Origin of the sequence: Streptomyces sp. NPDC048442, assembly GCF_040651475.1 — a bacterium.
GTDB lineage: Bacteria > Actinomycetota > Actinomycetes > Streptomycetales > Streptomycetaceae > Streptomyces.
This window is the reverse complement of the sequence record NZ_JBEZKB010000009.1, coordinates 231286-276678: the sequence shown is the minus strand read 5'-3', so window position 1 is coordinate 276678 and position 45393 is coordinate 231286. Positions and strand designations below refer to the sequence as shown.

General features: G+C 70.7%; 38 protein-coding genes (1 of these 38 only partly in view). 17 read left to right on the top strand and 21 right to left on the bottom strand.

The window, feature by feature from the left end:
- A partial coding sequence (locus AB0D18_RS17060) for a hypothetical protein (RefSeq protein WP_362418203.1) occupies nucleotides 1–265 on the top strand: 265 nt, incomplete at its 5' end.
- Nucleotides 266–415: 150 nt separating this feature from the next.
- Here the strand turns inward: AB0D18_RS17060 and AB0D18_RS17055 are convergent.
- Nucleotides 416–1423 carry a stage II sporulation protein M gene (locus tag AB0D18_RS17055; RefSeq protein ID WP_362418201.1) on the bottom strand — a complete coding sequence of 336 codons (1008 nt, stop codon included), beginning with the start codon at nucleotides 1421–1423 and terminating at the stop codon, nucleotides 416–418.
- A gap of 126 nt (nucleotides 1424–1549) precedes the next feature.
- Here AB0D18_RS17055 and AB0D18_RS17050 point away from each other — a divergent pair, with 126 nt between their 5' ends.
- Nucleotides 1550–2545, top strand: a complete 996-nt coding sequence (locus AB0D18_RS17050; RefSeq protein WP_362418198.1) for an RDD family protein — start codon at nucleotides 1550–1552, stop codon at nucleotides 2543–2545.
- Here AB0D18_RS17050 and AB0D18_RS17045 read toward each other — a convergent pair.
- The 8 genes from AB0D18_RS17045 to AB0D18_RS17010 form a co-directional block, all read right to left on the bottom strand.
- Nucleotides 2542–3183 (bottom strand): hypothetical protein, encoded by a 642-nt coding sequence (locus AB0D18_RS17045; RefSeq protein WP_362418195.1) that lies wholly within the window; start codon nucleotides 3181–3183, stop codon nucleotides 2542–2544. The two genes, AB0D18_RS17050 and AB0D18_RS17045, sit on opposite strands and share 4 nt — an antisense overlap.
- Nucleotides 3184–3318: 135 nt before the next feature.
- Nucleotides 3319–4776: an adenosylhomocysteinase gene (gene ahcY / locus AB0D18_RS17040; protein ID WP_362418192.1), complete on the bottom strand. Its 1458-nt coding sequence runs from the start codon at nucleotides 4774–4776 to the stop codon at nucleotides 3319–3321.
- A gap of 339 nt (nucleotides 4777–5115) precedes the next feature.
- A complete protein-coding gene (locus AB0D18_RS17035; RefSeq protein ID WP_362418189.1) occupies nucleotides 5116–6093 on the bottom strand; it encodes a cation diffusion facilitator family transporter in 978 nt (325 codons plus the stop codon).
- 137 nt (nucleotides 6094–6230) lie between these two features.
- On the bottom strand, nucleotides 6231–7502 hold the full coding sequence (manA, locus tag AB0D18_RS17030) for a mannose-6-phosphate isomerase, class I (protein WP_362418186.1): 1272 nt from the start codon (nucleotides 7500–7502) through the stop codon (nucleotides 6231–6233).
- 93 nt (nucleotides 7503–7595) lie between these two features.
- Complete coding sequence (locus AB0D18_RS17025) at nucleotides 7596–8735, bottom strand: SIS domain-containing protein (RefSeq protein ID WP_362418183.1); 1140 nt, start codon at nucleotides 8733–8735, stop codon at nucleotides 7596–7598.
- A 131-nt stretch (nucleotides 8736–8866) separates the two neighbouring features.
- Nucleotides 8867–9049: a Trm112 family protein gene (locus tag AB0D18_RS17020; protein WP_362418180.1), complete on the bottom strand. Its 183-nt coding sequence runs from the start codon at nucleotides 9047–9049 to the stop codon at nucleotides 8867–8869.
- A gap of 435 nt (nucleotides 9050–9484) precedes the next feature.
- Nucleotides 9485–10849 (bottom strand): phosphomannomutase/phosphoglucomutase, encoded by a 1365-nt coding sequence (locus AB0D18_RS17015; protein ID WP_362418177.1) that lies wholly within the window; start codon nucleotides 10847–10849, stop codon nucleotides 9485–9487.
- Between the two features lie 89 nt (nucleotides 10850–10938).
- Entirely contained in the window at nucleotides 10939–11376 is a 438-nt protein-coding gene (locus tag AB0D18_RS17010) for a DUF3499 domain-containing protein (RefSeq protein ID WP_362418174.1), read from the bottom strand.
- A 381-nt stretch (nucleotides 11377–11757) separates the two neighbouring features.
- Here AB0D18_RS17010 and AB0D18_RS17005 point away from each other — a divergent pair, with 381 nt between their 5' ends.
- The gene (locus AB0D18_RS17005; RefSeq protein WP_362418273.1) at nucleotides 11758–12144 is read left to right on the top strand and encodes a metallopeptidase family protein; all 387 of its coding nucleotides are present in this window, start codon (nucleotides 11758–11760) and stop codon (nucleotides 12142–12144) included.
- 236 nt (nucleotides 12145–12380) lie between these two features.
- Here the strand turns inward: AB0D18_RS17005 and AB0D18_RS17000 are convergent, their stop codons facing one another.
- From AB0D18_RS17000 to AB0D18_RS16990, 3 genes are all read right to left on the bottom strand, one after another.
- A complete protein-coding gene (locus tag AB0D18_RS17000; RefSeq protein ID WP_362418171.1) occupies nucleotides 12381–13913 on the bottom strand; it encodes a DUF5719 family protein in 1533 nt (510 codons plus the stop codon).
- Complete coding sequence (locus AB0D18_RS16995; protein ID WP_362418168.1) at nucleotides 13910–17644, bottom strand: glycosyltransferase; 3735 nt, start codon at nucleotides 17642–17644, stop codon at nucleotides 13910–13912. Before AB0D18_RS16995 ends, AB0D18_RS17000 begins: the two co-directional genes overlap by 4 nt.
- 253 nt (nucleotides 17645–17897) lie before the next feature.
- Nucleotides 17898–18161, bottom strand: coding sequence for a WhiB family transcriptional regulator (locus AB0D18_RS16990; protein WP_030927001.1), 264 nt, complete (start codon nucleotides 18159–18161; stop codon nucleotides 17898–17900).
- Nucleotides 18162–18929: 768 nt separating this feature from the next.
- Here AB0D18_RS16990 and AB0D18_RS16985 point away from each other — a divergent pair.
- The 4 genes from AB0D18_RS16985 (at nucleotide 18930) to AB0D18_RS16970 (ending at nucleotide 22973) form a co-directional block, all read left to right on the top strand.
- Nucleotides 18930–19472, top strand: coding sequence for a cysteine dioxygenase family protein (locus tag AB0D18_RS16985; RefSeq protein ID WP_362418165.1), 543 nt, complete (start codon nucleotides 18930–18932; stop codon nucleotides 19470–19472).
- Between the two features lie 13 nt (nucleotides 19473–19485).
- Complete coding sequence (cofD, locus tag AB0D18_RS16980; RefSeq protein WP_362418162.1) at nucleotides 19486–20442, top strand: 2-phospho-L-lactate transferase; 957 nt, start codon at nucleotides 19486–19488, stop codon at nucleotides 20440–20442.
- 80 nt (nucleotides 20443–20522) lie between these two features.
- On the top strand, nucleotides 20523–21821 hold the full coding sequence (locus AB0D18_RS16975) for a coenzyme F420-0:L-glutamate ligase (protein WP_362418270.1): 1299 nt from the start codon (nucleotides 20523–20525) through the stop codon (nucleotides 21819–21821).
- 240 nt (nucleotides 21822–22061) lie between these two features.
- A complete protein-coding gene (locus AB0D18_RS16970; RefSeq protein WP_362418159.1) occupies nucleotides 22062–22973 on the top strand; it encodes a DNA-3-methyladenine glycosylase 2 family protein in 912 nt (303 codons plus the stop codon).
- A gap of 111 nt (nucleotides 22974–23084) precedes the next feature.
- Here AB0D18_RS16970 and AB0D18_RS16965 read toward each other — a convergent pair whose 3' ends face one another.
- Nucleotides 23085–24167 carry an NDP-sugar synthase gene (locus tag AB0D18_RS16965; protein WP_362418156.1) on the bottom strand — a complete coding sequence of 361 codons (1083 nt, stop codon included), beginning with the start codon at nucleotides 24165–24167 and terminating at the stop codon, nucleotides 23085–23087.
- Nucleotides 24168–24344: 177 nt separating this feature from the next.
- Nucleotides 24345–25631 (bottom strand): N-acetylmuramoyl-L-alanine amidase, encoded by a 1287-nt coding sequence (locus tag AB0D18_RS16960; protein WP_362418153.1) that lies wholly within the window; start codon nucleotides 25629–25631, stop codon nucleotides 24345–24347.
- A gap of 138 nt (nucleotides 25632–25769) precedes the next feature.
- On the opposite strand from AB0D18_RS16960, the gene AB0D18_RS16955 reads away from it, so the two are divergent.
- The 4 genes from AB0D18_RS16955 to AB0D18_RS16940 all read left to right on the top strand — a co-directional run bounded on the left by AB0D18_RS16955 (nucleotide 25770) and on the right by AB0D18_RS16940 (nucleotide 31977).
- A complete protein-coding gene (locus tag AB0D18_RS16955; RefSeq protein ID WP_362418150.1) occupies nucleotides 25770–26537 on the top strand; it encodes a TIGR03089 family protein in 768 nt (255 codons plus the stop codon).
- Between the two features lie 165 nt (nucleotides 26538–26702).
- A complete protein-coding gene (locus AB0D18_RS16950) occupies nucleotides 26703–28079 on the top strand; it encodes an LCP family protein (RefSeq protein ID WP_362418147.1) in 1377 nt (458 codons plus the stop codon).
- Nucleotides 28080–28310: 231 nt separating this feature from the next.
- Nucleotides 28311–30074, top strand: coding sequence for an LCP family protein (locus AB0D18_RS16945; RefSeq protein ID WP_362418144.1), 1764 nt, complete (start codon nucleotides 28311–28313; stop codon nucleotides 30072–30074).
- 175 nt (nucleotides 30075–30249) lie between these two features.
- A complete protein-coding gene (locus AB0D18_RS16940; RefSeq protein ID WP_362418141.1) occupies nucleotides 30250–31977 on the top strand; it encodes an LCP family protein in 1728 nt (575 codons plus the stop codon).
- A gap of 81 nt (nucleotides 31978–32058) precedes the next feature.
- On the opposite strand, the gene AB0D18_RS16935 is transcribed toward AB0D18_RS16940, so the two are convergent.
- A complete protein-coding gene (locus AB0D18_RS16935) occupies nucleotides 32059–33114 on the bottom strand; it encodes a glycosyltransferase family 2 protein (RefSeq protein WP_362418138.1) in 1056 nt (351 codons plus the stop codon).
- 127 nt (nucleotides 33115–33241) lie between these two features.
- Between AB0D18_RS16935 and AB0D18_RS16930 the strand changes: the two genes are divergently transcribed.
- Nucleotides 33242–34720, top strand: a complete 1479-nt coding sequence (locus AB0D18_RS16930; RefSeq protein ID WP_362418135.1) for an LCP family protein — start codon at nucleotides 33242–33244, stop codon at nucleotides 34718–34720.
- 97 nt (nucleotides 34721–34817) lie between these two features.
- Here the strand turns inward: AB0D18_RS16930 and AB0D18_RS16925 are convergent, their stop codons facing one another.
- Nucleotides 34818–35366, bottom strand: a complete 549-nt coding sequence (locus tag AB0D18_RS16925; protein WP_362418132.1) for an acyl-CoA thioesterase — start codon at nucleotides 35364–35366, stop codon at nucleotides 34818–34820.
- A 107-nt stretch (nucleotides 35367–35473) separates the two neighbouring features.
- Between AB0D18_RS16925 and AB0D18_RS16920 the strand changes: the two genes are divergently transcribed.
- Together AB0D18_RS16920 and AB0D18_RS16915 are read left to right on the top strand one after the other, a co-directional pair.
- Nucleotides 35474–36799, top strand: coding sequence for an LCP family protein (locus AB0D18_RS16920; protein ID WP_362418129.1), 1326 nt, complete (start codon nucleotides 35474–35476; stop codon nucleotides 36797–36799).
- Nucleotides 36800–37128: 329 nt separating this feature from the next.
- The gene (locus AB0D18_RS16915; protein ID WP_362418126.1) at nucleotides 37129–38400 is read left to right on the top strand and encodes a dipeptidase; all 1272 of its coding nucleotides are present in this window, start codon (nucleotides 37129–37131) and stop codon (nucleotides 38398–38400) included.
- Here AB0D18_RS16915 and AB0D18_RS16910 read toward each other — a convergent pair.
- Nucleotides 38397–38768 carry an SdpI family protein gene (locus tag AB0D18_RS16910; RefSeq protein ID WP_362418123.1) on the bottom strand — a complete coding sequence of 124 codons (372 nt, stop codon included), beginning with the start codon at nucleotides 38766–38768 and terminating at the stop codon, nucleotides 38397–38399. The genes AB0D18_RS16915 and AB0D18_RS16910 overlap by 4 nt on opposite strands.
- 10 nt (nucleotides 38769–38778) lie before the next feature.
- Nucleotides 38779–40116 (bottom strand): UDP-glucose/GDP-mannose dehydrogenase family protein, encoded by a 1338-nt coding sequence (locus AB0D18_RS16905; RefSeq protein WP_362418120.1) that lies wholly within the window; start codon nucleotides 40114–40116, stop codon nucleotides 38779–38781.
- 198 nt (nucleotides 40117–40314) lie between these two features.
- Here AB0D18_RS16905 and AB0D18_RS16900 point away from each other — a divergent pair, with 198 nt between their 5' ends.
- The 3 genes from AB0D18_RS16900 (at nucleotide 40315) to AB0D18_RS16890 (ending at nucleotide 43267) form a co-directional block, all read left to right on the top strand.
- Nucleotides 40315–41490 (top strand): acyl-CoA dehydrogenase family protein, encoded by a 1176-nt coding sequence (locus tag AB0D18_RS16900; protein ID WP_362418117.1) that lies wholly within the window; start codon nucleotides 40315–40317, stop codon nucleotides 41488–41490.
- A 198-nt stretch (nucleotides 41491–41688) separates the two neighbouring features.
- Complete coding sequence (locus AB0D18_RS16895; RefSeq protein ID WP_362418114.1) at nucleotides 41689–42264, top strand: hypothetical protein; 576 nt, start codon at nucleotides 41689–41691, stop codon at nucleotides 42262–42264.
- Nucleotides 42230–43267: a tyrosine-type recombinase/integrase gene (locus AB0D18_RS16890; RefSeq protein ID WP_362418111.1), complete on the top strand. Its 1038-nt coding sequence runs from the start codon at nucleotides 42230–42232 to the stop codon at nucleotides 43265–43267. Before AB0D18_RS16895 ends, AB0D18_RS16890 begins: the two co-directional genes overlap by 35 nt.
- A gap of 108 nt (nucleotides 43268–43375) precedes the next feature.
- On the opposite strand, the gene AB0D18_RS16885 is transcribed toward AB0D18_RS16890, so the two are convergent.
- The 3 genes in view from AB0D18_RS16885 to AB0D18_RS16875 are tightly spaced (at most 35 nt apart) and all read right to left on the bottom strand, a layout consistent with a single transcriptional unit that may run on beyond the window.
- Entirely contained in the window at nucleotides 43376–44560 is a 1185-nt protein-coding gene (locus AB0D18_RS16885) for a dipeptidase (protein ID WP_362418267.1), read from the bottom strand.
- Between the two features lie 35 nt (nucleotides 44561–44595).
- The gene (gene purE / locus AB0D18_RS16880) at nucleotides 44596–45129 is read right to left on the bottom strand and encodes a 5-(carboxyamino)imidazole ribonucleotide mutase (protein ID WP_362418108.1); all 534 of its coding nucleotides are present in this window, start codon (nucleotides 45127–45129) and stop codon (nucleotides 44596–44598) included.
- Nucleotides 45126–45393: the 3' end of a 5-(carboxyamino)imidazole ribonucleotide synthase gene (locus AB0D18_RS16875; RefSeq protein WP_362418264.1), read on the bottom strand. It continues 914 nt past the right edge of the window; the window shows 268 of its 1182 coding nt (coding positions 915–1182); its start codon lies off the right edge, out of view; the stop codon is at nucleotides 45126–45128. The genes purE and AB0D18_RS16875 overlap by 4 nt, the downstream gene beginning before the upstream one ends.

Below are 45393 nucleotides of genomic sequence, written 5' to 3'. Positions count from 1 at the left end.
TGAGTTCTCAAGGAACGGACGCTTCCTTTGTACTCACCCTCGCGGGCTTTCCTCCGGACGTTTTCGTTCGGTGTTTCATTTTGTTCTGTTCTTGCATTTCCGACTCTATCAGACCGTTTCCGTTCCGACTTCCTCGATGCTTTCCAGGTTCTTCGCTTTCGCGTTTTCCCTTTCCGGCGGTTCCGACTCTATCAGAAGCATTTCGGCCGAGCTAATCGGCGTTGATGATTCTGAAAAGGAATCGAGAGGCTCTCAATGGAAATGAAATTCCGGGAGAGCGAGCTAGAGACTAGCTGGTCGCCATCGAGTTTGTCCAACTCAAGGCAACCGTTCGAATCTACCTCCCCCTTCGAACCATGTCAATGGTTTTTTGGGGCGAGGGAGAGACTAGCAGGTCAGGAAGGGCGCACGCACATCACGCTGCAGTCGGGAGCTCGGCGCTCCGGTCTGCACGTTCCACATCGCCTTGTTCGCCTGCTCGGACTGCTCTGCCACCCCATATGTACACGTACAGAAGGAATGCAGCCTCTGCGGCAATGCCGATCGTGATGCGGGCCCAGGTGGGAAGTCCGGAGGGGGTGACGAACCCTTCGATCAGGCCGGAGACGAAGAGGACGAGAGCCAGCCCGATGGCCATGCCGAGTGCTGCCCTGCCCTCCTGCGCCATGGCGGCTCGGCGGGTGCGCGGGCCCGGGTCGATGAGGGTCCAGCCGAGACGGAGGCCCGTACCGGCGGCTACGAAGACGGCGGTGAGCTCCAGCAGTCCGTGTGGGAGCAGCAGGCCGAGGAAGGTGTCGAGACGGCCGGCGGAGGTCATCAGGCCGATGCCTACGCCGAGGTTGAGCATGTTGATGAAGAGGATCCAGAGGACGGGGACGCAGAGAAACGCACCGAGGACGAGACATATGGCTGCCGCCTTGGCGTTGTTCGTCCAGACCTGGGCGGCGAACGAGGCCGCCGGGTGGCTCGAGTAGTACGTCTCGTACTGGCCTCCCGGACGAGTCATCTCGCGGAGGTCGGCCGAGGCGCCTATTGAGGCCTGCACCTCGGGGTGGGAGGCGATCCACCAGCCGATCACCGCGGCCAGCGCTATGGAGAGCAGAGCTGAGGGGATCCACCAGCGGCGACTGCGGTAGACGGCGGCCGGAAAGCCTGCCGTCAGAAAGCGGGCCGCGTCGTGCCAGGAGGCCTGGCGGGTACCGGTGACGGTGGAGCGGGCACGGGACACCAGTTGGGTGAGACGGGCGATGAGGGCGGGATCCGGGGTGGTCGACTGGAGGAGGGAGAGGTGGGTCGCGGTGCGCTGGTAGAGGGCTACCAGTTCGTCGACCTCGGCGCCGGTGAGACGGCGTCCTCGGCCCAGGAGTTGATCGAGTCGGTCCCACTCGGCGTGGTGGGCGGTCACGAAGACGTCGAGGTCCATGGTCGGCTGCTGCTCCAGGCACTGGGTCCGGGTCCGGCGGTTAGGCACAGCACTGCGCGCGCTGGGGGTCAGCTTGGCAGACTGACGATTTCAGGGGTGGCGAAGGTCTGCGAGAGGTGAGCACCGGTGAGTGAGTTCGTGACGGGCGATGCGGTGGTGCTCGGGGTACGGCCGGCACGCCTGCCGAGCCGGGCATTGGCGCTGTTGATCGACATGGCGGTGGTGTGGTCGGTGTACCTCGGGGTGACGCTGGCGCTGATGGTGGCCACTGCTTCGCTGGACGATGCGGCTGCGGCGGCGATCATGGTGGCCTCGTTCTTGCTGGTGCTGGTGGGGGGACCGATCGCCGTGGAGACGCTCACGCGCGGGCGGTCGCTCGGGAAGCTGGCCTGCGGGCTGCGGGTGGTACGGGACGACGGGGGGCCGATCCGGTTCCGGCACGCGCTGGTGCGGGGGGCGGTCGGCGTCGTCGAGGTCCTGATGACGTTCGGGGTCATCGCCTGTATCGCTTCGTTGGTGTCCGAGCGGGGGCGGCGGGTCGGGGACGTGTTCGCCGGGACGCTGGTGGTGCGGGAGCGGGTGTCGGCCGGGCGTGCCGATGCTGTACCTGCGCCGCCGCCGTGGCTGGTGGGGCGGTTCGCCGGGCTGGACCTGTCGCGGGTACCGGACGGCCTGTGGTTGGCCGTACGCCAGTTCCTGACGCGGATGCGGCAGTTGGATCCGCAGGTGGGCGGGGCGATGGCGGGGCGATTGGCCACTGACATGGCGGGTTTCACGGGAGTTCCGGTGCCATCGGGGGTACCTGCGGCTGCCTACTTGGCGGCTGTGGTGCAGGAGCGGCAGGTACGGGACACCCAGCGGGCTTTCCGGGCTTCGGCTTCGGCTTCGGCTTCGGCAGAAGAGGCTGTGAGCGCGAGTGGAAAGGGGGATGGAGTCGCGGGGTATGCGGCCTTTGCAGAGCCCGTGGGTGCTGATGTGCCTGCTCCGCCTGTGGCTACTGCTGCCCCGTCGCCTGCCGGTACCCCTGCCCCTGCCCCGGCCCCTGCGGTGGGCCCGTCCGTTGAGCCAGAGGCGGCGAAGGAGAAGCCTGCAGGGGCAACTGGGTTTGCGCCGCCGGTCTAGAAAGTGTCGGGGTCGGTGGGCTCAGTGGGGAAGACCGACGGGGGTGTCTCCAGGTGTTCGAGCTCGATTCCCGGAGCCGAGAGGACGACGTCGCCTGCGATGTGGATCTGGTGTTGTTCACCGGTGTCCAAGGCGTTGACCTGGTATTCGTCCACCATCAAGGGGCCGTTGTCAGTGGCGTGTGCTTCGCTTTTTACCAAGGCCCAGGACTGGTCGAGCGTACGTGGTGCCAGGACCGGGTCTGTGAAGGCGACCAGGCGGACGCGAGTGGCGGAGGAAGCGGGGGTGAGGCGCAGGAGGCGGGCAACGGCGATGAGGAATGCCGGGGATGTGCCGGTGAAGGCGTGGGCGCGGACACTGCCTTCGGTGGCGTGATCACCGGTCGGGTCGGTACGGACCCAGGTGACGCCGTCGATGGCCGCACCGCGGACCTGCCAGCTCGATGCGTGAAGTTCGAGACGGATGGGGCGGCCGAGGTCGTCGAGGGCGAGGTCGACGGAGCCGGCGTGGTCGCCGGAGGGGGTGGTGGTTTGGGCGACGTAGCGCCAGCCGGAGGGGCCTGGCGCGCAGTGGAAGTGTTCTTCGCCGAGGGGAGTGTGATCGTGGGGATCGTGGAGCGAATAACGGCCGCGGGGCATGGGGTCCTTGGGGGTCTGTCCGAGCTCTGTCCCGGCCTGTGGGCCGGACACGGGGCAGGCCCCCGGCGCGGGGTCCGGGGGCCTGCCTGACAGCTAGGGCTGTCTACTGCTGATGAGCGGCGTGGTGCCGGTTGCTCAGTAGCGGTAGTGGTCGGACTTGTACGGGCCCTCGACCGGGACGCCGATGTAGTCGGCCTGCTCCTGGCGGAGCGTGGTGAGGCGGACGCCGAGGGCGTCGAGGTGGAGACGGGCGACCTTCTCGTCGAGGTGCTTGGGCAGCACGTACACGTCGGTCGGGTACTCCTCCTGCTTCGTGAACAGCTCGATCTGGGCCAGCGTCTGGTCCGCGAAGGAGTTCGACATCACGAAGGACGGGTGACCGGTCGCGTTGCCCAGGTTCAGCAGACGGCCCTCGGACAGGACGATCAGCACCTTGCCGTCCGGGAACGTCCAGGTGTGGACCTGCGGCTTGACCTCGTCCTTCACGATCCCGTCGATCTTCGCGAGACCGGCCATGTCGATCTCGTTGTCGAAGTGACCGATGTTCCCGACGATCGCCTGGTGCTTCATCTTGGCCATGTCCGAGGCCATGATGATGTCCTTGTTGCCCGTCGTCGTCACGAAGATGTCCGCGACAGCGACGACGTCGTCGAGGGTGGCGACCTGGTAGCCGTCCATGGCCGCCTGGAGGGCGCAGATCGGGTCGATCTCGGTGATGATCACCCGGGCGCCCTGGCCGCGCAGCGACTCCGCGCAGCCCTTGCCGACATCGCCGTAACCGAAGACGACCGCGACCTTGCCGCCGATCAGGACGTCGGTGGCACGGTTGATGCCGTCGATCAGGGAGTGGCGGCAGCCGTACTTGTTGTCGAACTTCGACTTGGTGACGGCGTCGTTCACGTTGATCGCCGGGAAGAGAAGATTGCCGTCGCGCTGCATCTCGTACAGACGGTGCACACCCGTCGTGGTCTCCTCGGTCACGCCGCGGATCTCCGAGGCGAGCTGGGTCCACTTCTGGGGGCTCTCACCGAGGGTGCGGTTGAGAAGCGTGAGGATGTAGGCGTACTCCTCGGAGTCCGCGGTGGACGGGTCCGGGGCGGCGCCCGCCTTCTCGAACTCGACGCCCTTGTGGACGAGGAGGGTGGCGTCGCCACCGTCGTCGAGGATCATGTTCGGGCCGCCGGTGGGGGTGTTCGGCCAGGTCAGCGCCTGCTCCGTGCACCACCAGTACTCCTCCAGCGTCTCGCCCTTCCAGGCGAAGACCGGGACGCCCTGCGGGGCCTCGGGGGTGCCGTTCGGGCCGACCGCGATGGCGGCGGCGGCGTGGTCCTGGGTGGAGAAGATGTTGCAGGAGGCCCAGCGGACCTCCGCGCCCAGGGCGACGAGGGTCTCGATGAGGACCGCGGTCTGCACGGTCATGTGGAGCGAGCCGGTGATGCGGGCGCCCGCGAGGGGCTGGGCAGCGGCGTACTCCCGGCGGATCGACATCAGACCGGGCATCTCGTGCTCGGCGAGAGTGATCTCCTTGCGGCCGAAAGCGGCAAGGGAGAGGTCGGCGACCTTGAAGTCCTGGCCGGTGGCGACAGTCGTCATGAAGAGCTGCTCCTCGTGAGGTGGTTCGAGGTGGTTACGGCTGATCTGCGGCGGCGGGCATACGAATGCCCGAGCACTCGCAGCGCAGTCCGTCGGAGGCCCTCTCTCCCTCGGCCGGTCCACGGACCGCCCGACCGCCATCAGCAGCGACGTCTGGCTAGGTTACGAACCTACACCGATCGATCCTGTGGACCCCAGCCCCTCCCCCGTGTGCTGCTGGCTTGAAATCATGCTCTCCATAAGGGCAATTCGGAACCTTTGGGCACTTTTGGGCGCCCGGGGGATGCAGCAAGGCCCCTGTCCTGGCCGGACAGGGGCCTTGCTCAAGAAGTGCTGGAGTCAGTGCGACGGCTCGGGGGTGGGGCCGCCGGGGATGCGGCCCGGGTTGGAGCCCTCGGCGGCCGCGGACTCGCTGTAGATGTCCGGCTCCAGGTAGATGACGCGGGCGATCGGGACGGCGGCGCGGATGCGGTCCTCGGCGGCGTTGATCGCGGTCGCGACCTCGGCGGCGGTGTCGTCGTGCTGGACGGCGATCTTGGCGGCGACGAGGAGCTCCTCGGGGCCGAGGTGGAGCGTGCGCATGTGGATGATGCCGGTGACGGTGTCGCCGTCGACGACCGCGGCCTTGATCTTGTCGACGTCCTCGGTGCCGGCGGCCTCGCCGAGCAGGAGGGACTTGGTCTCGGCCGCGAGAACGATGGCGATGACGATCAGCAGGATGCCGATGCAGAGGGTACCGATGCCGTCCCAGACGCCGTTGCCGGTTGCGAGGGCCAGGCCGACACCGGCGAGGGCGAGGACCAGGCCGACCAGGGCGCCGAGGTCTTCGAGGAGGACGACGGGGAGCTCCGGGGCCTTGGCGCGGCGGATGAACTGCTTCCAGGAGAGCGTGCCGCGCGTCTGGTTGGACTCCTTGATTGCCGTACGGAAGGAGAAACTCTCGGCGATGATCGCGAAGATGAGGACGCCGACCGGCCAGTACCAGGCTTCGATGGCGTGCGGCTCCTTGATCTTCTCGTAGCCCTCGTAGATGGCGAACATGCCACCGACGGAGAAGAGCACGATGGAGACCAGGAAGGCGTAGATGTACCGCTCGCGGCCGTAGCCGAAGGGGTGCTGCGGGGTGGCCTCGCGCTGGGCCTTCTTGCCGCCGAGGAGAAGCAGGCCCTGGTTGCCGGAGTCGGCCAGCGAGTGGACGCTCTCGGCGAGCATCGAGGACGAGCCACTGAAGAGGAACGCCACGAACTTGGAGACGGCGATCGCGAGGTTGGCGGCGAGTGCCGCCACGATTGCCTTTGTTCCGCCTGACGCGCTCATGGGTGCAGGGGTCCTTCCTGGATGGCCTGGATGTCCTGTGACGTCCTGTGACGTCCTGGATGCTGCGGCCCGAGCGCCGCGGTGGGTACGGCCGCACATTGTTGCAGCTTGCCGGGGCGGAGGGGGCTGCTGGTGTGTCAGGCGACCAGGGTGGCGCGGAATACCGTGCCGACTCCGGACAGTTCGGTCTCTTCCCCGGCTGGTACGAAGACTGACCGGCCGGGGGCGAGGCTCAGTCCGCCCGCTCGGGGAGTGCCTGCCGTGCAGAGGAGGATCTGCGGGGCACCCTTCGAGAGACGGACCGGAGCAGCGCCTTCCGCAAGGACGTAGCGGGAGAGCCGGAACTCGTCGATCGGGGTCTCGTAGAGCTCTTCGCCGTCGGAGGACGCCTCGGGGCGCAGGATCCCGGGATCGGTGGCCTCGAAGCGGACGATACGCAGGAGCTCGGGGACGTCGACGTGTTTGGGCGTGAGGCCGCAGCGGAGCACGTTGTCCGAGTTCGCCATGATTTCCACGCCCAGGCCGTCGAGGTAGGCGTGCGGAACACCGGCACCGAGGTAGAGCGCTTCACCGGGCTGGAGTTCGACGTGGTTGAGGAGGATCGCCGCGAGGACGCCGGGGTCGCCCGGGAAGTGGTGGGCGATGGCGGCGTACGCCGCGTGGGCGGCTGCTTCGCGGGGCGGAGTGCCGGGGTCGGCGGCCAGGCGCTCGGCGGCGGCGGCCGTTTCGGTGACGGTGGCGGCGATTTCCGTGCGGTCGGCGGTGAGGACGGCGGTGAGGACCTCGCGGAGTGCGGCTTCCTCGGGGCGGGCGCGGAGCAGATCGGCGTAGGGCTTGAGGGAATCGACGCCGAGGGATTCGAGGGTTCTGGCCGCTTCTACGGGAACTCGGAAACCGCACAGACCGTTGAACTTGGTGAGCGCGCAGACCAGTTCGGGTTTGTGGTTGGCGTCCTTGTAGTTGCGGTCCGGGGCGCCCATCGGGACCTGGCGGCGTTCCTCGTCGGCGTACCCCTCCTGCGCCTGGGCGAGGTTCGGGTGAACCTGGAGCGAGAGCGGTGCTCCGGCGGCGAGCAGTTTGAGGAGGAACGGCAGTCGCGGGCCGAACTTCTTCACCGCCGCCGGGCCCAGTTCGCTTTCGGGGTCGGCGGCGATGACGTCGGAGAGTGCGTGCGTCTCCGGGGCCGGGTGCGGCGGAGTCGGGCCCAGCCCCGGGTCTGCCGGGTCCGGGTGGGGCTGGGAGCGCTCGCCAGGAGCCGGTGCGCGTTCAATGCGGGACGGTGCGCCTGGATGGGCGCCCATCCAGAGTTCGGCCTGCGGTTCGCCGGTGGGCTCGGTGCCGAGCAGTTCCGGGATGGCGGTCACGGAGCCCCAGGCGTAGGGGCGCACGGTGTTGGCGAGGCGGTCCATGGTGGCTCTTTCCGGTCCGGGGCGGCCGTGGGTCGGAGCTCCGTGACGGGAGAAGTCAGGAGGTGTTGGCGGGGCAGGGTAGGTGCGGGGATGTCAGTCGGAAGGGGGTGCGGATGCGGCGAGCGCGAGGTAGGCGGTCGCGAAGTCGGTGACGGCGAGGAGTTCGGCGAGGCTTTCCAGCTCGTTGCCCTCTTCGGGTTCGAGTTCGCTGAGGGCCGTGTCGTGGCTGAGTGCGAGTTCGCGGGCTGCCGGTGCTGCGGTGAGGCCGCCCGTGGGACGGTCGCGCAGCAGCACGACGCGGGCGCGGAGTGCTTGCGGTTCATCCACGCGGTCCCGGAAGAAGTCGCCCGGGTCAGCTCCGGCGGCGTACGCGCCGGAGAGCAGCATGCCGTGGGCGGGCAGGGCCTCGGGGAGTTCGGCCGCGAGGGCGGGACGTCCCGCCAGTTCGGCGAGGACGGCCGCGAATCGGCGGCCGGCCGGGCCTGCGAGCGCACCTTCCGTCCAGACGAGCGGGAGCGAGTCGGCGAGTTCGGAGGCGAGGGTCTTGGCCGGGTTGCTGTACGTGGCGATGGCGGGGCCGCAGCGTTCGGCGGTCTGGTCGAGGCGGTCGGCGACGCGCTGGAGCGTCTCCGGGGGCGCGGACAGCAGGCCGAGCCGGTCGAGGAGGACCAGGAGCGGGGTGAGCAGCGCCCAGAGCGGGCCGGGGCCCGCGGTGGTGCCTTCGTCGTACTCCTCGTACGGGGCGGTCGCCATCGGGACGACCAGGCCGTGCACTCCGCCGACGGACTCGCTGAGCGGAGAGCGTTGGGGGGCCACCGCGACGACCGTGCAGCCGCGGCGGTAGGCCTGTTCGGCGAGGAGGGCGAGCCCCGGTTCGGCGCCGTCCGTCGTCACGAGCAGGAGAAGGTCGACGGAGCCCGCCCAGCCGGGGAGTGTCCAGCGCAGGGCGCCGGCGGCGGGGGCGACGCCGGTCGGGTGCAGGCTCGTCACCGGGCAGGAGGCTCCGGCGAGCGCGGTCAGCAGGTCGGCCACCCCGGTGGCGGCGACGCCGGGGCCCGCGATGAGTACGGCGCGGGGGCGGCCCTCCGGCTTGAGGTCGGTCAGGCCTGCCTCGGTGGCGTGCCGGGCTGCGGTGCGTACCCGGGCTCCGGCCTCGGCCGCGCCGCGGAGGAGACCGCGGTGGTCGGCACGGGCCAGAGCTTCCGGGTCGTCTAGCAGCGACTCGTCGAGCATGGGGGTGAAGCCTCCGATCGCATTGCGCGGACTGGGACTTGACTTGCGGGACGAGTGCCGGGTGGTGGGTTCGGGTTCGGCGGTCTTGCGGTGCCGGAGGCCCGGGGCGTAGTGCCGGAGGGGCGTTCCGGTCAGGCGGGGCGGCGGGCCTCGTCGACGAGGAGGACCGGGATGCCGTCCCGGACCGGGTAGGCGAGTCCGCAGTCCTTGCTGGTGCAGATCAGCTCCGGGGTGTCCGCGGCCGTCTCGTCGCCGAGGGGGGCGTGGCAGGCCGGGCAGGCGAGGATCTCCAGGAGGCCGGCTTCGAGCGGCATGGGGTGGTCCCTTCAGACATGCGGATTGGGCGAGGTCAGCGTACCGCCGGTGGGGTGGGGGGTGCGGTTCTGTGTCGGGGTGGGGGTTGGGCGGTCGCGGAGTGTGCGGGTCGGCCCGTCGTGTGGGGCGGGGCGGTCGCGGAGTGTGCGGTCGTGGAGGGGTGTGCTCCGCGTGGGGGCCGCCCCCTTGCCCACCCGTCCCGCCCCCGGGGGGCGGCCCCGCTGCCCAAGAGGGCTGGGGGGTCGGAGGGTGGAGGGGCTGGCCCGCCGTTCAAGAGGGCTCGGGGCGGGGGGAGGGGCGGACCCGCCATCCAAGAGGGTTCGGGGCGGGGGGGCGGATCCGGCGTTCAAGAGGGGTCGGGGTGGGGGGAGGGGCGGGCTCGCTGTCCAAGAGGGCTCGGGGAGTGGGTGGGGTGGAGGGGGGCCTCGATGGGGCTAGGGGCGGATGAGGGTGAGGATTTGGTTGCGGATTTTTTGCATGGTGGGTTCGTCGCGGGCTTCGACGTTCAGGCGGAGCAGGGGTTCGGTGTTCGAGGCGCGGAGGTTGAACCACCAGTCGGCGGCCGAGACCGTCAGGCCGTCGAGGTGGTCGAAGGTGACGTCGTCGCGGTCGGCGTAGGCGGCAGAGACCGCTGCCGTGCTGGCGGCCTGGTCCGCGACGGTGGAGTTGATCTCGCCGGAGCCGACGTAGCGGTCGTACGAGGAGAGCAGGGCGGAGAGGGGCCCGCTCTGGCCGCCGAGGGCCGACAGGACGTGGAGGGCGGCGAGCATGCCCGTGTCCGCGTTCCAGAAGTCCTTGAAGTAGTAGTGCGCGGAGTGCTCGCCGCCGAAGATCGCGCCGGAGGTGGCCATCTCGGCCTTGATGAAGGAGTGGCCCACGCGGGTGCGGACGGGGGTGCCGCCGTGCTCGCGGACGACCTCGGGGACCGACCACGAGGTGATCAGGTTGTGGATGACGGTGCCGCTGTTGCCGTTGCGGGCGAGTTCGCGGGCGGCGACGAGGGCCGTGATGGCGGAGGGGGACACGCCGTTCCCGCGTTCGTCCACGACGAAGCAGCGGTCGGCGTCGCCGTCGAAGGCGAGGCCGAGGTCGGCGCCCTCGGCGAGGACTCGGGCCTGGAGGTCGACGATGTTCTTCGGGTCGAGCGGGTTCGCCTCGTGGTTCGGGAACGTGCCGTCCAGCTCGAAGTACATGGGGATGAGAGTGAGCGGGAGGGACTCGAAGACGGTGGGGACCGTGTGGCCGCCCATGCCGTTGCCCGCGTCGACGACGACCTTGAGGGGGCGGATCGAGGAGAGGTCGACGAGGGACAGCAGGTGGGCCGCGTAGTCCGTCAACGTGTCGTGCTGCGTGAGGGTTCCCGGGGTGGGGGACGGAGCGGGAGCCCCGGATTCGGACCACTCCTCGACCAGTGCGCGGATCTCCGCGAGGCCGGTGTCCTGGCCGACCGGGGCGGCGCCCGCACGGCACATCTTGATGCCGTTGTACTGCGCCGGGTTGTGCGAGGCGGTGAACATCGCGCCCGGCAGGTTCAGTGAGCCCGAGGCGTAGTAGAGCTGGTCCGTCGAGCAGAGGCCGATCTCGGTGACGTCCGCGCCGAGTGCTGCCGCCCCCCGGGCGAAGGCGCGCGAGAGGCCGGGCGACGAGGGGCGCATGTCGTGGCCGACAGTGATCGCGTCGGCCTCCGTGACCTGCACGAAGGCGGCTCCGAACAGTTCCGCGAGGTGCTCGTCCCACTGGTCGGGGACCACTCCCCGTACGTCGTACGCCTTCACGATCTGTGACAGATCAGCAGCCACGGGCCACCCCTCCTGAAAGTCCTGTTCGGTCGCCCCAAACTACCCGTTCGGGGGTTCTTCGGACCGTCCGGTGACTTCTGCCGGGGCACCTACTCGGGAGAGCGGAGCACCCTCAAGTGGCCGCGGCGGGCGGCGGAGGGGGAAGCGGGATTCGCTGTGCGCGCACTGTTGGCGTCGGGGGCGGCGGGGCGGTCGTGCGGCCTGGCGGCCTCACGGACAGCGTTGGCGAGGGCTTCGAGGTCGTCACCGCTGGGGCGGGCCGGGGCGGATCCGTCGGAGAGACGCACCACGTCCCAGCCGCGGGGCGCGGTCAGACGGTCGGAGTGCTCGGCGCACAGGTCGTAGCAGTGGGGCTCGGCATAGGTGGCGAGCGGACCGAGGACTGCGGTCGAGTCCGCGTAGACGTACGTCAGTGTCGCGACGGCAGGGCGACCGCACGCAGTGCGCGAACAGCGACGTACAGGGCTCACGACGTTGGACGGTACCGCACTCTTGAACGGGCCGCGACGACTCGCCCCCGACCTCACCCCACCGTGTCGCCCGCCGGCCCCTGTCGAGCCCGTTCCCCGGGCAACTGGTCTGACCTGCGGGGAGGCCGTGGCGCACAAAGGGCGTCGGCTGCGTCTCGGTCGCCGATGGCAACAAAGGAGGTCAATCAGGGTGAGGTGTGCGGTCATTGAAGGGCGTGAAAACGAGCCCGTACTTGGCTGAAATGATCATTCGGTGTCAGGTGGAGTGCGTGGCCGGGAGCCGGATCGCCGTGCGGCCGGGAGAGCTACGCTGCGTCAGTGATGGACAGTTTCGGACCGCCCCGTTCTCCCGAGTCGCCCCCCACCGAGCCCTGCCCTGCCGAACCGCATCCCGAGGGCCGCACGGGGCCGCGCAGGCGCGACCGCCACGGCCGCGGCATGCGCGGCCCCGTGGCGCCGCCGCAGGTGCCGCTCTCGGCCAGCAGGGCGGAGGCCTTCGGCGATCTCGTACAGGATTCCGTGGAGCGGCTGGAGCGGCGCTGGCCGCAGCTCGCCGAGGTCGACTTCCTGGTGCTCGACGTGCCCCGTGCGGGCGGCGCGGAGGGGCCCGACGAGTGGACGGACGAGCCGGTGCCGCTCGGTGGGGTGCTGTCGGCCGAGGAGGGCCGCCCCGCGCGCGTGGTGGTGTACCGGCGGCCGGTGGAGATCCGTACCAAGAGCCGGGACGAGCGGGCGCTGCTGGTGCACGAGATCGTCGTGGAGCAGGTCGCCGAGCTGCTGGGGCTGGCGCCCGAGTCCGTCGACCCGCGGTACGGGCAGGACTGATCCCGCGGTGCGGGCAGGGCTGACCTCGCAGTACGGGCAGGCCGGCCTCGCAGTGCGAGCAGGACGAACCCGCAGTACGAGCAGGACGAACCCGCAGTACGAGCAGGACGAACCCGCGGTGCGGGCAGGACCGGCCCGGACCGTTTCTGATCGAGTCCGTACGGACTCGCACGTACTTGCACGGAAGGCCCTCCACGCGCGTGGAGGGCCTTCCGTACGTCCGGGAGCGCGCCCGGTCAGTCGTCGAGGACCGACAGGTCGTTCTGCGCGCGGGGCACCACGACGGTGCCCTTGTCGTCCGGCATCGTCTGGATGGTGAACATCGGGATGCCGTCCTCCGGAAGCTGGAGCATCCGGGCCGCGTGCACCGGGCCGCCCGACACCGACTCGGCGGTCAGCGCGTACGAGCCCTTGAGGCCGGGCGGTACGGGGGCCGCCACCGACACCGTCGTACCGGCCTTGACCTTGTACGTCTTGACGACGGGCTCGCCGCCGCCGGAGCCGGCAGACGCGGTCACCCTGACCTCGCCCGCCGCACCCGGCGCGGTCAGTGAGAGCACCGAGCCCTGCGCCCGGTTGTCGGTCGCGGTGGAGCGCGCGCCCACCGGGGCGGTCGCCGGGACGTAGGCGACCTCCTGCTTGTCCTTCATGCCGCGCACGATGCGCACCGCTGCCACCACGGGGGCGCCGCGGCTGCCCGGGGTCGGGGACAGCACCAGTGCGCCCGCCTCGCCCTTGGTGACGTCACGGAGGTCTATCGAACCGGTCATCCGCGACTTGACGTGCAGCGCTTCCGCGCCGGCCGGGACGAGAGAGCCGTTGGCGCCCGCCAGCTTCACCCGGAGGTCCGCGTCGTTGTCGCCGGTGGCGAAGACCACCAGGCGTACGGACGTGGCGTCGGCCGGGATGCCGGGGAGCACCACACTGCCCGAGGGGTCGGCCGCGGCGGTCAGCCAGTCGCTTCCCGCCTTGTCCTCCATGGCCTGTACGGCGGCGCCGACGCGGCCCGCGCGCGTGGTGACGTGAACGGTCCCGTCGGGCACGCGCGTGGAGGACAGCGTGGACAGCAGCACCGGGACGCTGGAGTGCGGCGGGACGGTGATGCCCTCCCCCGCGTCGGACTTCAGGACGCCCCCCGGGCCGTACAGCTCGACGTCGGCGACGGCGGCGGAGTCGTCCGGATTGGTGAGGTGGACGTAGTCCTGGCGGGCCTCGGCGGTGCTCACTCCCGGGAACCAGAATTCGGTGTCCGGCGCCGAGCAGCTCACGCCGAGCACTCCGCGGGATCCGCCGGCGCTGACCTTGGTGGTCTGCTGGGCGGCCCAGCCGGGCGCCAGGGCGCCGTCCGCGGTGCCGACGAGGGCCGGGGACTCCGAGCCGCTCGCGGTGGCCGTGACGGGCTTTCCCGGCTCCGTCAGGGCAACGGTCGGCTTCTTGGCGTTCTTCGCGTTCTTGGAGTTGGCGGACGGAACCAGTTCGGCCTTGCCGGGCTTCGTGTCCTTCGCGTCGGCCGCCGGGCCGCCCTTCGCGCCGCCCTTGGCGTCGCTCTTCGGGGTGAAGGCGGTGTACGTGGTCTCCGCCAGGTCCGACCCGCTGGGCGCCGGGCACAGCAGGCTGGACCGCTCCACGGGCAGCCGGGCCGCGGCTCCCGCGCTCGCGGCCTTCGCGCCGCCCGTCGCGCCGCCGTCCGGTGCGGCGATCGCGGCGAAGCCGGTGACGGCGGCGAGGGCGGTGACGGCGCCGAGCAGGGAGAGGGTCGTGCGGTTCATCGGTTGTTGCTCCCGTCGGGGCGCTGCCGGTCGTTGTGCCCGTCGTTCTCCGGGTCGTCCGCATAGGGGTCGTACGGCTGCGGCTGGTGCACCTGTGGCTGCTGGGGGTCGTACGGCTGCTGCGGGTCGTAGCCGCCGCCCCCGTACGGCTCGTAGGACTGCTGGTCCTGTGCGGGGTTCTGCGGCTGGGCGTAGCCGTACGGGTCGTACTGGCCCTCGCCGTAACCCTGCTGCGGCGGTGCCTGCTGGTAGGGGTCCTGGGTGTACTGCCCCTGCTCCTGCCCGTACTCCGCGGGGGCGTACGCCTGGGTGTCCCACTCGCCGTACGAGCCCTGCTGCGGCACCGCCGCAGCATAGGGGGCGTCCTGGCCGCCCTCCGGGGCGAACTCCGGCGACGGGTACGGCGAGGCGTACGGGTCCGCGACCGGAGTGACGGGCTCCTCCTGCTGCTCGGCCTCCGCCTCCGCCGCGGCGCGCAGCCTGCGCGCCCGGCGGCCCTCGCCGTCGACCGGAGCCGCCGGGATGTCCGCCGCGGCCTCCTCGGGGAGGTCGTCGTCGATCTCGCGGCGGCGGCCCGGCAGCGCGAGCACCACCAGGACGAGCGCGAGCGCGCCCTGTGCCCACAGCCATGCGGTGTGGGTGAGCGGGGCCTCGTAGGTCAGGTCGAGCTTTCCGCCGGCGGCGGGCAGTTCGAAGCCCTGCGCCCAGCCGTCGACAGTCTTCTTCGTCAGCTCGCGGCCGTCGAGGGTGGCCTTCCAGCCGGGTGCGGCGGTGTCCGCGAGGCGCAGTACGCGGCCCTCGGCTCCGGCCGGGACCGTGGTGTGCGCGTCGACCGGCGTGGAGGCGACGGGCACCGGTTCGGCGCCCTCGCCCGGCGGCACGATCATGAGGCGGGCGACCTGGCGGTCGACGCGCCACAGGGCGCTGCCGTCGAGCTGGCTGAGGCGGCTCAGGCCGGGCGTGGAGTCCAGTACGCGGCTCATCGGCCGGGACGCCTCCCCGTCGCGCACCAGGACGTAGCGCACGGCGAATCCGCCGAGCTGGCCCGCCTGGTCGGCGCCGGAGCCCGCGACCAGGTTCGAGACGATCTTGTCGAGCTGTGTGGCGGAGCCGCCCGCCGCGGTCAGTTCCGCGTCGCCGAGCCGTCCGCCGGAGCCACGTACGAGCGAGTACGAGACCTGGTCGGCGGAGCTGCCGCCGAGGACCAGGGTGCGCGGCTGGTCGCGGGTGGTGGACTCCTCGGCGACGAAGGCGGGCACCTGCACCGGGTCGCGCCGGTTCAGCGGCTCGTCGGCGCCGGTGAACATCCAGCCCGCCGCGGCCAGTACGGGCCCGAGGGCCGCCGCCAGGGCGATGAGTACGGCGACCGGCTGGCGCCAGCCGAAGTTCTGCGAGGCGACGCGCACGCGCGCGCCGTCCGCGCCGAGCACGGTGGCGGTGATCAGCGCGAGGCCGTAGACGAGGGTCGCGGGTCCCGCCCAGCCGTCCCGGTTGGCCAGGACGGCGAGGACGAGGGCGACCAGGCCGACGACCCAGGCGCTGCGGATCGCGAACTGGCGCTCTCCGCGCAGCAGAGCGGCGAGGGCGGCGAGGACGATGCCGATGAGCAGCAGTCCGCCGGCCGTCTTCGGCCCGCCGGGGCTGATGCCCAGGAGGTCCAGGGGCGTGGCCGAGCCCGCGCCGAAGGGCAGGCCCGCCTCGCGCATCAAAGAGGCGGGGTCGGTCAGCAGCGACAGCGACCACGGGGCGAGCACCAGCAGGGGCGTGCCGACCGCCGCCACAAAGCGGAGGCCGTACGCCGCGATGTCGTCGCGCCGCAGCACCAGTACGCCGATGCCCAGGAGCACCGCGAGGGGCCACACGATCGGGGTGAACGCCGTCGCGAAGCTGAGCAGGAGCGCGTACGCCCACACCGAGCGCCAGCTGGAGCGGGCACCCGCCGCACTGCGGGCACCGCTCGCGGAGACGGCGCAGCGCGCGATCAGCGGCAGCAGTACGGCGAGGACGGCGGTACCGATCCGGCCGCCTGCCAGGGCGCCGGTGACGGCGGGCAGGAAGGCGTACGCGACGGCCGCCCAGGCGCGCAGCAGCCGGGACTCCACGAGCGGCCTGGAGACGAAGTACGCGGCCAGTCCGGCCAGGGGCACGGAGCAGATCAGCAGCACCGTCAGGGCGGTGTGGGTGGAGCCGAGGAGCAGGGTCGCGAGGGCGGCGAGGAGTGCCAGGTAGGGCGGGGCGGACTGGGTGCCGCCGGTGCCGATGGGATGCCAGGCGTCGGCGTACCGCGCCATCAGTTCGCCCGCGCCGTCGGGGGACGGCAGCAGTGCGCCGCCCGCGAGGGAGCCGCTGCCGAGGAGTTCGCGGCAGGCGATGAGGGAGACGAGCAGCAGCAGGAGGAAGAGGACAGGTCCCGGCTTGCGGGCGACCTTCTTCACCCGGGCGAACTGCTCGACCTCCAGGAAGTCGGCGTCGTCGCCGCCGGGGCCGCTCTCGACGACGCCGTGCCGCGACCCTCCGGAGTCCGGTTCGGTGCCGCTGCCGAAGCTTCCTGCGACCTGCTCGACGGTGGCCCGCAGGGTGGCGCCGGGCGGCGGGAACAGGGGCCGCAGTTCGGCCGCGTCGACGAGGCCCTTGCCGCGCGCCTTGCGGGCGGCGAGGACGCGTCCGGGACGCAGCAGCACACCGAGCAGTCCTGTGACTTCGTCGACGGCCTGTCCCGGCACCTTGCCGACGAGGTAGGCGAGCGTCCTCAAGAGGGTGCCGACGACGAGCCGCAGCAGGACGTACGGAAGGGCCGCGCCGCGGGCGTTGGCGAGCATCGTGTAGACGGCGCCCGCCTTGTCGACGCGGTGCGGGTTGGCGACGGAGCGCCCCGCGCAGTCGACGGTGCGGCGTTCGCGCGCGGCCGCCTCGGCGTGCCGTACGACGGCGTCGGGGGCGACCAGGACGCGGTGCCCCGCGGCGTGCGCGCGCCAGCACAGGTCGACGTCGTCGCGCATCAGGGGCAGCCGGCGGTCGAACCCGCCCAGCTGCTCCCACACGTCACGGCGGATCAGCATTCCGGCGCTGGAGACCGACAGCACGGAGCGCACCTGGTCGTGCTGGCCCTGGTCCTGCTCGCGGCGGTCCAGGCCGGTCCAGCGGCGTCCGCTGTTGGCGATGGAGACGCCGACTTCGAGGAGCTGCTTCTTGTCGTACCAGCCGCGCAGCTTGGGGCCGACGACCGCGGCGTAGGCGTCGGAGTCCGCGACGCGCAGCATTTCGGCGAGGGCGTCGGGGGCGGGTGCGCTGTCGTCGTGCAGCAGCCACAGCCACTGGACGGGTTCACCGTGCGGCAGGTCCGGCATGTCGTAGGCGTCGTCGCGCCACTGTCTGCCGACGGGGTCCCAGCCGCTGGGCTTCTTCAGGTACGGCAGTTCCTCGGGGGTGAGGACGGCCGCCACTCTGACGGCTTCTTCGACGGCGGTGCCGAAGCCGGTGCGACGGGCGAGGTGCAGGACGCGTTCGTCGCCCAGGGCCTCGGTGACGAGCCGGGCGGAGTCGTCGGCGCTGCCGGTGTCGGCGGCGACGGCGTTCTGCACAGGGCGTTCCTGGCCGAGCAGCCCCTGCAGTACGTCGGGCAGCCAGCGCGCACCGTCGTGGGAGACGAGTACGGCGGTGACGACGTGGCGGGGGAACTCGGGCGGGGTGGCGGCGGCCGCGTACGGGGCCGTTGGTTGACTGACGGACATCGACGTACGGGCCCTCCGGCCGGGGTCCGGGGGTCGCCCCCCGGAAGGCTGGTGTAGCTGACTGCGGCGCACGCGCGTGCCCGTGGGGGCGCCTGGTGCGATCGCTGGACAGCGGCCCACACTAACGGCTGCGCATACAGACGGTCCGCCGCCTGCGGGGAAGGGGCAGGCGGCGGACCGTGCGTTGTGTACAGCCTTGTGCTGTTTTGCTGCGCTGTTCTGCGGTGCTGTCTCGTCGGGGGTGCCGTACTGCTCAGACAGCGGCCTTCTTCAGTCTCCGGCGTTCACGTTCCGACAGACCGCCCCAGATTCCGAAGCGTTCGTCATTCGACAGGGCGTATTCGAGGCATTCGGAGCGGACTTCGCAGGCGAGGCAGACCTTCTTTGCCTCGCGGGTGGAACCACCCTTCTCGGGAAAGAAGGACTCGGGATCGGTCTGGGCGCACAATGCGCGCTCCTGCCAGCCGAGTTCCTCGTCCGCGTCCTCGACCAGCAGTTGCTGGAACAGCTCGGTCATGTGCGCCCCTCGTCTGTCTTTTGCTTCCCCGTGATGTTGCCGTTACCGAAACCGGCCGAACGACACGAGTGAAATTACAAGTGTGTAGCTCCGTGGCAGTCAAGCCGAGATCTGCTATTGGGCCCGTTATTCACTCTGCGGAACCAAGGCTATGCAGAAAGTGTTCAAATCGCCAAAAACCGTGACACATGCATCTGCCTTGTTTGCGGGTACCCCCGACGCAAAGGAAGACGCGAAAGATCTGGATCTTGTTGCGGTCCGCTCCGCGAAGCGACTCGGATCACATTTGGATCACGAGGGGCGACGGCGTACGCCGGGAGTGCACACAGCCGCGAGGGCTGCGACAGCAGGCGTGCGAGCAGTTGGAGCGCGATCTCTCCACGTCAGCGCCTGCACAAACCTTTCTCCCGCCACCGCAACCGGAAGAGGTGAAACATTAGCCCCAAATCGGTCATCGAGTTGACAGACGGTGACGTTGGCGGTCACCTTTGTTTCTATGCCAGCGATCGCAGTGCTCCCCCGGACCCACACTCGTGTGGTCCGCAGCGCTGCCCCGGTCCGCTGTCACTGTTGCTGTCACAGCTGTTGAAGCCACCCGCGCTCCAGCTCTGAAATCCCGCCGCACACCGCACCCCGTGTGCGCCGCGCCCCGCACCTCATTCCTGGTGCATGACGCTCTGCGACCTCGCTGACACCGCTCCGCGACACCGCCTTGCGACCCCCGTTCTGCGACACCCCAGCACTCTCTGCCGAGGAACCCCCGCACCCATGAACAGCGACAGCGACCTCCAGATCGCCGGCGACATCCTTGAGGTCCTGCACCTCCTGGCCCCCGCCCGCGAGCACCCCTCCACCGTGGCCGAGTTCGCCGGTCTCGCCCGTTCGATCGCGGCCGACCGCGCACAGTGGGCCCCGCTCGTCGAGTACGACGCCACCACCCGCTGGTACCACCGCCTGCGCACCGGGCCCGGTTACGAGGTCTGGCTCCTCAGCTGGGTCCCCGGCCAGGCCAGCGGGGCGCACGACCACGGAACGTCCTCCGGCGTCCTGACCGTCCTCCAGGGCGAGCTCACGGAGCGTAACGACCGGGGCGTACGCACGCTCGGTACGGGAGCGCAGTACGTGTCCGCGCCCGGCCACGTCCACGAGGTCGTCAACGACGCCCTGGAGCCGGCCGTCAGCCTGCACATCTATTTCCCGGGGCTGACGGAGATGCCGATGTACGAAGCCGCTGTACCGACTTCTGCCGCTGTGCCGACACCCGCCGTGCAGGCTTCCGTGACCACCCGACGGGATGTCAGTACTGCCTGAGACACTGCTCTGCATGCGCATTGTGGTTCTTGCAGGCGGTATCGGCGGTGCTCGTTTTCTTCGTGGCCTCAAAGAGGCGGCGCCGGACGCGGACATCACTGTCATCGGGAATACCGGTGACGACATTCATCTGTTCGGGCTGAAGGTCTGCCCCGACCTCGACACGGTGATGTACACCCTCGGCGGTGGCATCAACGAGGAACAGGGCTGGGGGCGTGCGGAGGAGACCTTCCACGTCAAGGCCGAACTCGCGGCGTACGGGGTCGGACCGGAATGGTTCGGGCTCGGCGACCGCGACTTCGCGACGCACATCGTACGGACGCAGATGCTCGGGGCCGGATATCCGCTGAGCGCGGTCACCGAGGCCTTGTGCGAGCGGTGGCAGCCGGGCGTGCGGCTGATCCCGATGTCCGACGACCGGGTCGAGACGCATGTGGCGGTCGACGTGGACGGCGAGCGCAAGGCCGTGCACTTCCAGGAGTACTGGGTGAAGCTGCGCGCCTCGGTGGAGGCGCACGCGATCGTGCCGGTCGGCGCCGACCGGGCGAAGCCGGCGCCGGGGGTACTGGAGGCGATCGCGGAGGCCGACGTCATCGTCTTCCCGCCGTCGAACCCGGTGGTGAGCGTCGGCACGATCCTCGCTGTGCCCGGGATCCGCGAGGCGATCGCGGAGGCGGGGGTTCCGGTGGTCGGCCTCTCCCCGATCGTCGGGGACGCACCTGTGCGCGGCATGGCCGACAAGGTGCTGGCCGCGGTGGGTGTCGAGTCGACCGCGGCAGCGGTGGCGCAGCACTACGGTTCCGGGCTGCTCGACGGGTGGCTCGTCGACACCGTCGACGCGGGCGCGGTGCAGGCGGTCGAGGCCGCGGGCATCCGCTGCCGTGCCGTACCGCTGATGATGACGGACCTGGAGGCGACCGCCGCGATGGCGCGGGCCGCGCTGGAGCTGGCCGCGGAGGTACGGGCGTGAGTGACGTGCGTACGGAAACGGTCGCGGCGGCGGATGCGGCTGCGGTCCCGGCGGCTGCGGCGGACACTGCGGCCGCGGAGGTGCCTTCGTACCGGGTGTGGGCACTCCCCGGGCTGCCCGAGGTCCGGGAGGGCGACGATCTCGCCAAGCTGATCGTGGGCGCGGAGCCGGGGCTCCTCGACGGTGACGTCCTGCTCGTGACGTCGAAGATCGTCAGCAAGGCGGAGGGGCGGATCATCGCCGCCGACTCGCGCGAGGACGCGATCGACGCCGAGACGGTACGGGTCGTGGCGCGGCGCGGCGCACTGCGGATCGTGGAGAACCGGCAGGGTCTGGTGATGGCTGCCGCCGGCGTGGATGCCTCCAACACCCCTGCGGGGACCGTGCTGTTGCTGCCGGAGGACCCCGACGCTTCCGCGCGGGCGATCCGGGACGGGGTGCGGGACGCGCTGGGGGTGGAGGTGGGGGTCGTCGTCACCGACACCTTCGGGCGGCCCTGGCGCAGTGGGCTCACCGATGTGGCGATCGGGGCCGCCGGGGTGCGGGTGCTCGACGACCTGCGCGGTGGCGTCGACGCGTACGGCAATCCGCTGAGCGCGACGATCGTGGCGACCGCCGACGAACTGGCGGCTGCCGGTGACCTGGTGAAGGGGAAGGCGGACGGGCTGCCGGTGGCGGTCGTGCGCGGGCTTCCCCATGTGGTGGACGCGGCGGCGGACGGCGAGGGCGCGCGGGCGCTGGTGCGCAGCGCCGCGGACGACATGTTCCGGCTGGGGACCTCCGAGGCCGTACGGGAGGCGATGACGCAGCGGCGTACGGTACGGGCCTTCACGGACGAGCCCGTCGACGGGGGCGCGGTGCGGCGGGCGGTTGCGGCGGCGGTGACGGCACCGGCTCCGCATCACACGACGCCTTGGCGTTTCGTGCTGCTGGAGAGCGAGGAGTCGCGGGTGCGGCTGCTCGACGCGATGCGGGACGCGTGGGTCGCGGACCTGCGGGCGGACGGGAAGTCCGAGGAGTCGATCGAGAAGCGGGTGCGGCGGGGGGAGGTGCTGCGGCGGGCGCCGTATCTGGTGGTGCCGTGTCTGGTGATGGACGGGTCCCATGCGTACGGGGACGCTCGGCGGGATGCGGCGGAGCGGGAGATGTTCGTGGTGGCCATGGGGGCCGGGGTGCAGAACTTCCTGGTGGCGCTGGCCGGGGAGCGGCTGGGGTCGGCCTGGGTGTCTTCGACGATGTTCTGCAGAGCTGTGGTGCGGGAGGTGCTGGGGATTCCGGAGGGGTGGGATCCGATGGGAACGGTCGCGGTGGGGCATGCGGAGGTTCCGGCGGGGGCTCGGGTGGGGAGGGATTCGGGGGCGTTTATTGCGGTGCGGTAGCGCTGGGCGCTTGGCGCTGGGCGGGTGGGGGCGCTAGGCGGGTGGGGGCGTTGGGCGGGTGGGGGCGTTGGGCGGGTGGGGGCGTTGGGCGGGGGAGGTTGGGTGGGGCGGGGGTGTGCGGTCGTGCAGGGGGCGTGCTCCGCGTGGGGGCCGCCCCCTTGCCCACCCGTTCCGCCCCCCGGGGGGCGGCCCCGCTGCCCAAGAGGGCTAGGGCTAGAGGGCAGGGGTGGGGCGTGGGTTTTGTGGGGTGGGGGTCGTAAGGTCGGTGGGGTGGCAGGGAGATTTTGGCGGCAGGTTTTGGGGCCGCTTCGGCGTGGGGGTGCGGATCCGACTTTTCGGGTGACCGCTGACGGTGCCGTGTGGCGGGTGAGCCGGACGCCCGAGGGGCCCGTGACCTTGCGGGTGGCCGCGGACTCCGCCCGGGCGTGGGGGCCGGGAGCGGACTGGATGATGGGCCAACTGCCCGGATTGATGGGGGAGTTGGACGAGCCGGACGGGTTCGTCGCACACCATCGAGTGGTGGCGCAGGCGCAGCACCGCAATCCGGGACTGCGGCTGGGCCGGACCGGGCTGGTGCTGGAGTCGTTGATTCCGTCGGTGCTGGAGCAGAAGGTCACGACGTCCGAGGCGTACGGGTCGTGGCGGCATCTGGTGCGGAAGTTCGGGGAGCCCGCGCCCGTTCCGGACGTACCGGGAGCGCCGCGGGATCTGTATGTGATGCCGGATGCCAGGGCCTGGGCGCTGGTCCCCTCCTGGGAGTGGCACCTGGCGAACGTCGACGCCAAGCGCGCCGACACCGTCGTGCGGGCGGCACGGGTCGCCGCGCGGCTGGAGGAGGCGGCGGGGATGACGTACGAGCGGGCGAAGGCCCGGCTGGAGGCGGTTCCCGGGATCGGCCCGTGGACTTCCGCCGAGACCCTTCAGCGCAGCAATGGCGCACCGGACGCCCTGACGGTGGGGGATCTGCACCTGCCGGGGATCGTGGGGTACGCCCTGACGGGGAAGAGGGGTGCCACCGACGCCGACATGCTGGAGCTGCTGGCCCCCTACGAGGGCCAGCGCCACCGCGCGGCCCGGCTGATCCTGCTCACCGGGCTGGTCCCGCCCCGGCGCGGCCCGCGCCAGACCCCGGGGCGGATCTCCCACCTGTAGCCACCTGTACGGGCCGTGTCCTACCTGTACGGGCCGTGTCCCACCTGCAGGGGGCAGGGCACGCGACCGCGGCAGGAGCCGCCGGACAGGTCCTGGGGGCGAGAGCGGGAGCTACTGGTCCGAGGAGAAGCGGACCGAGGCTGCCGGAAGGACCGCGTCGCACCAGATGCGGATGCCGTCGCGCAGTTCGTTGTCGGCGCCGACGTGTGCGCCGTCGCCGATGACCGCGCCGGTCAGGTGCGTACGGGCGCCGATGCGGGCGCCCGCGCCGACCAGGGAGTCCGTGATCACCGCGCCCGGTTCGACGATCGCGCCCGCGAGGATCGCGCTGCCCTCGACGCGGGCGCCCTCGCCGATCACGGCGTCGGCGCCGACGACCGTACCGCCGGTGAGCTTGGCGTCGGGGGCGACCACCGCGCCCGGCATGATCAGGCGGTCGCCGCAGCGTCCCGGCACCGCGGGGGACGGTGCGCGGCCCTGGACGAGGTCGGCGGAGCCCCGTACGAAGGCCTGTGGGGTGCCCAGGTCGAGCCAGTAGGTGGAGTCGACCATTCCGTGCAGGTGCGCGCCCGAGGAGAGCAGGTCGGGGAAGGTCTCGCGCTCGACCGATACGGGGCGGCCCGCCGGGATGGTGTCGATGACCGAGCGTCGGAAGACGTACGCGCCCGCGTTGATCTGGTCGGTGACGATTTCCTCGGGGGTCTGCGGCTTTTCGAGGAAGGCCGTCACGCGGCCGGTCCCGTCCGTCGGTACGAGACCGAAGGCGCGCGGGTCCTCGACGCGGGTGAGGTGCAGCGAGACGTCGGCGCCCGAGGTCCGGTGGGTGGAGACCAGGGCCTCGATGTCCAGGCCGGTGAGGATGTCGCCGTTGAAGATGAGGACGGGCTCGTCGGGGGCGGAGTGCAGCCGCGAGGCGACGTTGCGGATGGCGCCTCCGGTGCCCAGCGGCTCGTCCTCGGTGACGTACTCCAGGTGCAGGCCGAGGGCGGAGCCGTCGCCGAAGTGGGGTTCGAAGACCTCGGCGAGGTAGGAGGTGGCGAGGACGATGTGTTCGACTCCGGCTGCCCGCGCGCGGGCCAGCTGGTGGGTCAGGAAGGGCACGCCGGCCGCGGGAACCATGGGCTTGGGGGTGTTCACCGTGAGCGGGCGCAGCCGGGTTCCCTTGCCCCCGACCAGGAGGATCGCTTCAGTCACCTTGTCGTCTCTGCTTCCTGCTGGGGGCCGGTCGGTATGGTCGGCCAGTGTATGCAGACTGTTCGATACGTCCCGGTCAGCGCCCCGTACAACGGTGCGAATCGTGTCAGCCCGCAGCCCGTGGTGTGCACCGTTTCCGTCGGCAACCCGCACACAAACGGTACGGACCCCCTTCGGTCAGCGGCCCTGGAGCCTCCCCGCTGCCCACCTCGCGGTACCGAGCTTCCCGTAGAGACGTCCTCCGGGGCACTCGGTGGCGAATCCGTCGCGGTGGCCCGAGACGACGTTGAGCCGGACGTTGGCGCCCTTCCTGTAGAGGTTGCTGCCCCCCGACGTGAGATGGGTGGCGGCCTTCGGGTTGGCTCCGTGCAGTCCGAGCTTCCAGGCGGTGAGTTTCGCGACGGCGTTCACGGCCGCGGCGGGCGGGTTGGCGTGGCTGTAGGTCCCGAGGACGGCGATGCCCATGCTGTTGGTGTTGAAACCGAGAGTGTGCGCCCCCATGACCGGCTTGGCCACACCCCCCGCACGCCCTTCGTAGACATTGCCGCACTTGTCGACGGCGAAGTTGTAGCCGAAGTCGCGCCAGCCACTGCTCTTGACGTGGTAGCGGTAGATACTGCGCAGGACTGAGCCCGACTGCGAACAGCTGTACCCATTTCCGGTCGCGCTGTGGTGGACGAAGGCGACCTTGATCGTCTTCGTGTAGACGTTGCCCTTCTCCTTCAGCCGCTCGTCCGCGCCCCACCCCTTGCGCAGGACGATCCTCGGCCGCGGCCCGATGTACGGCTTCGCACTGCCCGCTTCCGCTTCCGCTTCGGCCTTCGTCTCGGCCCTGGTGAGCGCCGGGAGCTCCAGTCCCGCGGCGGCCGCGCGCGGGCGCCGCGGATCGGGGCCCGGGTCGACGAGGTCGAGGCGCAGCCCTGCGGGCAGCGGGGCGCTCGCAGTGCCCGCCCGGCGCACCCGTGCCTCGACGCCGTCCGACGCACCGACCCACAGGGGGGCGGTCGAGCCGTGCGCGCGCACCTCCGCCGCGCCGGGGTCGGCGCCGTCGGCGGAGTGGGCGTCCAGCTCCTGCCAGGGGGACCAGACACCGGTGCCGACTGCTCTCGTACGCACCTGAACCTGCCCCTCCAGTACGGCGCGCGGATCCTCCCAGACCACGCCGACCAGCGAGAACGGCTCCACGGCCTGCGGTTCCAGGCTCACTTGGGGGACTTGGCTCACCGCCCGGTCGAGCCCCCGGTCGAACCCCCGGTCGAGCCCCGGGCCGCTCCCCCGGTCACTCCCCCGGGCCTGGCCGCCCGGCGGGGTCAGCGGCAGCGACCGGGTCGTGCCGGGGAGCTCGGCCGACTGCGAACCCGCCAACTGCTGCTGGTCCGTGGATGCGCCGTCGGGCAGAACGAACGGGAGCGCGAGGAGGGCCGCGCACGTGACGCCGATCGAGGAAGCAAGAGTTGCACGCATGCAGCAGATTCTGGACATATGCATATAAATATGTCCATCGGTGAATTGGCGGCCCGATTGACGGTCTGTCTGCCGGACGGGTGGCCCGTCCCGCTGCCGGGATCCGCTCCCGGCAGGCCCCCGACGTACGCTCCTCGGATGAACACCACCGACCGCACCCCTGCCGACCTGCTGCGTTCCGCACTCGCCACGGACCCGGGCCGTCCCCTCGTCACCTTCTACGACGATGCGACCGGCGAGCGCGTCGAACTGTCCGTCGCCACCTTCGCCAATTGGGTGGCCAAGACGGCCAATCTCCTCCAGGGCGACCTCTCCGCGGGGCCCGGCGACCGGCTCGCGCTGCACCTGCCCGCGCACTGGCAGACCGCGGTCTGGCTGCTCGCCTGTGCGTCGGTCGGCGTCGAGGCCGACGTACTGGGTGCGCCGGAGTCGGCGGACGTGGTGGTCAGCGGCCCGGACTCGCTCGATGCGGTACGTACGAGCCGGGGCGAGCGGATCGCGCTCGCGCTGCGTCCGCTGGGCGGCCGGTTCCCGCAGCCGCCGGAGGGCTTCGCCGACTACGCGGTCGAAGTCCCCTCCCAGGGCGACCGTTTCGCCCCGTTGGCCCCCGTGGACCCGGACGAGACCGCTCTGAGCGTCGGCTCCGAGGTGCTGACGGCGGCCGACGTCGTGGACCGCGCCCGTGCGGACGCGGCGGCGCTCGGGCTCGGACCGGGATCGCGGCTGCTGTCGGGGCTCTCGTACGACACGTGGGAGGGACTGTCCTCCGGTCTGTACGCCCCTCTGGCCGCCGGCGCCTCGGTCGTGCTCTGCCGGAACCTCGGGCAGCTGTCGGCCGAGGGCCTTGCCAAGCGGGTCGAGAGCGAGCGCGTCACGCACACCGTGGGACAGTCGGCGCAGGCGTAGTGCGGGTACGTCGGCGGGGCGCGGACCATTCGGTGGACCGGGGCCCGGCTTCGCCGGTGCGGGACCCGGCTCGGTACATGATCGAAGGGACGCACAACCAAGCGCCGGGTTCAGCCGTCTAGTCCTGCGATCGGCGGCCCCGTGCGCCGCCGCCCCCGCACGAGGATGGACGCAGACGTGACCGACACTGCTGGCACGCCCCCCGGACCGGACAAGCCGGCGGCGGACGACGCGGGGGCGGCCGAAGCGGAGACGGCCGGATCAGCGGCGTCCGCCGACCCCTCCGACGACTCCCCCGCCGACCCTTCCGACGACTCCCCCGGGGAATCCCCCGACGACTCCCCCGGAGATTCCCCCGCTCCGCCGCCCCACCGCCGTCACTGGGTGCGCTGGCTGGCGGGCGGCGCCGCCCTCGTCGTGCTCGGCGCGGCCGGTACGGGCTGGTACTTCTACAACAAGCTCGACGGCAACATCACCACCGACACCGGCGCCGCCGCCGAGCTCCGCGCCTGGGAGAAGGAGCGCCCCACCCAGGCCCCGGTGGCGCTCGACGCACTGAACATCCTGCTGATCGGCTCGGACACCCGGGCCGGCGGCAACAGCAAGTACGGCCGCGACGAAGGCACCCAGCGCTCGGACACCACGATCCTGCTGCACCTGGCGGGCGGCCGGACGAGCGCGACGGGCGTCTCGCTGCCCCGTGACCTGATGGTGGACATCCCCAGCTGCACGAAGGCGGACGGCACCCGCACCCGGGAGATGTTCGCGCAGTTCAACTGGGCGTACGAGATGGGCGGTACGGCCTGCACCATCCGTACCGTGGAGAAGCTGACCGGCGTCCGCCTGGACCACCACATGGTGGTCGACTTCCAGGGCTTCAAGGACATGGTCGACGCGGTCGACGGCGTCGACGTCTGCCTGAAGAAGCCGATCGACGACAGGGACGCGCACCTCAAGCTCGCGGCGGGTCCGCAGACGCTCAACGGGGAGCAGGCGCTCGGCTACGTACGCGCGCGCAAGAGCATCGGCGGCGGCAGTGACACCGAACGGATGGACCGCCAGCAGCAGTTCCTCGCCTCGCTCGTCAACAAGATGCAGAGCAACGGCGTCCTTCTGAACCCGACGAAGCTCTATCCGGTGCTGGACGCGGCGACCAAGTCCCTCACCACCGACCCGGGGTTGGCCTCGCTCCGCGACCTGTACGACCTGGCGTCGGGCATGCGGGACGTGCCGTCGGAGAAGGTGCAGTTCCTGACGGTGCCGCGGCGGCCCTACCGGTACGACGGAAACCGGGACGAACTGATCAAGTCCCAGGCGGAGAAGCTCTTCCGGCAACTGCGCGAGGACGCACCGGTGTCGGTCGCGCCCGCCAAGTCCCTGCAGAAGTCGGACGGATCGGGCGACCTCCCGTCCTCCGAGGAGACGACCGCCCCCGGAAACGAGAAATCCGGCGACGGCAAACCGGACGATCCCGGCCCGCAGAGCCCCGCCCCGACGCCGACTTTCGCCGGTACAAACGCCGCCACGGGCTTGTGCGAGTAAAGCGATTCCAAAGGCGGGGACACCCCCCGTTGCGGTTTGGGGGTATTGCCCGGTTGTAAGTGGCGTGGAATTTGTCACTGCCGTCGCTCGGCGCTGATCTGGGCAGATAGTGTGACGCGATCCAGTGCAAGAACCCACGACAACACGGGTCACGCACGCACGACTGGACCGAATGACCGAGCGCCTGGGGGGAGGCGCCTCGCGTGGGACCGACGGAGGACTCAGGCAACCGTGGACGCGCACAGCCGTGACGGGGCGGGCGAGATCGACCCCGCCGACCAGTGGGTTCTCAACCCGCACACCGGCAATTACGAACTGCGACTGGAAGAATCCGCAGGGTCCCCGAGAGGTGCCGGACGGCCTCAGGGCAGCCCGCGCGGCCGCAGCCGTGACAGGCGCGAGCGCGCCCCGGAGTCCGGTGCGCCCCGGCGCGAGGTACCGGCCCAGCGAAGTCGTCGTACGTCACCACCGGACGGCGGTCCCAGAGGTCACGGCAGCGGCGGCACGCAGCAGGCGGGCCGCCGCAAGCGCAAGCAGGCCAAGCCGCGCAAGAAGGCCCTGAAGGTCACCGGCGCCGTCGTCGGCTTCGTTCTCGTGGCGTGCTCGGTCGGCGCCTGGGCGCTCTACGAGCACTTCAACGGCAACCTGAAGTCGGTGGACGTCTCCGGCGGCTCGGGCGGCTTCAAGAAGGACCAGGCCATCAACATCCTGGTGATCGGCACCGACAAGCGGACCGGTGACGGCAACGCCGGCTACGGCGACAAGAACAGCCCCGGGCACGCCGACACCACGATCCTCTTCCACGTCTCCAAGGACCGGACGAACGCGACCGCGGTGTCCATCCCGCGCGACCTGAAGCTGCCGATCCCCGACTGCCCCACCAAGCTGGAGGACGGCTCGGAGAAGGTCGTCCCGGGCAGTCCCAAGGAACGCTTCAACACCAGCCTCGGCCAGTCCGACCGTGACCCCGGCTGCACCATGCGCACCGTCAAGCAGCTCACCGGGCTGACCGTCGACCACTTCATGATGGTCGACTTCAACGCGGTGAAGACGCTGACCAGCGCGGTCGGCGGGGTGGACGTCTGCGTCGCCAAGGACGTGGACGACCCGAAGTCGCACCTCAAGCTGGCCAAGGGCACGCACACCCTGGAGGGCGAGCAGGCGCTGGCCTTCGTACGCACCCGGCACGCCTTCGGCGACGAGTCCGACCTCAGCCGGATCAAGACGCAGCAGCAGTTCCTCGGCTCGATGATCCGCAAGATGAAGTCCAGCGAGACGCTGACCAACCCGGGCAAGCTGTACGACCTGGCCGACGCGGCGACCCAGGCGCTGACCGTCGACTCCGGCATCGGCAGCATCCTCAAGCTGAAGTCGCTGGCCACCGAGGTCGGCAAGGTCGACCCGAAGAACATCACCTTCGCGACCCTGCCGGTGCTCGACAACCCCGAGGAGCCGCCGGGCAAGAAGGCCACCGTGGTCGTCAACCCCGAGAAGGCCGATCCGCTCTTCTCGATGATGCAGTCGGACACTTCGCTCACCGAGGTGAAGAAGAAGGAGAAGGCCGACAAGGCCCAGGCCAACGCCAAGCAGGAAGCCCTGCTCAAGGGTCCCAAGGCCGCGGCCGACGACGTACGGGTCAATGTCTTCAACGGGAGCGGCGAAGGCGGCGCTGCCCAGGAGACGCTGTCCTGGCTCCAGTTGGAGAAGGGCGCCAGGCTGGCGACCAACGGCGGCAACTCTCCGAAGCCCGACATCGCCAAGACCACGCTGGAGTACGGCGCGAACCAGGCCGACCAGGCACGTGCGCTCGCCGCGATGATGGGCCTGCCCTCCTCGGCGCTGAAGCCGACCGGACAGAACGCGGCGGAGCGCGAGGCGATGACGCTCACCCTGGGCAAGGACTTCGACGGCGCGGGCAAGCCGCTCGGCGGACCGACGAAGGCCCCCGAGGGCATCCAGCAGGCCAACGCGAACAAGTCGGTGTGCGCCCAGTGACCTCGGGTCACGGCACACCCCAGCGACACGGCGCACAGACGTAACGGCGCACAGGCGCAACAGCGCGCAGAGGTCACCGCGCACGGACGTACAGCGCACGGACGTACAGGGCACCGACGTACAGCGCACACAGCACGCGACGCACAGCAGAAATCTGAAGAAGAGTGGGGGCCCGGTGGGCAGCAGCAGTGTGCATGGGGAGGGCACCCGGGCTCGCAACCTCGGCTGGGACGAGAGTCTCTACGAGGACGCGGCGCCCGGGTCGGCAGCACAGGACGCACCGGACACACCGGACGCCCCTGCGGCCGGAAGCGGCGACTCCGGAAGCAGCGCCTCCGGAAGTGGCAGCTCCGGAAGCGGACGCCGCAGGGGCGGCTCCCGCCGCCGGCAGCCCGAGGGCGGCAGGGGCGGCAAGGGGGGCAGCAAGGGCAAACGCGTCCTGCGCTGGGGCGCGATATCCCTGGCCGTGCTGATCCTCGGCACGGCCGGCGCCGGATACCTCTACTACGAGTACCTCAACAGCAAGCTCCAGAAGGAGAAGCTGAGCCTGGGCGACAGCCGCCCGGACAAGGCCGCGCCCAACGCGGCGGGCCAGACTCCGCTGAACATCCTGCTCATCGGCTCGGACGCCAGGGACAACCCCGAGAACAAGTCCCTGGGCGGTGCGAAGAACAGCTTCGACTCCCCGCCGCTGGCGGACGTCCAGATGCTGCTGCACATGTCCGCGGACCGCAGCAACATCTCCGTCGTCAGCATGCCGCGCGACACCCTGCTCAAGCTGCCCAAGTGCACCGACCCGAAGACCGGGAAGGTCCACGCGGAGACCGTCAACCGGCGCAAGGCCAACGAGTCCCTGGGCCGTGGCGGCCCCGGCTGCACCGTCTCCACCTGGGAGTCGCTGACCAACATCCACATCGATCACTTCATGATGATCGACTTCGGTGGTGTGGTCTCGATGGCGGACGCCATCGGAGGCGTCCCGGTGTGCGTGCAGCAGAACGTCTATTCCCGCGACCGCAAGGGCAAAGGCTCGGGCCTCAAGCTCCCCAAGGGCACCACCCCGGTCAAGGGCGAGCAGGCACTGCAGTGGCTGCGTACGCGTTACGGGTTCGAGGACGGCACCGACATAGGCCGCACCAAGGCCCAGCACATGTACATGAACTCGATGGTGCGCGAGCTGCGGGCGAACGCCAAACTGACCGACCCGAACAAGCTGCGCAAGCTCGCGGAGGCGGCGATCGAAGCGCTGAAGGTCGACGACACCATCAACTCGGTGGGCGAACTGTTCGACCTGGGTACGCAGCTCAAGAGCGTGCCGACCAACCGCATCACCATGTCCACCATGCCGTGGCGCTACACCCCCACCAAGGACGTGGAACCCATGCCCGGCGACGCCGAGCAGCTGTTCCGGCTCGTACGGGAGGACCTGCCGCTGGACGGCAAGGCCGCCAAGAAGCCCGCGAAGAAGGACCCCGAGCCGGACAAGCCCGCCCAGGCGCCGGGCGAGATCGGGGTGACCGTCCTCAACCGCACCGGCGACAACACCCAGCCGGCCGTGCCGCGCCGGGCCTCCGCGATCGCGGAAGTACTGACGGGCAAGGGCTTCACCCGGGCATCGTCGGCCAAGGACCCGGTGTCCACCGCCGGCGCCACGGTCGTCAACTACCCCAGCGCCGACATGGAGGGCGACGCCCGCGCGGTCGCCAAGGCGCTCGGTCTGCCGTCCGGGGCCGTCAAGAAGTCGACGGACGCGAGCGGCGTCACCGTGATCGTGGGCGCCGACTGGCGCACCGGCTCGACGTACCCCAAGCCCAAGGACGACAAGACGCCGAGCACGGCGAGCATCCTGAACGGCGAGGACGACAAGGCCTGCATGAAGATCCAGCCGGGCTACACCTGGTAGCGGCCCGCAGGGCGCAATGAGCGGCCCCGCACGACGGAAAGGGGGCCCGGGACTTCACGTCCCGGGCCCCCTTCCTCGTACCTACGCAGTCTTCGGGTCCGAAGGCGCCTGCACGCCCGCGCCCTGCACCGACGGACGGCGGCTCGCGATGACCTTCTTGGCGAGGGACTTCGGGGAGGTCAGGAAGCCGTAGCCCCACGACATGTGCATGGTCGCGAGGGCGACGGGGATCTGCGCGCGGGCCTTCAGGGACAGGCCCTTGCCTGCCGGGAGCGAGCCCGCGGTGATGGCGGCGAGGTAGCCGGCCGGGATCACGAAGCCCCACGGGGTGACGGCCGCGCCCACGACCACGCCCGCGGCGATCGCGCACACGGCGGTCGGCGGCGCGAGGTAGCGCAGGTTGATCGAGCCGGAGTGGTAGCGGGCCACGACGTGGCGCCAGCGGCCGTAGTCCTTGTACTGCTTGGCGAGCGCCTTGACGGACGGGCGCGGCCGGTACTGGACCTTCAGCTCGGGCGAGAACCAGATCAGGCCGCCGGCCTCGCGGATGCGGAAGTTCAGCTCCCAGTCCTGGGCGCGGATGAACTCCTCGTTGTAGCCGCCCTGCTGTTCCAGGGCCTCGCGGCGGAAGACGCCCAGGTAGACGGTCTCGGCCTGCTGGGCCTCGCCGCCGGTGTGGAAGGCGGCGTTGCCGACGCCGATCTTCGAGGTCATCGCGGCGGCGACCGCGTCCTCCCAGGCGTTCTCGCCCTCGGCGTGCATGATGCCGCCGACGTTCTGCGCGCCGGTCTCCTCCAGGAGGCGGACGGCGGTGGCGATGTAGTTCGCGGAGAGCATGCCGTGGCCATCGACGCGGACGACGATCGGGTGGCGGGAGGCCTTGATCGCGGCGTTCAGGGCTGCGGGGGTACGTCCCGTGGGGTTCGGCACGGTGTGGATGCGGGAGTCTTCGCGCACCAGCTCGGCGGCGATCTCGTCGGTGCGGTCCGTGGAGGGGCCGAGCGCGATCACCACCTCCATCTCGCCGTCGTACTCCTGCTCCAGGATGTGGCGGACCGAGTTGCGCAGGTGCCGCTCCTCATTGAGGACCGGCATGATCACGGAGACCGCTTGGGCGGTGGAGGCGTAGGCGTTCACATCGGCTCACGTTACCGCGAACGGGGGACAGCCTCGCGCGGCGGCCGTGCCCCTGCCCCGGGCCGCAGATCGTATCGGCATACGGTGCACGCGATCCCCGTCCTGTGCCCCAGCGGAGGTGTCCCCCGTGCCCGTGCCGCCCCGTTCTCCCGCTCCGCACCCGCGCGACCGACGGCGGCGCAAGCCGCTGCCGAAGGAGCGGCGCCGGAAGCAGGACGAGCGGCCGCACTGGGGGATGCGGGCGGCGACCACCGTGTCCGTACTGGTCCTGGCGGCGGGCGGCATCGGGCACGCGATGGTGACCAGCATGAACACCCAGATCGCCCGGGTCGACCCGTTCAAGGACATGAAGAACCGGCCCGAGGCCGAGTCGGGGCGCGGGATGAACGTCCTGCTCGTCGGCACCGACGGCCGCGACAAGATCACCCGTGCGGAGAAGGACAAGTACCGCCTGGGCGGTGCCCCCTGCCACTGCACGGACACGGTCATGCTGGTGCACGTCTCGGAGGACCGGAACCGCGCCAGCGTCGTCAGCCTCCCCCGCGACAGCTATGCGGAGCTGCCCGAGCACACGGACGAGACGACCGGTGACCACCACAAGCCGCACCCGGTCAAGCTCAACGCGGCGTACGCGGAGGGCGGCCCCGCCCTGACCACCCGCACCGTCGAGCACATGACGGGCGTCAAGATCGACCACTATCTGGAGGTCGACTTCACCAGCTTCATGAAGACGGTCGACGTGCTCGGCGGGGTCGACATCTGCACCACCACTCCTTTGAAAGACAGCTACACCGGCCTGGACCTGGCCCCCGGAACGCACCGGCTCGGCGGCGGCGAGGCCCTCCAGTACGTACGTTCCCGGCACATCGACGGGGCGTCCGACCTGGGCCGGATGCAGCGCCAGCAGCGCTTCCTGGCGGCTTTCATCGCTCGGGCGACGGGCAGCGGGGCGCTGCTGAACCCGGTGAAGTTCCGCGAGGTGGCCGGCACGCTGCTCGGCTCGGTGCGCGCCGACAGCGGCTTCGGTACGACGGAGATGCTGGCCCTGGGGCAGGCGATGCGGGGCTTCACCCCTGCGTCGTCGGAGTTCACGTCGGTGCCGATCGGCAAGATGAGCTTCCAGGTCAAGGGCATCGGCTCGACCCTGAAGTGGGACGCGGCCAAGTCGAAGAAGCTGTTCCAGACGCTGCGCGAGGACCGGCCGCTGGCCGTGCAGCGGCCCAAGAGGGCGCGGGGGAAGCCCGTGGAGGTCTCCCCCGAGCAGATCAAGGTCCAGGTCGACAACGGGACGCGCGGGGCGGGCCTGGGCAAGCGCGTCGACGCGGCGCTGCGCGCCACCGGGTTCCGTACGACCGGCATCCCGGGCAACGGCGTACGCCGCGACCTGACCCGCACCCTCGTGACGTACGACCCGCGCTGGGACCGCTCCGCGCAGTCCCTGGCGGCGGCACTGCCTGGCTGCGAGCTGAAGGCGGTCAAGGGGCAGGGCAGGACGATGCGGGTGACGGCGGGGGCGGACTACCGGGCGGTGACGCGAGTGGAGGCACAGGACGCGTACCAGGGGGAATTCGGGGTGGCGACCGGCGACCAGGTGGTGTGCCCCTGAGGCACATGGTGGACGTGCGGGCCGGTGGGGGCCGGTGGGGGCCGGTCGCGCAGTTCCCCGCGCCCCTAGGACCTAGGACCTGTCCGCCGGACAGGCCCTAGTCGTTGAGCCCCTCGGCCGCCCGCCGGTCCCGCAGCTCCTTGATGGCCCGCCGCCGCGCCAGCCGGTGTGTGCGGCGGATCTGCGCCTCCTGATACCGCCTGCGGTCCCGCTCCGTCTCCGGAATCACCGGCGGTACGGGCCGCGTCTTGCCGTCCGCGTCGACGGCGGCGAAGACAAGGTACGCGGAGCCGACCTGCTGGGCGGGGGTCGATTCGTTCCACCGCTCGGCCAGGACCCGTACGCCGATCTCCATGGAGGAGCGGCCGGTCCAGTTGCACTGCGCCTTCACGTGGACGAGGTCGCCGACCTGCACCGGCTCCAGGAAGACCATCTCGTCCATCGACGCGGTGACAGCAGGCCCGCCGGAGTGCCGCCCGGCGACCGCACCCGCCGCGTCGTCCACCAGCTTCATGATCACGCCGCCGTGCACGGTGCCGAGGAGATTCGTTTCCGCGGCCGTCATGATGTGGCTGAGCGTGGTGCGGGAAGCGGAGGTGGGCTTGCCCGGAATGTGATCTTCCGGGGCCGGGGCCTGATCTGTCATGCCCTCTACTTTATGCGCCTGACGCATTGCATCAGCTTGGCAACAGCACTGCCCCGATTCCCCACCTCCCCTGTGAGGCCGCCGCGCCCAGCCTGCACACTGAAGCTATGAGCGACTGGCCCAGTGCACGAAACGACGACCGCGACGACCGGTACGGCCGCGGCAGCGCAGGAGCGCAGCCCGAGGGCCCCCGGGTGATGCGGCATGTGCAGCGCGGCCAGGCCCCGCGCTCCGGGGACCGCCGCCCCGCCGCCCCCTCCGCACCGCCGCGCGGCGTCCCGCCGCAGCAGGCACCGGGGCACGACGGGTACGGCTCGTACGACGGAAACCAGGTCCCCGGCCAGGGCGGCCGGGGCGACGGCTACAACACCGGCCAGGTCTACGGCGGCGGCAACCGCTCCGGCGGCGGGCCCGGCGGACCGGGAGGTCCGGGAGGCCGCGGCCCGCGCCCCGCCCCCAACTGGGGCCGCCGCATCAAGATCGGTGCGATCACCCTCGTCTCGGTCCTCGCCGTCACCTCCATCGGCACCTACTTCTGGGCCGACTCCAAGATGCGCCGCGAGGTCGACCTCTCCAAGGTCATCGACCGCCCCGAGGAGGGCGACTGCACGACGTACCTGGTGGTGGGCTCCGACAGCCGCGAGGGCATGACCGCCGAGCAGAAGAAGAAGCTGCACACCGGCTCCGCCGAGGGCAAGCGCACCGACTCGATGATGATCCTCGCCTCGTGCAGCAGCGGGAACACCATGGTGTCGCTGCCGCGCGACTCGGACGTGGAGATCCCGTCCTTCGTCGGCTCGCAGTCCGGCAAGCGGTTCGAGAACCAGCACCGCCGCGTGAAGCTGAACGCCGCGTACGCCGAGGACGGCCCCGAGCTGCTCGTCCGTACCGTCGAGCACAACACAGGACTGCGCATCGACCACTATGCCGAGATCGGCTTCGCCGGCTTCGCGAACATCGTGGACGCGCTCGGCGGCGTCGAGCTGGACATCCCGACGGCGTTCAAGGACAAGAAGTCGGGCGCCGACTTCCAGGCCGGCAAGCAGACCCTCGACGGACAGCAGGCGCTGGCCTTCGTCCGCACCCGGTACGCCTTCAAGGATTCCGACTTCGCGCGCACCAAGAACCAGCAGAAGTTCCTGTCCGCGCTGGCGAGCCAGGCGGCGACGCCCGGCACGATCCTCAACCCGTTCTCCCTGTACCCGACGCTCGGGGCGGGCCTGGACACGCTGGTCGTGGACAAGGACATGGGGCTGTTCGACCTGGCCGAGATGTTCTTCGCGATGAAGGGGATCAGCGGCGGCGACGGCAAGTCCATGAACATGCCGAAGTCGGGCTTCCGGAACGGCAACGTGGTCTGGGACAAGACCAAGGTGCAGCAGCTGGTGAAGCAGATCAAGAACGACGAGAAGGTCACGGTCACCTCGGACTGAGCCGAGTCCGTACGGACGGGGAGGGGCGGCCCGCACGGCCGCCCCTCCCCGTCGGCGCACCCGGGCCCGCTCCGGGGCCCGCCCTCGCGGCCCGTCCCCCCAGGGCCCGTCCCCGGGGCCCGCCCTCGCGGCCCGCCCCCGGGCCCTTCCTCGCGGTCCGCCCCCGGGCCCTTCCTCGCGGTCCGTCCCCCAGGGCCCGTCCCCGCGACCCGTCCCCGCGGTCCGTCCCCCCGGGGCCCGTCGCTCGAACGCCACACCTGCCGCGAACCCCCGCCGCTCCCGTGCCACGGTGGCCGTACCGCCGCCGCCGCAGACCCCGGAGCACCGCCATGGCACTGCTACAGGACGACCCGCACACCGCCTCCGCGGCGGGCCGGCTCAGCACGGAGCCACCCGCACACGACGACGTGCCCAGGGCACCCGCCGCCGACGAGCCCCGGGCACCCGCCGCAGACACCCCTGCGGGGTCCACCACGGGCACTCCTTCGGCCTCCGCCGCGGACGCCCCTTCCGCCGCAGTCGAGTCCCCCTCGGCATCCGCCGCGGACGCCCCTTCCGCCGCAGCCGCCGCAGCCGCCGCGGACGACGACCCCTCGGCAGACGGCAGTCTCCCCCTGGCCCGCGCCCTGCTCGCCGCCCATCCCGTCGCCGACGGCTACAACGGGCTGGCCGGAGCACTGAGTGCCGCCCCCTGGTCGGACATAGGTCTCGGCGAGAGCACCCTGGAAACCGACCTTCCGCGGCTGCGCTCCGGCGGTGTCGGCGCACAGTTCTGGTCGCTGCACGCCCGGGGCAGGTGCGCGGTCACCGCCACGCTGGAGCGGATCGACCAGGTCCGCGCGATGATCGGCGGCTATCCGGAGGCCCTGCGTCTCGCGCTCGGCTCCGGCGAGGTGGGCGACGCCCGCGCCTGCGGCCGGATCGCCTCGCTGCTCGGTCCCGCCGACGCCCCCGCGATCGGCGACTCCCTCGGCACACTGCGCGCCCTGCACGCGCTGGGCGTCCGCAGCCTCACCCTCGCCGGGACGGACTGGGCGTCGCCCACCGGCCTGACCCGCTTCGGCCAGGAAGTCGTACGCGAGATGAACCGCATCGGCATGCTCGCCGACCTCAGCGGTGCGTCCGCCGGGACGATGCGCGCCGTCCTGACCACCTCCCGGGCCCCGGTGCTCCTCAGCCGCTCCGGCGCACACGCCCTCACCTGCCACCCCGGCAACGCCCCCGACGACGTCCTCGCCGCACTGCGCCAGAACGGCGGCCTGTGCATGGTGCCCTTCGCGGCGGACCGTACGGGCCCCGAGATCGGCGACGTCGCCGACCACCTGGACCACGTCCGTTCCCTCGCGGGCCCCGGCTGCGTCGGTCTGTCCGGTACGTACGACACGGGCGCCGCCCACCAGGGCGCGCTGCGGGACGCCGCCGGCTATCCGTACCTGATCGCCGAACTCCTGGACCGCGGCTGGCCCGAGGCCGACCTGGCCGGCCTCACCTGGGGGAACCTCCAGCGGGTGCTGCGCGACCTGGAGTTCACCGCCCGCGCGGCCCAGCAGCGCAGGGAACCGTCGACGGCCCGCATCGAGGACCTGGACGGCAGGGGCTAAGCGCGAGGCGGCAGCGCCCGCGTCCCCCGCCACACCCCCAGGCAGAGGAACACCAGCAGCAGAGCGACCGAGCCCAGCACCACGGCGAGGAAAGCGACCGGTTGCCGTACGAAGAGCACCGCCACGGCTGCGGCCAGGGGCGTCCCCCCGGCGGCGTACAGCCAGGGAGCAGCCGTACGGTGCACGGTCCGCCACGACTCGTCGCTCTCCATGGACCGCCCGGTACGGATCCCGACCAGTCCGTTGCGCCGCAGCCGCCCGGTGCTGCCGGTCCGTCCGGCAACGAGAAGGCCCAGCCCCATCAGAGCGAGCAGGACGGCAAGGACGAGGGACGCGCCGGCGGGGACCGTCTCGGGCATCCCATCCATCTGAAGCACCTCAGGCCTTCGGCCGTCCCATCGCACGGAACGTCCAGCCCGCCTCGCGCCACTTCACCGGGTCCAGCGCATTGCGCCCGTCCAGGATCAGCCGGCGGGCGACGGCGCCGCCCAGCTCCGCCGGGTCCAGCTCGCGGAACTCGCGCCACTCGGTGAGGTGCAGGACGACGTCCGCGCCGCGCACCGCGTCCAGGGCGGAGTCCGCGTACCCGAGGGTGGGGAAGACGCGGCGGGCGTTCGCCATGCCCTTGGGGTCGTACACGGTCACCTGACCGCCCTGGAGGTGGATCTGACCTGCGACGTTCAGAGCGGGCGAGTCCCGTACGTCGTCCGAGTCCGGCTTGAAGGTGGCGCCGAGCACGGCGACCCTCTTGCCCAGGAAGCCGACGTCACCCAGCGCCTCGCGGGCCAGCTCGACCATGTGGCCGCGGCGGCGCATGTTGATGGAGTCGACCTCGCGGAGGAAGGTGAGCGCCTGGTCGGCGCCCAGCTCACCGGCGCGCGCCATGAACGCCCGGATGTCCTTGGGCAGGCATCCGCCGCCGAAGCCGATGCCGGCCCGCAGGAACTTCGGCCCGATCCGCTCGTCGTAGCCGATCGCCTCCGCCAGCTTCGCCACATCGCCGTCGGCGGCCTCGCAGACCTCCGCCATCGCGTTGATGAAGGAGATCTTCGTCGCCAGGAACGAATTCGCGGCGGTCTTCACCAGCTCCGCCGTCGGGAAGTCCGTCACCACGAAGGGCGAGCCCTCCGCGATCGGCGTCGCGTACACCTCGCGCAGCAGCTTCTCGGCGCGCTCGCTCTCCACACCGGCGACGAGCCGGTCCGGGTGCAGGGTGTCCTGGACGGCGAAGCCCTCGCGCAGGAACTCCGGGTTCCACGCCAGCTCGACGCCCTCGGGGGCCTCGTCCGCGAGCAGCTGCTTGAGCCGCGCGGCCGAACCGACCGGCACCGTCGACTTGCCCACCACCAGGGCGTCGCTCTTCAGATGCGGGGCCAGCGAGCCGAAGGCGCTGTTCACATAGCTCATGTCGCACGCGTACTCGCCGTGCTTCTGCGGGGTGTTCGTGCACACGAAGTGCACGTCGCCGAACTCCCCGACCTCTTTCCAGTCCATGGTGAAGCGCAGCCGCCCGGTCGACCCCGGCAGCCCTGCCACATGCTTCTGCAGCAGCTCCTCCAGCCCGGGCTCGTACATCGGCACCCGCCCGGCGCTCAGCATCTCGATCTTCTCCGGCACCACATCGAGCCCGAGCACCTCGAACCCCAGCTCCGCCATGGCCGCTGCGTGCGTGGCGCCGAGGTAGCCGGTGCCGATCACGGTGATCCTGAGGGCCATCTGGTGCTCCTAGTGGTACGGGCGGGACAACGCGCCCGAGCATATCCGGGTGCCCGTAAGGGGAAATTCAGTCTCACCCGCGGCCGCAACCCTGGGCTGTCGGCAAACTCACGTATCCCCGATTGTCCCCAGCCCCTAAAATCAGGGTTACTGAGCAGGTTACTTAACGGTAGTTAGCACCTTTGGGAGTGAGAGACCTTGGCAGGTTCGCCCGATTTCGACCTGTACCGCACGTCCGAAGAGCACGACATGCTCCGCGAAACGGTGCGCGCGCTCGCCGAGGCGAAGATCGCCCCGCACGCGGCCGAGGTCGACGAGAACGCCCGCTTCCCGCAGGAGGCCCTGGACGCGCTCATCGCCTCCGACCTCCAGGCGGTGCACGTCCCCGAGGCGTACGGCGGCGCGGGCGCGGACGCCCTGGCCACGGTCATCGTGATCGAGGAGGTCGCCCGGGTCTGCGCGTCCTCCTCCCTGATCCCCGCCGTCAACAAGCTGGGCTCCCTCCCGGTCATCCTCTCGGGCAGCGAAGACCTGAAGAAGAAGTACCTGGGCCCGCTCGCCAAGGGCGAAGCGATGTTCTCGTACTGCCTCTCCGAGCCCGACGCGGGTTCGGACGCGGCCGGCATGAAGACGCGCGCGGTCCGCGACGGCGACTTCTGGGTGCTCAACGGCGTCAAGCGCTGGATCACCAACGCGGGCGAGTCCGAGTACTACACGGTGATGGCCGTCACCGACCCCGAGAAGCGCTCCAAGGGCATCTCCGCCTTCGTCGTCGAGAAGTCGGACGAGGGCGTCTCCTTCGGCGCCCCGGAGAAGAAGCTCGGCATCAAGGGTTCTCCGACGCGCGAGGTCTACCTCGACAACGTCCGCATCCCCGCCGACCGGATGATCGGCGACGAGGGCACCGGCTTCGCCACGGCGATGAAGACCCTGGACCACACCCGCGTCACCATCGCGGCCCAGGCAGTCGGCATCGCCCAGGGCGCCCTGGACTACGCCAAGGGTTACGTCCAGGAGCGCAAGCAGTTCGGCAAGCCGATCGGCGACTTCCAGGGCGTCCAGTTCATGCTGGCCGACATGGCGATGAAGCTGGAAGCGGCCCGCCAGCTGACGTACTCGGCCGCCGCCCGCTCGGAGCGCGTCTCCGCCGGCGCCGACAAGGAGGACCTGACCTTCTTCGGCGCGGCCGCCAAGTGCTACGCGTCCGACGCCGCCATGGAGATCACCCTGGACGCGATCCAGCTCCTCGGCGGCTACGGCTACACGCGGGACTACCCGGTGGAGCGGATGATGCGGGACGCGAAGATCACGCAGCTGTACGAGGGCACGAACCAGATCCAGCGCATCGTGATGGCGCGGAACCTGCCGAAGTAGGTTCTGGCAAGTCGCAGAGGGGGCGTCCCGTCAGGGGGCGCCCCCTCCTGTTTTCGTGCGCACGTTTGACCATCCCATCAATGGGGTCACCGAGACACGAAACATGGCTGGAATCGTGTTTCGGGTTCTAGATTCCCTTTCGTGGCCGGGGACCGCCCGGCACGTGGTGGCTGCTGTGTGCCGCGCTAGTTTCGACGGATGACGGATGCGCATGAGGACGGCGAACTTCCTGCGGGCTGGCGGGTGGAGGGGGAAAACCTCGTCCATGAAGCCGAGTTGCACGGGTGGAGGCTCACGGTGGTGAGCGTGCTGAGTGCACCGTGGGACGGACCGTCCAGCCTCCGTATCGACCCTCCCGCAGATCTGGGCGCCGCGAGGGACTCGGACGGCATCACGGCGGAGCTGATGCGCTCGATCTCCCTGTCGGAGATCCGCAGAACGACGAAGGAGCTCCGGGCACGGCTCGGTCGCTCGCTCGAAGGCCCCGGAGCGGACACCGTGCTCGACAGGGTCGAGACCGATCACGACTACGCCTTGATGGCCCGTGCGTACGTACGTCTGGTGGAGCAGGGATACCGGAGCCCCGTCACGCGGCTGGCAACCGCGTGGGGGATGAGCCGGAACACCATCAGCGGACGTATCCGCCGGGCCCGTGCCATGGGCTTCCTCGCCGGGCCACCAGGCAAACCCGCAGACCGTCTGACCACAAAGGCCAGACGGTGTCTGGAGGGCGGAGAAGATGAGCAGTCCCGAGAACGGCCCGACCGGAGTTGAGCCCCTCGTTTCGGTCTTTGAGCGGTGGGCCACCACACGAGGAGTCGAGAACAGCAGCGTCAAGCAATACCGGACCATCCTGGCCCGGAGCGTGGAACCCTTCTTCGGCTCGCGTCCCGTCGGGTCGGTGACTCCGGCGGACATCGAGAAGTGGGTGGTCTGGCTTGGCGACACCCGTGCGTACAAGCCGTCCACCGCACGGTTTCGCTTCAACATCGTGACGTCGGTGTTCGCCTGGGCCATGGAGGGTGGGCTCATCGGTGCGAACCCGTGCCGAGGTGTACGGCTGCCCGACAGCCGGGCCCGGGTCTACCGCGACCAGCGCGCCGAGGTCCACGTACCGACTACGGAGGTCGTGCACGCAGTCATTGGCGCAGCGCCCGAGCGCTATCGCGGGATGTTCTGGCTGATGGCAGGCTGCGGGCTCCGTCTCGGTGAGGCCATGGGTATCGCAGGCGACCGTATCGATCCGCAACGCAAGGTGATCACGGTCGACCGGCAAGTGGCCTGTGACGGGGACACGGGGACGGGCAAGTACGGCTGGATGCGACTGCGGCACGTGAAGTGGCGCGAGGAGGGCGACCGGGGCCGGGAGGTACCGCTCCCGGAAGTCGTGGCCCTGGCATTGCGGCGGCAGCTCAGGGACCACGGAACATGGGGCTCAGACGGCCTGTTGTTCGGCAACGTTTCGGGGACCGGGCTGCTGTACCCGTACTACTGGTACGGGAAGATCTGGAAGCCCGCCCTGGTCACGGCCGGTGTCGACTACTTCAAGCCGCACAGTTTCCGGCACTTCTACGCGGCTTCCCTCTTTGCCCAGGGCGTACCCGTGACGGAGGTCTCGGCCTGGCTCGGCCATTCGTCCGTGAGCTTCACAGAGCGGTACTACAGCGATCTGATGCCGGATGCCCCGGATCGGGCGCGGCTTGCGATCGACGGCGTGCTGGGACTCGGGGCAGTGGCCTCGCCGGTCGGGCCCGTTCGGCTTCACGGAGTGGCCTGAACAGCTCCGCCCCTGCCTCGGGCCCGGAGGGATCACCGGGCCCGAGGCGGGGGCGGGTGGGCAGCGGAGTCGGTGCCCGGTGCTGCTCGGGGGGGGCAGCGGGGTGGCTCAGCCGTCCAGCTGCTCCAATGTCGCGTTCGACGGGCCCCTGCGGGGCTGGATTTCGCGGGCTGCCGATTCTGCGTCGCGGAGGACTCGGACCGCGTTCTGCCAGGTCAGTTTGGCCAGGTCGGAGGTGGACCAGTTGCGGTCGATGAGTTCCGCGATGAGGTTCGGGTAGCCGGAGACGTCTTCCAGGCCGGCCGGGGTGAACGCCGTGCCGTCGTAGTCGCCGCCGATGCCGATGTGGTCGACGCCCGCGACCTCGCGCATGTGGTCGAGGTGGTCGGCGACCGTGGCGGCGGTGGCCATGGGGCGGGGGTGGGCGGATTCGAAGGCGCGCTGGACCTTCATGCCCTCGGCCGTGGTGTCCAGGTGGTGCAGGCCGTGGGCGCGCATGTTCTCGTCGGCGCGGGCCGTCCAGGAGACCGCCTCCGGGAGGATGAACTTCGGGACGAAGGTGGCCATGGCCACGCCGCCGTTGGCGGCCAGGGCCGCCAGGACGTCGTCCGGGATGTTGCGCGGGTGGTCGCAGACCGCGCGGGAGGAGGAGTGCGAGAAGAGGACCGGGGCCTCGGAGACTTCGAGGGCCGCGCGCATCGTGGTGGCGGCCACGTGCGAGAGGTCGACGAGCATGCCGATGCGGTTCATTTCCCGTACGACTTCGCGGCCGAAGGCGGAGAGGCCGCCCACGGCGGGAGAGTCGGTGGCCGAGTCCGCCCACGGGGTGTTGTCGTTGTGGGTGAGCGTCATGTAGCGGACGCCCAGCGTGTGCAGCGCGCGCAGGGTGGCGAGGGAGTTGTTGATGGAGTGGCCGCCCTCGGCGCCCATCAGGGAGGCGATACGGCCGTCCCGGCGGGCCGTCTCCATGTCGTCGGCCGTCAGGGCGCGGACCAGGTGGTCCGGGTAGCGGGCGAGCAGCTGGGCGACTATGTCGACCTGTTCGAGGGTGGCGCTGACCGCCGAGTCGCCGGTGAGGTCGGTACGGACGTAGACCGACCAGAACTGTGCGCCTACGCAGCCGGACTTGAGCCGGGCCAGGTCCGTGTGCAGGTGGGCGGACTGGTCGGCGCCGATGTCGAGGCGGTCCAGGTCGTAGCGGACGTGTTCGCGCAGCGCCCAGGGGAGGTCGTTGTGGCCGTCGACGACGGGGAAGTCGGCGAGGAGGGCATGGGCTGCGTCCAGGTTCTTCATGCTCACGGCGTTTTTCATGCTCACAGCATCCATGGTCACTTGCCGAAGCCGAAGGAGTCCGGGGAGCCCATCGCCTTCGTGCGCAGCCGCCTGCCCTTCTCCGTGGCCTGCGCGTTCAGCTCCTGCTGGAACTCCTGCATGCGGGCGAGGAGGGCGGGGTCGTGGGCGGCCAGGATGCGGGCCGCGAGGAGGCCCGCGTTGCGGGCGCCCGCGACCGAGACCGTGGCGACGGGGACGCCGGCCGGCATCTGCACGATGGACAGGAGCGAGTCCATGCCGTCCAGGTACTTCAGGGGGACGGGGACGCCGATGACGGGGAGCGGGGTGACGGAGGCGAGCATGCCCGGGAGGTGCGCCGCACCGCCCGCGCCCGCGACGATCGTCTTCAGGCCGCGGCCTGCCGCTTCCTCGCCGTACGCGATCATCTCGTGCGGCATCCGGTGTGCGGAGAGGACGTCGACCTCGTACGGGATCTCGAACTCGGCGAGTGCGGTGGCGGCGGCTTCCATGACGGACCAGTCGGAGTCCGAGCCCATGACGATGCCGACGAGGGGGGCGTGAGCGGTCATTCGGTGATCGTTCCTCGGAGGTAGCCGGCGGCGTGACGGGCGCGCTCCAGCACGTCGTCGAGGTCGTCGCCGTAGGTGTTGACGTGGCCGATCTTGCGTCCTGGCTTCACGTCCTTGCCGTACATGTGGATCTTGGCCTGCGGGTCGCGGGCCATGACGTGCAGGTACGGCTTGTACATGTCGGGGTAGTCGCCGCCCAGGACGTTGCACATGACCGTCCAGCGCGACCTCGGGCGGGGGTCGCCCAGCGGGAGGTCGAGGACG

Bases quoted from the DNA above. Each gene is read 5' to 3' on its own strand.
- AB0D18_RS17055 (WP_362418201.1), bottom strand. From the start codon at position 1,423: ATGGACCTCGACGTCTTCGTGACCGCCCACCACGCCGAGTGGGACCGA.
- AB0D18_RS17045 (WP_362418195.1), bottom strand. From the start codon at position 3,183: ATGCCCCGCGGCCGTTATTCGCTCCACGATCCCCACGATCACACTCCC.
- ahcY (WP_362418192.1), bottom strand. From the start codon at position 4,776: ATGACGACTGTCGCCACCGGCCAGGACTTCAAGGTCGCCGACCTCTCC.
- AB0D18_RS17035 (WP_362418189.1), bottom strand. From the start codon at position 6,093: ATGAGCGCGTCAGGCGGAACAAAGGCAATCGTGGCGGCACTCGCCGCC.
- manA (WP_362418186.1), bottom strand. From the start codon at position 7,502: ATGGACCGCCTCGCCAACACCGTGCGCCCCTACGCCTGGGGCTCCGTG.
- AB0D18_RS17025 (WP_362418183.1), bottom strand. From the start codon at position 8,735: ATGCTCGACGAGTCGCTGCTAGACGACCCGGAAGCTCTGGCCCGTGCC.
- AB0D18_RS17020 (WP_362418180.1), bottom strand. From the start codon at position 9,049: ATGCCGCTCGAAGCCGGCCTCCTGGAGATCCTCGCCTGCCCGGCCTGC.
- AB0D18_RS17005 (WP_362418273.1), top strand. From the start codon at position 11,758: ATGCGCGGCCCCGTGGCGCCGCCGCAGGTGCCGCTCTCGGCCAGCAGG.
- AB0D18_RS17000 (WP_362418171.1), bottom strand. From the start codon at position 13,913: ATGAACCGCACGACCCTCTCCCTGCTCGGCGCCGTCACCGCCCTCGCC.
- AB0D18_RS16995 (WP_362418168.1), bottom strand. From the start codon at position 17,644: ATGTCCGTCAGTCAACCAACGGCCCCGTACGCGGCCGCCGCCACCCCG.
- AB0D18_RS16990 (WP_030927001.1), bottom strand. From the start codon at position 18,161: ATGACCGAGCTGTTCCAGCAACTGCTGGTCGAGGACGCGGACGAGGAA.
- AB0D18_RS16985 (WP_362418165.1), top strand. From the start codon at position 18,930: ATGAACAGCGACAGCGACCTCCAGATCGCCGGCGACATCCTTGAGGTC.
- cofD (WP_362418162.1), top strand. From the start codon at position 19,486: ATGCGCATTGTGGTTCTTGCAGGCGGTATCGGCGGTGCTCGTTTTCTT.
- AB0D18_RS16960 (WP_362418153.1), bottom strand. From the start codon at position 25,631: ATGCGTGCAACTCTTGCTTCCTCGATCGGCGTCACGTGCGCGGCCCTC.
- AB0D18_RS16955 (WP_362418150.1), top strand. From the start codon at position 25,770: ATGAACACCACCGACCGCACCCCTGCCGACCTGCTGCGTTCCGCACTC.
- AB0D18_RS16950 (WP_362418147.1), top strand. From the start codon at position 26,703: ATGGACGCAGACGTGACCGACACTGCTGGCACGCCCCCCGGACCGGAC.
- AB0D18_RS16925 (WP_362418132.1), bottom strand. From the start codon at position 35,366: ATGACAGATCAGGCCCCGGCCCCGGAAGATCACATTCCGGGCAAGCCC.
- AB0D18_RS16920 (WP_362418129.1), top strand. From the start codon at position 35,474: ATGAGCGACTGGCCCAGTGCACGAAACGACGACCGCGACGACCGGTAC.
- AB0D18_RS16915 (WP_362418126.1), top strand. From the start codon at position 37,129: ATGGCACTGCTACAGGACGACCCGCACACCGCCTCCGCGGCGGGCCGG.
- AB0D18_RS16910 (WP_362418123.1), bottom strand. From the start codon at position 38,768: ATGGATGGGATGCCCGAGACGGTCCCCGCCGGCGCGTCCCTCGTCCTT.
- AB0D18_RS16905 (WP_362418120.1), bottom strand. From the start codon at position 40,116: ATGGCCCTCAGGATCACCGTGATCGGCACCGGCTACCTCGGCGCCACG.
- AB0D18_RS16895 (WP_362418114.1), top strand. From the start codon at position 41,689: ATGACGGATGCGCATGAGGACGGCGAACTTCCTGCGGGCTGGCGGGTG.
- AB0D18_RS16890 (WP_362418111.1), top strand. From the start codon at position 42,230: ATGAGCAGTCCCGAGAACGGCCCGACCGGAGTTGAGCCCCTCGTTTCG.
- AB0D18_RS16885 (WP_362418267.1), bottom strand. From the start codon at position 44,560: ATGAAGAACCTGGACGCAGCCCATGCCCTCCTCGCCGACTTCCCCGTC.
- purE (WP_362418108.1), bottom strand. From the start codon at position 45,129: ATGACCGCTCACGCCCCCCTCGTCGGCATCGTCATGGGCTCGGACTCC.